Genomic DNA, 57,671 nt, shown 5'->3' on the forward strand with positions numbered 1-57,671 from the left:
AGGTGCGGGCCACATGGTCAGCAACCTCACGAATACGCTCAGGGTCGGCCACCGAAGTGCCACCAAATTTCTGAACTACGAGAGCCACGCAGTTGACGCTAGCAACCCGACCACCATTTCCTCACTTCCGCTGACCGAAGGAAGCCGAACTTACCCGCCAATCGCCATCAAGTTTCGATGCGACCAACATGACCCAAGAATTGCTGGGAAGACGACCGGTATTTCCACACCTCCTCTAAGCGTTGCTAGCGTTTCGGGCTATGTCTCCTAGCCCTAAACGTCAACGTCAACGAGAACGCCAACAACAAGCCCGTGCCCAAGCTGCGGTAGAAGAAAAGAAACAGCAGCAAAAGCGTACCTGGCTGGGCATCGGCGGCATTGTGGCCTTAGTAGTGGTTCTTGCTCTGGCCTTCTCGATTTTTGGTGGAGGAAACGACTCCAAGAGTGACGACGAGGGTGCCGCCACTAGCACCACCACTGCTGGCACCGATAATGACACTGACGACGTAGAGTGCCCACCCGAAGATGGTGCCTCTGAACCCCGATTGAACTTTCCATCCTCACCTCCGAATTGTTTAGAAGACGGGGCCAACTACGAAGCCGTCTTCGACACGACCGCTGGGGAAATTCGCGTTGCACTAAATAGCGACGACACCCCAGGGACAGTGAACAACTTCGTGTTCTTGGCGCGTTACGGCTACTACGACGGTACCGAGATCTTCCGTTCCGATCCTTCCATCGATATTTTGCAGGGCGGTGCTCCTCACACCAACTCAGCCTCTGACCCTGGACCTGGCTACACGATTGCCGATGAAGGCAGTGACTGGACCTATGAACCTGGTGATCTGGTGATGGCCCGCACCGCTGCCCCCGACTCGGCAGGTGCCCAGTTCTTCTTCTCGACCGGCGACAACACCGCCAACTTGAATAGCCAAGGTACCTACGTGGTCTTTGGCAAAACCACGGCGGGTCTCGACGTGTTGGAGGCCATTATGGACACTCACGAAGATGACCCCTCAAGCGGCCTTGGTGGTCACCCCAATCCCGTTCCGGTGATCAACAAGGTGACCATCGTCCAAAACTAAAAAGCTAGCTAGCTTTCTACCTAGTGCTGGTCGGCTCTTTCGCCAATTGCTCTTTCGGGTGCTCTTTCGGGTGCTCTGTCGAGGAACCGCTAAGCGGAGATTGTTTTAAGTCAAGGGCGGCAACGCGTTGAGATCGGCCGTGTGGCCGCCCACGTAAACATGCACGGCACCAGCACCTTCGCTAGACCAGCCAGCATCACTTCGGTGGATAAGAGCGCTACGGCGTTCCACCCCAACCACTGGCATGCCTGGGGGTGCCAAATCGATGGTCCGATGGACCTTGTCGCTTGACCATTCATCAAAGCCGGGAATCATGGTAAAGCCGTCGAGCAAGGCCAAACCTTGGGTGAAAGCACCACCACGAGTATCAACCATGTGCCGGAAGAGAACACTGCCACTCGCCGCGGAGGCCGCCAACACATTCCCGGCATGCCACGTAGCGATTATGGCTTCTAGAGCCAACGAATCGCTTAGGACCGAGCGAACATGCATGGGGGAACCACCGCTTGACCCGCCGCCCAGATAAACGAATCGGGCTTCAGCGATGACTTCGGCTGTACTGGGGTTCATGGCGTCGCGTCGGCTGTAAAGCTCGGGTGCCACCACCTTGGCGCCAAGCCCCGAAAAATAAGCTTCAGCACGCTCCACCAAGGCTTTCGGATTCTCGTAGGCAGCCGCCGTAGTTAGCACTACCACGGTGTCGGTGTTGGCATCTTCAAGCAGAGCAGCATCAAAATCACAGCCGTCGCTCCACTCGTCTCCGCCCACCAGGCATAACGGCCCTTTGCTCATTTTCAATAACCTCAACCTTCGCTTGTCTTAGATCCCGTTACTGCTGTCTTGACTGCGTGTTCGGGCACTAGCTGCTCGTCAGTATTCGCCTTAGTGGCACGGCCTTGCACCCAAGAAGAACTCGCCAAGCCCACGTTGGGAATAAAGAACCGCTCAAGGTCGGTCACCACCAACCCAGCTTGGCGCATAAGCGCGGGCATGTCGTGATTCGGCCACCAACCGCTGCGTCTATACGCCCAACGCGCCAGCCGCATTGCTAGGTGGCGGCGAATTCCCGAGCTAAGGCTAGGTTCCACGAAGTAGACGGCTCCGGTGTCACCCAATAGCGGCATCAGCGAAGCCAAAGCCGCGGCAACATCGGATTGGCTACCCAGCCAACCAATTGACACCACGTTTGTACCGGTGGTTGCCTCGGTCGTCACTTGGCTAATCGGCCCGGTGCTCATCGGCCGCATTCCCAAAGCTGGAAGAGTGTCGTGTGGAACCAGCAGCTCGGTGGTGTAATTTCGCGCCGGACCTATGAGCTCTAGTACTGACGAATCGGATTCAATCGTTATCGCGCTTCGGCGACGCGCCAATTCGTTGGTGATATGTCGCAGCGGGAACGGTTTGGCCACGCCGCTAGAAAGAGCGAGTAGGTCCACAACTACACGCTAGCTTGTGAATGTAATTGGTGGTCGATTAGGCATCCACAACGGTTCCATAACTAGCCTTCGTAGCCATGGGGAACCTAACTGTTGGTATTGTTGGATCAGGCATCATGGGCTCGGGTATCGCGGAGGTTGCCGCCAAGGCTGGCCATACCGTTATCCTGCGCAGCCGCAAGCAAGAATCGGCTGATGCGATGATCGCTGGACTAGAAAAATCTTTGGCTCGGCAGGTGGAGCGTGGCCGTCTTGAAGGCGATGCCCGCGACGAAATTGTTAGCCGCGTTAGCGCCACCGCGAATCTGGCCGATTTGGCTGATTGCGATTTGGTAATCGAGTCAATCGTTGAAGATCTTGACACTAAGCTGGGCCTGTTTCGCGAGCTCGATGAAATTGTAAAAGCCGATGCAATTTTGGCCACCAACACCTCTACCTTGCCGGTAGTGGAAATGGCTGTGGCCACCAATCGGCCCGACAAAGTTGTCGGTGTGCACTTCTTTAACCCGGCACCAGCCATGAAGTTGGTGGAGATCATTGCGCCACTAACGGCTTCGGAAGAAACGGTGAAGTCGGTTACCGAATTTGCCGCTGGTTGTGGCAAAGACCCGGTACAAGTTAAAGACCGTGCCGGTTTTATTGTTAACGCCCTGTTGTTCCCCTATCTGAACAACGCGGTGGCCATGTTGGAAGCTGGCACCGCTAATCGGGAAGATATCGACACCGCCATGAAGGGTGGCTGCAACTTCCCCATGGGTCCACTTGAGCTGTTGGACCTGGTTGGCCTCGACACGTCACTTTCTATCTTGGAAGCACTTTACGCTGAGTTTGGCGACCCGAACTTCGCACCACATCCTCGCTTACGTCGCATGGTTTCCGCCGGAGTTCTGGGCCGTAAGAGCGGCTCAGGCTTCTACGACTACAAGAGATAACAAAGGCCCTAGCTGGGGCCGCAAAGGCCCAGGCAGCAGGCACCAAATAGGTTGTTGACTATCGTTAAAGACTATTGATGGGGGTAGCACCGGTTTCGGTCTACCCCCGCTTTGTTTAGCTCGCTGCGACTTTAAATGAGCCAGCAGCCACACTTTGGTGGCTCGCGAGGTGACAGAGCAGGCAATTAGGGCAGACAATAGAAGCATGAGCCACCAGCGCCATGAGCTAAGCCACCGTGAACCCGACCGTCCGTGGATGATGCGGACCTATTCGGGGCACTCCACCGCCAAAGCCTCGAACGAGCTTTACCGCACCAACCTAGCCAAGGGTCAAACCGGCCTATCAATCGCCTTCGACCTTCCCACGCAAACTGGTTACAACCCTGACGCCCACGAGTCGCTAGGCGAGGTGGGCAAGGTTGGTGTACCAGTGGTGCACCTTGGGCACATGCAGCAGCTTCTTGAGGGCATCCCTGTCGACCAGATGAACACCTCGATGACGATCAACGCCACCGCGGCTTGGTTGTTAGGGCTTTACGTAGCCAATGCTGAACGCCAGGGGGTGGCCTCAGAAGCGCTGCGCGGCACCACCCAGAATGACATCGTGAAGGAATACCTGAGCCGGGGCACCTACATCTTCCCACCCGAGCCTTCAAAGCGGCTGATTGTAGACATGGTGGCGTATTGTTCCGAGAACATTCCGCACTGGAACCCCATGAACGTCTGCAGCTACCACCTTCAAGAAGCTGGGGCGACGCCGGTCCAAGAAATTGCTTACGCCTTGGCCACTGCCATTGACGTGCTTGATGCAGTCCGCGAGTCGGGCCAAGTTCCACCAGAGCGTTTCTCGGCGGTGGTGGCTTCGATCTCGTTTTTCGTGAACGCTGGTATCCGTTTTGTGGAAGAAACCTGCAAAATGCGCGCCTTCACTCAAATGTGGGACCGCATCACGTTGGAACGTTATGGCGTAACCGACCCTAAGGCACGGCGTTTCCGTTATGGAGTTCAGGTGAACAGCCTCGGCCTAACCGAGGCGCAACCAGAAAACAATGTGCAGCGGATTGTGCTTGAAGCCTTGGGCGTGACGTTATCGAAAGATGCCCGTGCCCGTTCTTTGCAGCTACCGGCCTGGAACGAGGCTTTGGGGTTGCCGCGACCCTGGGACCAGCAATGGTCGTTACGTATTCAACAAGTACTGGCTTTCGAAACCGACTTGTTGGAGTACGACGACATTTTCGCTGGTTCCCACGTGATCGAAGCCAAGACCGCTGAGCTTATCGACGCTGCTCAAGCCGAGCTAGACGAGGTTCTAGCTTTGGGCGGTGCTTTCGCGGCCATTGAGGAATTGAAGGGCCGCCTTGTTTCATCGCACGCGGAACGCATGCGGCGCATTGAAAGTGGTGAGCTGCCGATTGTGGGAGTGAACCGATTTACCGAAACGGCACCGTCGCCCTTAGGCGGCGAAGAAAGCATCATGCGGGTTGATCCAGCCGTCGCCAACCAAATGGTTGCCGATTTAGAAGAGTGGCGCTCAACTCGTAACAACGAAGCCGTGGCCGACGCGCTGGCCGAGCTGAAGCGGGTGCTTGGCACCAATGAAAACGTTATGCCCGCCACCATTGCTTTCGCCCACGCTGGGGGCACAACCGGGGAATGGGCGAACGCGCTGCGAGAAGTGTTCGGAGAATATCGAGCACCAACTGGGGTGGCGGCGGCCACAGGGGTAGGCAAAATGGGCGAAACATTAGCGTCGGTTGCAGAACGGGTCCGTGCACTACCTGGTGGACCTCCGCGTTTCTTGGTGGCCAAGCCGGGCCTTGATGGTCATTCCAACGGAGCGGAACAAATCGCGGTGGCGGCCCGAGACGCTGGCATGGAAGTGATCTATCAAGGCATCCGGCTAACACCGGAACAAATTGTGGCCGTGGCTCGCGACGAAGACGTTGACGTAATTGGTCTGTCGATCCTCTCAGGAAGCCATATGGAGCTAATCCCAACCGTGGTGAAGCTGCTGGCTGAAGAGGGTGTCGAGGCACCGGTTGTTGTGGGCGGCATCATCCCCGAAGAAGACCGTCCGGTGTTGCTGCAAAACGGTGTGGCCGCGGTGTACACCCCGAAAGATTTCGAATTGGCTGCCATAATGGCTGATGTTTTAGAGCTGGCCCGTGCTCGTCGTGGCTGATTTTCCTCTGAGCGCAGCCCCTTTACCCTGTATACTGGCCAGCCATGGGTGAGAACCGGTCGACAATAGCTATTGCTGGTATGGCACTGGGCGTTACAGGCGGACTTGTGGCCTTAAAACGAGGCGCTATTGTGCCTGGGGCCTTAGCCATTGTTGGTGCTGCTTTGGCCGGCAAGGCAGCCTTAGATGCCATCGAAGATTCCGTAGAAACGGCCACTTCACCCGCCTACGATCTACCTAGCGACGCTCGGCTGTTGAACCTGCAATCTGGACTGTTCTCGGAAGATTATTTCTTAGCGACCTTAGATGCCAGGGTGTCAACCGCTCGGCGCCACCTACGGCCTCTAAGCATTGTGTTTATTGAGTTCAGCGCTGCTTCTAGAGGCAGCGACAGCGAAGACGCACCCAAAGTTCGGGTAACTCCAGGGCGTTCCATTGCTGGTGCCATTGTGGCTACGTTGCGTGAAGCCGACACCGCCTGTCATCTAGACAACGGCCAGGTGGCGCTGGTGCTCGAAGAAACTCCTGAAGATGGTGCTGTGTGGACCGTGGAGCGGATGCGGCGACAGTTGTCAGTTGATGACCCGACTATTACTGTGCACGCCGGTGTGGCTGCTTACCCAGCCCAGGCTCTCGATGCCGACACCTTGGTTTCAGCCGCTAGGGAAGCCTTGGACGAGGCCCTGACCTCGCCTGAAGGCCGAATTCAGCTGGCACCTAGTTTGGCAGCCGAAACGGCCTAGGTTCGCTCAAATAGTTCATGACCGCTACCAGGTTCAGCTGCATCAGATCTGGGGTGTTACGGATTAGTGCCGTAGGTTTTTGAATCTTTTAGTTCCGCCAAAATCTCTTCGGTGTGCTGGCCAAGGCTCGGAGCTGGCCTAGGGCTGACCCCTGGAGTCTTAGAAAGATGAGCGATTAATCCCTGGGTGGTCACGCCGTCAACGGTGACGAATGACTGACGTTCATTAAAATGCGGGTCAGCAGCAATATCTGCCACCGAGTAAACCGCCGCAGCCGCAGCTTCAGCCTGGCTAAAAGCTTCTAGCGCCTGATCTAAAGTGCGCTGAGCGACCCAATGGGCCACTAGCTCATTAAGTTCATCACGATGTTCAACCCGGCCACTAAAAGTAGCGAACCGTTCGTCATCGCCAGCCCCAATCAGTTTCATTACCCGCTGCGCCACCGACTCGGCGGAGGTGGAGATAGCAATCCAGCGACCATCAGCCGTTTGGAAAGTGCCGCGGGGCACCGTGTAAGGAATACCAGAACCTAGACGTTCGGGAATTTCACCGGTGGCCATATAGACCGAAAAGATCGGCCCCATCAGCTGGAACATGCTCTCAAGCAGGTTCACATCCACCACCTGGCCAACCCCAGAATGAACCGCCACCATCACCGCGAAAGCCCCAACAAGCGCCGTAACCTCGTCGGTCAGCGCAATCGGCGGTAACAGCGGACCGCCATCCACCTCACCGTTGATGGCGGCAAAACCCGACATTGCTTCGGCTAGCGTAGCGAACCCGGCACGGTTCGCGTAAGGGCCGCTTTGACCAAAGCCGCTTACCCGTAAAACCACCAGTTTCGGATTACGTGCAATTAGTTCGTCGGGGTCAAAGCCCAGTGCTTCGAGCTTCCCAGGGCGAAAGTTCTCGATCAAAACATCAGCGGAGTCGATTAGCTCATGCAGTGTTTGCTTCCCGGCCTCGGATTTGAGATCGAGAACGATCGAGCGTTTTCCTCGACCCATTAGTTTCCACCAATAAGTCACGTTGTCGGCCGCATGTCGCCAGCCAAGCGATCGGGTTGTGTCACCGTTGCCGGGGCGTTCGACTTTAATGACATCCGCCCCGAAATCAGCCAAGTATCGGGCGGTTCCAGGGCCCGCCACCACCGTGGCCAAATCGATCACCCGTAGGTCGCCAAGCGGCGGTGCGGGCTGATGGGGTCCACTAGGCCTAGGTGTCAACGTCGGCTCCAAATCGGGAAACAGCGGTCTGAGAGTTGGCCCAAAGCATATTCGGTGTAATCGATAATGCCCTGGTAGAGACCGCGACAGCGGTTCGACCAGGCGAGTGCTTCGGGCGCTCCGATGCGGCGATGAATCTGCAGAATGCCGCCTTCAAAAACCCTATATTCAGCCCAGGTGCCAGGAAAGTCTTTAACTGACGCCACTTCGGTCCAGGGGAAATCTCCGGTCAAGGGATGGTGTTGCAGGTGGTTGCGGTGGGTGTGACCACAAAAGTATCCGCTGATTTCGGGCCTTCGGGCCACTAGTTGTGCCAAGTGGGTTGACGAAACAGGGTCGATACCGAAAAAGTCACTCGGCTCTGCACCTTCTTGTCCGGGCAGACACACGTGATGGTGGCCAAAGAGTAGGACTGGGGTTTCACAATCTTTGGCGTTGTCGTCGATCCAGCCCAAGGTCTCATGGCTCACACTGCCACCAGCGCGGCCATAATCCGAGGTGTCGATTAGTAGAAGCCGAACGCCGGGCAAGTCGATCAGGGTGGGCTCAACCCCAAAGAACGGACCTTGAAAGTTATCGTGGTTGCCATTAGTCCACGCCAATTTATTGCCGAAGGTGCCAGCGTAGACCTCTAGACATCGGGCGTATTCCAGTGGCGAACCAGTCGAGGTTAGATCACCCTTGATCAGCACCGCAGCGGGGTCAATAGCCGCGATTTCTTCTACCGCATGGCGGTTCATCATCTCTGGGTACGGTTCTTCACCCGGCACCACACCAAAGGTGGGGCTATCGAGCCCGTCGATTCGCCCGGCTTCCACCTCCCCAAAATGAACGTCGTTCACGGTGGCGAAACGACAAAGCAACTCGCCCGGTGCGGGAAGGGTGGTGACCAGGTGGCCGTCTAGGTTGTAGGTGCGCTGGGGTTCGAGGTCATCAAATTGTCGAACTTGGTCACCGTGGTGGAAGGTCACCTCGTCGTTGGCAACGGTGGTGACCTCCAGACGCGGGGTTTCAGCGGGCTTGAGGACGCTCACGCCGCTTCGTGACGGGTTTGGCCCACCAACGGCCAGAGAATCGCCACCGAGACGGAACTTGGTTCGGAGGCTCGACTGGAGCGACCGCAGCAGTCAGAACCGTGGCTTGAATGGCAGCCACAATGGCCGCCACTTCTTCGTCAGTGGCTTCACCGTCAACTTCGGCGCGCAGGCTCATAGCGGCATGTTTCCGTGCTTGCGTTTGGGCAGTTCTTCCCGCTTGGAACGCAACATGTCGAGACCGGCGATCAGTTTGACCCTGGTTTCAGCCGGGTCGATCACGTCGTCGACGTAGCCTCGCTCTGCAGCCACATAAGGGTTGGCGTAGCGCTCCACGTATTCATTAACCAGCTCAGCCCGGCGAGATTCTGGGTCGGCGGCAGTTTGGAGTTCACGGCGATACACAATCTCAACCGCGCCTTGGGGACCCATGACAGCCAATTCGGCCGAAGGCCAGGCGAAAGCCAGGTCGGCACCGATTGATTTCGAGTTCATAACCACATAAGCGCCGCCGTATGCCTTGCGGGTAATCACTTGAATGCGTGGCACGGTGGCCTCGCAGAAGGCGTAAAGCAGCTTGGCACCGTGGCGAATAATGCCGTTGTATTCTTGGTCTACGCCAGGGAGGAAACCAGGGACGTCAACGAAGGTCACGAGCGGAATATTGAAAGCGTCGCAGGTACGTACAAAGCGGGCTGCTTTTTCGGAAGATTCGATGTCGAGCACACCGGCGAACATCATGGGCTGGTTTCCGACTATGCCAACTGATTTACCGTCGAGGCGAGCAAAACCGCAGACCATGCTCTGCGCCCAATGTGGGAAGTATTCAAAGAATTCGCCGTCGTCGACTACGGCCTCAATTACCTTCACCATGTTGTAAGGCACGTTGGGGCTGGCGGGCATCATTTCGGTGAGTTCTGGGCAAAGCCGTTCAGGGTCGTCACCCAGGTCGGTTTCTGGTGCTTCTTCCAGGTTGTTGGAGGGCAAAAATCCAAACAGGAAACGTACGTCGTCGAGACAGGACTTCTCGTCGTCGGATACGAAAGTGGCCACCCCCGACTTTGAAGCGTGGCTCTGGGCTCCGCCTAGCTCTTCGAGTGTGACCTCTTCACCGGTCACCGTTTTCACCACATCGGGGCCGGTGATGAACATGTGTGAGCTTTCGCGCACCATGAATATGAAGTCGGTCATCGCGGGGCTGTACACCGCGCCACCCGCACAAGGGCCGAGGATTACCGAGATTTGGGGGATAACGCCGGAGGCTTGAACGTTGCGATAAAAAATTCCACCGTAGCTATCGAGCGAAACTACGCCTTCTTGGATACGCGCCCCGGCTCCGTCGTTTAGGCCAATTACGGGTGCCCCGACCGAAAGCGCCAAGTCCATCATTTTGTGGATCTTCTCAGCAAAGACCTCGCCCAGTGCCCCGCCAAACACGGTGAAATCTTGGGAGAACACAAAAACTTTGCGGCCTTCGATGGTGCCCCAACCAGTGATCACGCCATCGGTGTAGGGTCGCTCTTCAATGCCACTGGTGTGGGCACGGTGGCGGGCCAACATGTCGAGCTCGTGGAACGATCCCGGATCGAGCAGATATTCAATTCGCTCCCGGGCCAGCATCTTACCTTTGGCTTTTTGACGCTCTACAGATCGCGGCGAACCTGCATTTAGCGCCTCTTCTTTGCGCTGTTTTAACTGTTCAACGCGCTCAGCGAGGGTGATCTCGGTCATGCGTCGAGACTACCGCGCGCCACCGCTTCGACCCAATAAGCGCTATTCAACAGACAGATTCTCACTTAGGAAGGCGGCCGTTATTTCCCAGGCGGCCTGCGCTGCGCCTTGATCGTAGTAAACCGGCGAGGCGTGGTTATCGAAAGCGTGACCGGCATTGGGTTGCACAACGATCTGTACGTTCTCCATTCCTGAAGTGCCTGATTCAATGGTTTCAATATCAGCCATCGGCAAGAACGGGTCTTTCCCGCCGAAGTGCATCAGCATGGGGCAGACAATATCGGCAGCGCGATCTATCGCTCCGGCCACACCCGAGCCGTAATACGACACCACAATGTCGGGTTCGTACTCGGCACCAACCAGATAGGCCATGGTTCCGCCAAAGCAGAAGCCCAAAACACCGACCCCACCGGTAGTTTCGGGGAGTTCTCGTAGGTGTTCGAGCGCCATTCCTAAGTCGGCCACGGCTAGAGCGGGGTCTACCTGGCTTGAAACTTCAATGGCTTTAGGGAAGGTTTCGTCGCTAAATTCCTGCACCACAAAACCAGGTTGGACCCGCCAGAACACGTCGGGGGCTAAAGCCACATAGCCCAAATTTGCTAGACGGCCGGCGACTTCTTCCATGTAGCCGTTAACTCCTCCAATTTCTTGGATGAGCAGCACACCGGGGCCAGTACCGCTGGTTGGAACCGCGAGGTGGGCTTTCATCTCGCCCCCCTCGACGATGATGGTTTCTTCGCGTGTCGTGGTCATAGACACCAAACTAGTTGGCCTGTTAGCGTGACGTATGGCGATTTGGGGGTGGATCTTCGCATTGGTCGCATTTGGCATGGCGCTTACCGACTGGTGGGCGGTTTTTGTCGACGAGAAGACCTGGCGTTTTGTGGCTAAACCGGGTGCACTGGCGGCTTTAACGTTATTGGCAATCACAGCTTCACCGGCTAATAACACTATTCGGGCATGGATGGTGTTAGGCCTGCTTTGTTCGTTGGCCGGTGATGTTTTTTTGCTGCTCCCCGCTCGCTGGTTTATTGCCGGGCTGGGTGCCTTTTTGTGTGGCCACATCTTTTATGTGAACGGGTTATTACTGGCTTGGGAATCGTGGCTGAGCGCTTTGGTTGGTCTTGCGCTGGTGGCTGTGGGAGGTGCCACGATCGGCCGGGTAATTGTCGGTGGCGTGTCGCTCTACCACAGTCGGTTAACGAAAGCCGTAATGGTGTATTTGCTGGTGATTTCAGCCATGGTGGTGGCCGCGTTTGGCACCGGTCGACCGACCGCAATTTTCGGTGCGCTGCTGTTTTACGCTTCCGACGCCATCTTGGCTTGGAATCGTTTTGTGAATCCTCTTAACAACGGCAATTTGGCGGTCATGGTGACCTACCATCTGGGCCAGGCGGGATTAGTTTGGTGGGCGATTGCTGGCTAGAGCCACCAGCCGTTCGTACAGTTTTGGGGCTCCCAAATAGTCCATCATGGTGGCGGTCGCTTCGGTTGGGGCTCGCCACGCCAACTCTTCTACCGGGAAGGGGTCGAGACAGTCGTCGACCAGGGTGGCTAGGTGCACGAACAACATGGCCTCGTCACGGGCTGCTTCTAGGTTGGATGACAGCTTGGAAGCGCCTCGAACCTTTATTTCCCATTCGGCGGGGTCGGTTGGGATATCAGCTACATGCTCATATCGGCTGAGCACGGTTGCGCTAGATTTGGCACCCCAGCCGCTGACCCCGGGGAACCCGTCGGCAGCATCGCCTACCAACGCCAACCAATCCGGAATCGATTTGGGGGTGACCCCATATTTTTCCAATATTTCCGGTACGCCTAGCCGTTCGTTCCGGCGACGATCAAGCTGGAAAACTTTGCCGCCCACCAGTTGGGCGAAGTCTTTGTCGGGGCTCGCTACCAGCACCTCGCTTACCCGTTCATCGGCGGCCGCGATTTTAGCAAGTGCCGCTAATGCATCGTCAGCTTCGTGCTCAACCATAGGGAAAACCGCAAAACCTGCTGTTTCGAGCGCTTTTTCTAGCAGTTGAAATTGGCTCAGAATTAAGGGGTCCACCCCGTCGGAACTTTTATAAGTAGGCCAAAGTTCGTTTCGGAACGATTCGATTACGGTGTCGGTTGCGATGCCGACATGGGTGGCACCTTCTTCCAAGAGAAGAATCATGGAAGTAACCACGCTACGCACGGCGGCGATTTCTTGACCGTCATCAGCTTGGCGTGACGGCACGGCAAAGAAGTGCCGAAAAAGTTCGTAGGTGCCATCAACAAGGTGAACTTGCATGCGATAAACCTTAAGGTCGGCGGTGAAGCATTCCGCTAGAGAATGCTGCGGCGTTCTTCGGGGTGCAAAGCGGTGTCGATGCAGACACCAGAGGCCACCACCAAGAGTCGAAGCGGATCTTCTAAGGGACGGTGCATAACAACTACGTAGCTGTCGGTTCCTGTTTTGAACACTTGGCGCAAGCCTTCGAAAGCTTTGGTTATCTTGCCGATCTCGGCGCCCGATTCGTCATGAATGGTGAACTCGTGGGAGCCCCAATCTTGACCCTTAATTCTGCCAATCTTGCGACCGTCAACTTCAAGGGTGAAGTCGATAGAGCCGTAGGTATTCTTCTGTTTCACCACACCAATGAGATTGTCAGCAGCGTCGCTGATCTCGATTTTCGACTTCATCCAGTTGGCGGGACGAACCAGTTTTAACATCACATTGTCGTCGGCATCTAACACTTCAAATTGCTGTTTGAGATGTTTGTCAAAGTTGGTTAGAGCCCGAAAAACTTGTTTCGCTTGGCTTTGACCTACTTCACGAACCGACCCTAAACGCACCCCGTCGTGGCCTTCTACGTTGTAGTTCGACGAGGTTGACAGCATGCCCGAACCTTGTTGTTTAACCACCAAAACCGGTTCGGTGAAGAGGTGCCCTGTGCCGGTCCACTGAGGTCGGCTATCGGTGAAGTTGGCAGCGTTGGCACCGTCCATGATGTAGTCCTTGAGACCACTCGCTACAACGTAATCTTTCACCCCACCGGTGACGCTAGGGTTGGCGCCAAAGGGGTCAACCAAGGTTTCGCCTTTGGTCGAAATATGTTCAGTCCATTTTGCGCCATCGTAATAGCGCAGCTCAGCCCGAAGAAACGGGTCGGGATACCAGTTGGCGGCGTAGGTTTCTTCGTCGGCCATCACAACTCCTTCAACTAATGCTCACCGTGCAACAGGTTTGGAACAACCGTGCTACATGCTTAGCGCGAAGCGGGTAGCTATTTCGACCATGGCACCACACAGGCCCATATTTCCAACAGGTCACTACCCACTCCGCCCTCACCGTCGGGGGCTGGACGCAAATAGGTGTCTCGGTCGAACCGGACTCGACACTGAATGTCTCTAATTAGAGGTCCCGTCAAGATTTCCGGGGCGAAATGTCCGCTGGTCGCGGCGTTCGGCTGGTCGGGGTTGGCCAAGTTCAAATTCACCGCGCCTAAAAGCAGCTGCGCGACTAGAAGCACCGTAAAGGCGGCACGACCCCAATTTTCGATGAGGGCAGCCATCATCACTACAAACACAAACGCTGGAATTAAATGGGACAGCTTCCACGGATAGCGAATAAAAAGAAGCTGAACTGCCACCACGGCCAGAAATGCCATGCGGAAGACTGGCTGGTGCTGCCAACTGGTGCGCAATCGGGGCCAGCGCCGCAGGAGCGTCCAAAGCATGAGCCCCACCACCACCGGACCGTAAAAATACCAGCTCTTAACGGCTGCTCGTCCAAGGTGCGAGAACAGACTGGCGGCTTCCACGTTCGATTTCAAGAAACCAAACCCCAAAGTGGTGAATGGCGGCAAAAAGACAAGGGTCGTTAACACCACCGCTAAAGCCGTGCTTCGCAACAGCCAGACTTGGGGGCCTCGTTCCGTGCCGAGCGTCGCCCTAGGTGAACGCGACTTAGTCGTCTCAGGCTGGTCGCTGGTCGTCGCGGCACTGTCGTCACTTGGATTACCCTCATTGTCGCTTAGATAAAGAGGGTCGACGCCATCTGGATATATATCACCACGGTTGGTTCTCAACCACCAGAGCTCTCCAAGAACTAAGGCCGCTACTAGAAATGCCCCGGACGCTCGAATTCCGATCGAGATGGCATAGAGCAAAGCCATGCTTAGGTGTCGACGTCGCTGCGCTACTAATCCCCAGGCCAAAGCGGCTAACGCCCACACGAAATCAACCATGGATGTGCCAGCCACCCATATGAAAGGGTTGAGCAAAATTGCTAGGCCAAACCAAGCAGCACCCCGCGCCACGGCTGGCCGTTCTTGTGCGACTAGCACGGCCACCGCTAACGCCAAGCTAAGGGCTGCAAGCCCCGAGCCAACATTCACTGCCACTGCACCACCAAGGCTATGCAACACACCACTGACGGCTTCAAAGACCGGCGAACCTGGCACTCGGGAAACCTGGTAATGCCCATCTAATATGGCTTGTCCTGATTGGTAGACGCTACGAACGTCTAAGTCTGTGCCGGGCCCCAGGAACATGAGAGGCACGTACCCAAACGCGAAGAGCGCCGCCCCCAAATAGATGGGGCGGCGATCTAAGCCAGCAATTACTTGCTTTATGGGTTTGAAGTGGGTGTTTATTCTTGAACCAGCTCGATTAGCGTGCCGAAGGCTGTTTTCGGATGCACGAAGGCCACCGTGGTACCCCGAGAACCGGGGCGAGGCGCTTCGTCAATTACGCGGCCTCCTTGGTCTTTAACGGCCTGAAGTGCCGCGGCGCAGTCGTCCACTCGATATCCAATGTGGTGGAGACCTTCACCTTTCTTGGCCAGATATTTGGCGACCGGTGAATCATCGGTGGTTGGGGTGAGAAGCTGGATGTAGCTTTCGGCCACCTTGAGTAAGGCCTCTTCCACCCCGTCTGATTCCACTACTTCACGATGATCAACGGTGGCACCGAAGGTGTCTTGATAGTAGCTGATCGCTGCTTCCAAGTCGTTTACGGCAATTGCCACATGGTCAATTTCGGTTAACAGCAACTCGCTCATAACAATTGGTCTCCGTTTCGGCCTGCCTATACGCCCGCTCGGCGGAAGAGGGTGATCTTGTCTTCACCGACTCGTTCCCGCATCTCGGGATCTTCAATTCCTTGGCCTTCTTCCTCGGCCAGACACAACACACCAATCTTACCTTCGTGCAGGTTGTGGTGCATTTGGTAGGTGGCTTCGCCCACGTTTTCAAGGGTGTGAACCGCTGAGAGAATTGGCTGCACACGACCTTGGCGAATGAGCTCGTTCGCCTGCCAGGCTTCGTGATAGTTGGCGAAGTGGGAACCGATGATGCGCTTGAGGCGCATCCACAGGTGACGGTTGTCGAATTCCAGCATGTAACCACTGGTGGCAGCGCAGGTGACGATGGAACCACCACGACGGGCTACATATACCGAAGCTCCGAAGGTTTGACGGCCGGGGTGCTCGAACACCACGTCCACATCGCGACCAATCATGTCACGAATGTCAGAACCTAAACGACGCCATTCAGCCGGGTCTTGGGTGGTTTCATCTTTCCAGAACTTGTAACCAGCAGCTTTGCGGTCGATTACGTGCTCAACACCCATTTGGCGCAAAAGATCAGCTTTTTCAGGGGAGGAAACGACCGCTACCGGTGTCGCTCCACCGTTTAGGCAATACTGAACCGCATAACCGCCCAGACCACCCGAGGCACCCCAAATGAGTACCGCTTCGCCTTGTTTGATTTGGTACGAGTTTGGCGAAAGCAGCATGCGGTAGCTGGTCGAGTTCACCAAAGCGTTGCAGGCCGCTTCTTCCCAAGAAAGATGATCGGGTTTCGGCATTAGCTGGTTGGCACGCACCAAAGCCATGTCGGCTAGACCGCCAAAGTTGGTCTCATAACCCCAAATCACCTGGTTAGAGGCCATCATGGCATCGTCGTGAGCGGCTGGGTCTTGGTCATCAATGTAGTTGCAGTGCACTACTACTCGGTCGCCCGGCTTCCAAGCGCGTACCGCCGAACCAACCCGCACTACCACACCGGCAGCATCCGAACCGATGACGTGATGATCGATGGCATGGCGCTTCGCCCATTCGCTTTGGCGGCCCAAACGATCAAGGGCGCCAAAAGTGGAGACCGGTTCAAAAATTGAGGACCAGACGGTGTTGAAGTTGATGGCACTGGCCATAACGGCCACGACCACCTCGTCGGGAGCTAGCTCGGGCGTGGGGACATCACCAACGTGAATAGACCGTCGTGGATCTTTCTCATTGGATGGCAAACCTTCGAAAATCTGCTGTTCAGAACGTAACAGGTGAGCAGCACGGTAAGACTCGGGTAGCGGAATCGCGGCAAGTTCCTCACCGGAAGCTCCGTTATTTATAGCCTCGCGAAATTGATCCATAGACCCGAAAGCTAGCCGCGCCTAGAACCTTTTCTCCATGTCAGCATAAAAGATTGATGCTATTAGCGGGCCAAGGTGGCCCAATTGGAAAGGTTCTCTCTATGCTGGGACAACCATTGGATCGCACATCTTTCTGGGGAGGCCCACCATGGCCGGTTCCGTAATCCTACATGGCGCTCGTACGCCTATCGGCAAGCTTTCAGGCGGACTCGCTTCGTTCGCTGCCACCCAACTTGGTGGTTTCGCCATTAAGGCCGCCCTTGAGCGCGCCGGCGTCAAGCCTGAGCAGGTCGATTACGTTTTCATGGGGCAAGTGCTCCAAGCTGGGGCAGGCCAAATTACCGCTCGACAGGCCGCTGTTAATGGCGGTATCGACATGGGCGTGCCTGCTACCACCATTAATAAGGTGTGCCTCTCAGGTTTGAACTCGATCTTTTTGGCCGACCAAATGATCCAGTCAGGCGAAGCCGACATTGTGGTGGCTGGCGGTATGGAGTCGATGACCAATGCTCCCTACTTGCTCCCAGGGGCTCGCTCTGGCTACCGCATCGGCGACCAAACCGTGGTCGATTCGATGATGTACGACGGTTTGTTCTGCGCTTTTGATCAGTGCGCAATGGGCGCTGGCACCGAGAAGTATGCGGCTTCGGCAGGTTTGGGCCGTGAAGAGCAAGACGATCTGTCAGCTAAGTCGCACCAACGTGCAGCTGCGGCTCAGAAGAACGGCCTGTTTGAAGGCGAAATCGTGCCAGTCGAGGTTCCACAGCGTCGAGGCGATGCCATTGTGGTAAGCGACGACGAAGGTGTTCGTGGCGACACCACCGTCGAATCGCTTTCCAAGCTGCGCCCGGCTTTCGACTCCGCAGGTAACATCACTGCTGGTAACGCCTCCCAAATTTCAGACGGCGCTTCCGCCGTTGTTATGACCAGCAAGGCCATGGCTGAGAAGCTAGGCATTACACCCTTGGGCGAGCTAGTGAGCTACGGCCAGGTAGCAGGTCCCGACGCTTCCTTGCTGACCCAGCCAGCAGCAGCCATTAAACAAGCTTTGGGCAAGGCGAATTTGTCGGTTGGCGACATCGACCTTTTCGAGCTGAATGAAGCCTTCGCCGCTGTTGGCGTGGCTTCCATGCGCGACTTGGGCATAACCGATGAAATCACCAACGTGAACGGTGGTGCGGTTGCCCTTGGTCACCCCGTTGGCATGTCGGGTAACCGTTTGGCATTGCATATTCTCCTTGAACTGCACCGCCGTGGCGGTGGCACCGGTGCCGTGGCCCTTTGCGGTGGTGGCGGTCAAGGCGACGGCGCCATCCTACGAACCATTTCGTAAACTATTTGTAATATTTCTGTAACAGTTGTAATGTAAAGGTGTCGGTCAAGGGAGCTAACGCTTACTTGGCAGATATTGGTACCGCCCCTATTGCTTGGCATCCCGCCCGCGCCCAGGCAATTGGGGCGGCACTATTTTTACCGGTGCTTTGTACTAGAATGCAGCCTTGGCATGCTTCGCAATAAGCAAGCTGCTGCACCGAACTCGCTTAGTTCAAGCCGATGTACTGGTAAAACGCGCCGGCGCAGCAACAAGAGGCTGGCTGGCTCACAACCACAGCCTCTGGCCACACATGCCTAGACAACGCCACCAAATAGTGGACGCTTAGATCGCTCGACGACCTTCTAAGGCTCGACCCAAGGTCAATTCGTCGGCGTATTCAAGGTCGCCACCCACCGGCAGCCCACTCGCAATCTTTGTAACATTCACCCCGAGTGGAGCAATCAGGCGACCCAAATACATGGCCGTAGCTTCACCCTCGATGTTGGGGTTAGTGCATAAGATAACTTCGGTTACTTCTTCCGGGTTTAGCCGAGCCAGAAGCTCTTTGATCTTTAGCTGGTCGGGCCCAACCCCTTCGATCGGACTGATCGCCCCATGCAGCACGTGGTAACGGCCACGATATTCACGGGTTCGTTCAATGGCCACGATGTCGCGGGGGTCTTCCACCACACAGATCAGGTGCGGATCACGTTTTGGATCAAGACAGATTTCGCACAGCTCGCCTTCGGCCATGTTGAAACAGCGTTGACAAAACGAGACCTTTTCTTTAGCCGAAACAATCGAGTCGGCTAAACGCAGCGCATCGACTTTGGGTGCTCGCAACAAATAGAAAGCAATACGTTGGGCTGATTTTGGACCGATCCCAGGGAGCCGGCCTAACTCGTCGATCAATTCCTGTACAGCGCCAGAATAAACGGCCAACTGAACCTCAGCCTTGTCCTAACATTCCGCCGAGCCCACCCAAGTCGCCCAGCGCACCAAGGTCGAGGCCACCAATCGCGCCCTGCTGCATTTCACCAATCTGGGCCATCGCATCGCCTAGGGCCGCCAGCACCAGGTCTTCAAGCATGGAGGGGTCTTCCGGGTCGATCACTTCAGGGTCAATGTGAACAGAACGAAATTCTAGGTGCCCATTTACGGAAATTTTCACCGCTCCACCACCGGCGCTGCCTTCTACCACGGCGGCCGCTGCTTGGGCTTGGGCGGCCATCAGCTGCTGTTGCATTTGTTGAGCTTGGGCCAGTAGGTCGCCTAGTGATGGTTCGCTCATTGGGTCTCCTTGGGGGAATTCGTGAACTTGGGTCTGGCCTTGAACGAAATAACCACGCTATCGGGCCTGGCGCGCTCATGTTGGAGTGAGACATTCATGTTTGACCACCGGTATCAACAACGGTAGTTCCGGGAAACATTTCGGTGATGCGTTCGATGGTGCTGGCCGCGACATCGGCTTCTGGAAGTTCAGAAACATCACCCAGATCAGCCAGCTCTTCCTCATAATTGCGCTCTGGCTCAGTGGCAGCTTGTCTAGGGACAACTACTTCGCTACTAGCGCCCTGAACCACCAACTTGAGCGGAACGGGCACCCCAAAATGGGCTTGCAAGGCCGCTTCCACCTCACCGCGAAGTTCTTCGCAACGATCCCGATGGATCATATTCGGCAAGGCGTAGTGAGCTTCGCTATCAACAGCAATGAACTCACCGGCACCGTAACGGGCCCGAGTCCGGTTGCCCAGACCAGGCAAGATCGTTGAACGCCAGGCCGATTCAAGGGCTTCAAGCTTTGGCAGCGCCCCGCTATTTGATGCTGTAGCTGTAGCCCCAGAAGTGGTAGTCGTAGCGGCCTTTGGCGGTTCGGGCTTGGTTTCGGCCTTGGCCTGTTCGACATCTGCTGAAACCTTCGCCGGAGCGGATGGTACCTCGGGTGCAGCCGAAGCCTGGGACGGAACCGAAGACTGGGCCGAGGCGGATGGTACCTCGGGTGGAGGTTGCGCCGAGACACTTGGGCTTGGGCGGGGTGGCACCGAAGGAGGTGGCGCGGTTGGCGCAGCACCAGCCTCACCGGCGGAAGCAACTTGGCGTTCCAGCTTGGCTACCCGTTCCACCAAGGCCGCCAACGAAGTATCGATAGCCGGTTGTGTAAGACGTACCACGGCCACTTCCAGGGGAATGCGAGGGTCGCCCACAAAACGCATTTCAGCAATGGCAGCCCCAATAAGTTCGAGCGCTCTAGTGATGGTTGCTCGGCCCAACCGTTGAGCTTGATCGTTGGCTTTAGCCACGTCGGCTTCGGTCAGGTTCACTAGCGGAGCTCGCACTGATGCCAAGAAAACATTTCGTAGCTGGCTCAGCAAGTCTTCGGCCAACGGACGGGGCTCACGGCCAAGGTTTAGCGCCTCGTTAAGGGCTACCAAGGCGGCGGCGGTGTCTTCTTCGGCTAATGCATCAACAATCTGGTTGGCGGCATCACCCGAGGCTGGCACACCACCAGCTGCCACAATTTGTTCCAGCACCGAGAGCGTGTCGCGGGCCGAACCGCCGCCTTGGCGAAGGGCATACGCAATACCTTCTTCATCAACACCAAGTTCAGCGTCATTGATGATGTAGCGCACATGTTCTTCCAGCTCTTCAGCTGAAATAAGGCCAAATTCTAAGTGCTGGGTACGACTGCGAATGGTGGGCAGCACCTTATGGGGATCAGTCGTAGCCAAGATGAACACCACGTTTGACGGTGGTTCTTCCAACGTTTTCAACAAAGCATTCGAGGCCGCGGTGGTGAGCATATGCACTTCGTCGAGCACATAGACTTTGGTGCGCCCGGGGGAGGCAATTACGGTTCGGCTAATTAGGTCGCGAACGGCTTCCACACCATTGTTTGAAGCGGCGTCTAGCTCGTGGAGGTCGAAGGAATTGCCAGCCTCAATGGCTAAACACGAAGCGCACTCCCCACAAGGTTCGCCGTCGATTACGTTTTCGCAGTTAAGAGCTTTCGCCAAAATTCGTGCGGTTGACGTTTTGCCAGTGCCCCTAGGACCGCTAAATAAATAGGCGTGACCAACCCGGTTTTCACGCACCGCGTTTCGCAGCGCCCGCACCACGTGTTCCTGGCCGCGTAGCTCGCCAAATCGGCCCGAGCGGTAACGCCGATATAGAGACTGATACGACATGAGCCTGACTCTATCGGTAGGCGGCATTTAACCCAGAAACCCGGTTTCACAAGTGACGGCCAGACTTACTGCGGCACATTACAGGCTCCGCTGAGAGCTGCTGCCTTCCGGCCCTGACTCGGTTCACGGACTGTAATTGCACAGGGCCCGACCGCCACATGTCAGACCGGGTTAAATTAAAGGATAGCCGCTTTTATGGGTTAAGTTGTAACCCACACCTGGAGGGGTGCGAGAGCGGCCGAATCGGAACGCTTGGAAAGCGTTTGTAGGGCAACCTACCGTGGGTTCGAATCCCACCCCCTCCGCCAGAACGTTGGTTTATTGGCCTTTTGGGCCCCGGTCAACATGAAGCAACTGCCCACGATTCCCTGGTAGTTCAAAGCGAGGCACCAATGGCAATTTCGAACGAAGAAGCAATGCGTTTGGCCTTAGAGCAGGCCCGGCTAGCTGCGGAAGCCAACGATGTACCGATCGGCGCGGTGGTGCTTTATGACGGTGAGGTGGTGGCCGCCCGGCACAACGAGCGCGAAGCCGCTTCCGACCCCACTGCACATGCTGAAATTCTTGCTTTGCGCGATGCTGCGGCCGCGGTGGGCGATGGTTGGCGCCTAGTTAATGCCACCTTGGTGGTGACCTTAGAGCCGTGCCCCATGTGTGCCGGTGCTGCCTTGGCAGCCCGCGTAAGTGAAGTGGTTTACGGTGCGCCCGACCCGAAATCAGGGGCTTGCGGTTCGCTTTACAACCTAGGGTCCGACCCCCGGCTTAACCATGAAATGCGAATCACGCACGGGGTCTTGGGCGAAGAAAGCGCCGAGCTACTGCAAAACTTCTTTGCTACCCGTCGGGGCTAGCCAAAAGTTTGGCAATCCGACTAGCATCGTGAACGGAAGGTTGCCAGAGCGGACGAATGGGGCGGCCTCGAAAGCCGTTGTGGCCTCCGGGTCACCGTGGGTTCAAATCCCACACCTTCCGCTGAGTTTTTCATCACCTGGCGTAGGAAACCCTTGAACCAAATCGTTTAAGGGTTTTCTTCACGTTGGTTCACTTCGCGCCTTCGCTTTGCAATTGTTTGTCGCTGGTTCCGCCTGTCCTCGTAAACGGGCCTTGCCATGCTCTAGCTAAATATAATCTCATGGGAATCACCGCCTATTAGGGGTGAGCGCCCGAGACTGTCTTAGCAGTGGAGTAGCCTTATAAAAAGCTTCCCCGCCCATCCGCGCTTAGGTAGGCGAAGGAGATTTCTGTTCTAATGCCGAACCAACAAGCTCGTAATGGCACCGAGTCTGCCAACATTGCAGCCCCGCTATGCCAACCAAACCAAAGCACTAGTTATCTAAACAGCCCAACACCTGGCAGTGTCAAACATCTGCTTGACACTAAGCAGAATGTGGTGCTTGTGGGGAATGCTGAAGCGATGTTGCGTAGCCTTCCTTCTGGTTCCGCCCAAATGGCGGTTACATCACCTCCTTATTGGTCATTACGCGACTACCAAACTGATGGCCAAATTGGCCGCGATGAAAACTTAGATGAGTACCTTAAGTCTCTAGTTCGCATTTTTGATGAGGTCGGTCGGATACTAAGCAGCAACGGAACACTTTGGGTCAACATTGGGGACTCATACACCTCCGGCAATCGAACCTGGCGAGCCCCGGACCCGAAAAACTCAGCACGGGCGATGGCTATGCGCCCTCCCAACCCTGAAGGCACTAAGAATAAAGACCTCATTGGTATCCCTTGGCGCTTCGCTCTTGCCATGCAAGACGCAGGTTGGTACGTACGAAGCGACATCATCTGGTACAAACCAAATTGCCAACCAGAGTCAGTACGCGATCGGCCAACTCGTAGCCACGAGCACATCTTTTTATTTTCGAAAAACGAACGGTACTACTACGACGTAACCGCCGTTACCGGCCCCAACGGTCGTCGGCTGCGTGACGTGTGGGATATCAACACGGTCGGTTACCCGGGTGCCCACTTTGCAACGTTTCCCCCTGAGCTTGTACGTCGATGCATCGCACTTGGTTCACAACGCGACGATCTTGTACTCGACCCATTTCTAGGCTCAGGGACGACTGGCAAAATAGCTATCGACATGGGACGCCGATTCGCTGGTACCGAAGTTAACCCTGATTACATTCCGTTAATACGCGAACGTATCGCCAAGAATCCTCAATCCGCTGACCAAGCACTATTTACAATTACCCATGAAACAGCGGTCTGAGCTCCACAATAAATTAGACCGCTTGGGTGACGCCGAAGCCCTAGTGGTTGAACAAGTCATCGACGCTGAACTAACCGATATTGAGTCGAATTACTTGAATAGCTCGTGGCTTGTCACAGACACCTGGGCTGCAAGTTTTAGTGCCAGGCTGCGAGCTCATCACGCTTTGAACCCCGAGCCTATAGCTACATCGGCCTTCGAAGCTGCATTTAACGAAGCATGCCGTAACGCAGGGTTTGAGGTTGTCGCAACATCGTCCGCAACCCATCGGTTCTTCGACACAACGATAATTACGTCAGGCGGTCTTGTCCGACACGTCAGTTTGAAGTCGTCATCAGCAAGAGACATCAGAGAAGACCGTCTTCACATCTCGAAACTTACTGAAGCTGCGTGGATACAAGACACCCGAAGACAAAGGGACCGTCAACAATCTATCATCACTCTTTTCCAAGATTATCGTGCAGCTACTGACGCAATTGTCATGCTCAGAATGTTCCCGCTTCCGGAAGCTTACCGGTATCAACTAGTCGAGATTGATACGTCTCTATTTGACCATGTCGACCAACTATCCGTTACCCAGGCGCAACATGGAACGATTAATTTCCCAATTGGGAGAAATTCGCGAGACCGCGATTATGCCATCCGTATCGACAAAAGCGACGCCAAAATCACCGTCACCGGCGTCGATATTGAACGGTGTGTAATACACGGGGAATGGATAATCCCTAACCCTTCCGGAGTTAGTCGCTGATCCACAGCTCATCGGCACTGTTCGATCGTCAAGAAGTCTGGTCAAAGAAGTGAAAACTTATTCGTAGTCTGGGTCTGTGAACGTCGCTTGCGGTGGGTGGGCTGAAGTAGGCTCGGCCCAACTACGTAACTCCAGGGGGATTTGAGTATGGAAACCAATCCAAGCGCGGCCGGTTTGGACGAAAGTCGCCTTTCACGAATTCACGATCATCTCGAGCAGCAATACATTCAAGCGGGCCGTCTGGCTGGTGCCCAGGTTGCGATTGCCCGTAATGGGCACATTGGCTACTACACCGAAGTGGGTTTCGCCGACCGGGAACGGAACCGTCCGGTTGCAAAAGACACGATTTGGCGCATCTACTCCATGACCAAACCAATTATTGGCACTGCTCTCATGAGCCTTTATGAGAAAGGGCTCTTCCAGCTCACCGACCCGGTGAGTCGTTTCATACCCTCTTTCGCCAATCAGAAGGTACGAGAACCCCAACCCGACGGTTCGATGCGTTATGTGGAACCTCGCCGCCCGATGAACATGAGCGATGCCATGATGCACATGAGCGGGTTTGGCATCACCCTCATGGGCCTTCCAGAGATGCCTGGAGGGGAAGATCCCAAATACTTAGACCGCAAGATCACGCTAGAGGAATACTGTGATCGCTTAGGTGGTCGTCACCTCGACTACCACCCTGGGGAACATTGGGTTTATGGCATTTCTACTGACATTTGTGGTCGGCTAATCGAGGTGTTGTCGGGGCAACGTCTCGACCATTATCTACAAGAAACCATCTTCGACCCCCTAGGCATGGTCGACACCGGGTTTATGGTGAGCGACGACAAAATAGACCGTTTCTCGGCCACCTATCGCCGCAACCGCAACAAAGAGCTAGTGCTCATGGAAGACCCACAAACTAGCTCTTACCGCAAAGAGCCTCTGTTTCTCTCCGGCGGCGGTGGTTTGGTGTCAACAATGGGCGACTACCTCACCTTTACCCGCATGTTGGTCAACGGTGGTGAACTTAACGGAGTGCGAATCCTCGGACGCAAAACGGTTGATTTAATGACCATGAATCACCTGCCTGACGGTGCCGACATGACCAAGTTCGCCATTCCTGGTAGCTACGGCGAAGTAGGTTTTGAGGGTATGGGCTTTGGTTTCACCATGGCCGTTAGCAATGGCCCAGTCGAGACTGCTCAGATCGGCAACAAGGGTGACTTTATGTGGGGTGGTTACGCATCTACCACCTTCTGGTGCGACCCGACTGAAGACCTAACGGTAGTATTTATGACCCAGTTCATTCCTTCGGGAACGTTCAACTTCCGCGGCCAACTAAAGTCGCTCGTCTACCCCACCCTGTTGTAGTCATCTCGGCGCCACTAACGGCGCCGAACTAGAAATTCCTGGACCAACGATCGAATACGCCCGGCCACACCATTATTTGAGGCGAACGAGTTTTAATGTCTGTACCCACCCTGAGTGTTGCTGAACTAAACGCCGCTATCGCTGGGGCGTTAGCCAACGCATTCGACGACCAAGTGTGGGTACAAGGCGAGATTCACTCGTTCAGCACCTCACCGGCCGGGCACAGCTATTTTCGCCTTGTTGAACCTGGAACGTTGGGTTCACCCTCTGAAGCCAGTATCAATGTGGTGCTTTTTCGGGGCAATAAACGCTCGGTTGATGCAGTCTTAGCTAAAGCTGGCGCCCTAGAGATAGCCGAAGATATGGAAGTGCGGATTCGCGGTGAAGTGAGCTTTTATGCTCCCACCGGACGCGTCCAACTGCGGATGACCGCCATCGACCCTTCTCACACTCTCGGACGTTTAGCAGCCGAACGAGAACGCTTATTGCGACAGCTAGCAACCGAAGGTTTGCTAACTCGTAACTCGCTATTGGCGCTGTCACCACTACCTCTGAGAGTGGGCCTTATTACTAGTGCTGATAGTGCGGCCGCCGCTGATTTCCTGAATGAACTTAGCCTCAGTAGCTTTGCTTGGCAGGTCACCTTATTCGATTCCCAGGTGCAGGGCCATGGCTCAATACCTGCTCTCACCAGGGCATTATCTCAAGCAGGCGACGGCGACTTTGACGTGATTGCGGTCGTGCGGGGCGGAGGTTCGCGGAGCGATCTGGCTACTTTTGACGCCGAAGCCATCGCCAGAATGATTGCCGCAACCCCAATACCTGTAATCACCGGGATCGGGCATGAAATCGACGAGTCGATCGCTGATCGAGTGGCCTATCAAGCCTTCAAAACCCCCACCGCGGCCGCAGGCTTCTTAATCGAACGGGTAAATGACTTTCGTAAGCAGCTTGATGATTTAGCCAGCCTCAGTGCCAGCTTGGCACTGGAAGCGCTAGCCAAACAAGAAGACCGCATCGTGCGCTTAGGTGAGCGTGCTAGTGAACGCGCCAACAATGCCCTCGAACGTGCCGAAGCCAAAATCGAATCGTTACAGCGCTATGTTTCAGCACTTGATCCCGCGAAATTGTTGGCAAGGGGCTGGTCGATAACCCGCACCGCTGATGGCGAATTAGTGCGTAGCGTGAACGAACTGGGCGAAGGTTCCCACATCCACACGATGTTGCAAGACGGCACCATAACTAGTGCCATTCAAACCATAGAGAGAAAAACCGATGGGTGATTACCTAGAGGCCATGGCCGAGCTGGAACAGATTGCTTCCGAGCTCGACGGCAACAATTTGGACGTTGACCTGTTGTCCTCTCGGGTGGCACGAGCCTTCGAGCTTGTTAACCTATTGCGTGAGCGTATTGAAGTAGCTCGAATGGAAGTTACCCGAGTAGTGGCTAGCCTCGAAGCGCCAGATGACCCCGATAGAGTGTGAAAAATGCAAACCGACGCTTCGGACAAGGTCAGCTCCTGTGTGTCCGCGCCGGATGTTCTAACCGACATTGCTGAGCGGGTCACTTCGCGGCTCGAGGGTATTTTAGCCAGCGAGATTGAGCGTTGGGGTGGTCTAGATCTTGATTTGGTGCCACCTTTGGCGTCGCTAAATAGACTCGTCATGAGCGGCGGCAAGCGATTACGGGCCGCGTTTTGCCATTGGAGTTTTGTGGGTGCTGGGGGGGACCCGCTCGACTCTCAAGCACTCGATGCAGCGGCCGCTTTTGAACTACTCCAGGTGTTTGCCCTCATCCACGACGACGTGATGGACAACTCGGCCACGCGTCGTGGTATTCCAACCGTGCATGTGGAATTTGCCGAGCGCCACGACCAGGAAGACTGGCGGGGTGAAGCCGAAAACTTTGGTGAAGGCGTGGCCATTTTGGTGGGTGATGTGGCCCATGTATATGCCGACCGTTTGATGACAGGCATGCCCATTCAAGCCGCCGAAATCTGGCATGAGCTGCGCATTGAGGTGAATATCGGCCAGTACCTCGACTTATTAGGCACGGTGCGTGGCGACACTGATTTGGCAGCGGCCCAACGAATTTCTCGCTACAAATCTGGCAAATACACTATCGAGCGGCCGCTGCATTTAGGCGTTGCACTGCTTGGCCGTCTGCCAGAATTACAAGACCAGCTCGACCGCTACGGCGTTCCACTAGGTGAAGCGTTCCAATTACGTGACGACCTTTTGGGCGTATTCGGCCAACCCGAGTTAACTGGCAAGCCCATCGGAGAAGACCTGCGGGAAGGTAAACCCACCCCGCTTTTGGCGATTGCCACCGCCAAGGCCACCCCTGGGGAGCGAGAAGTGCTGGCCACGGTAGGCAAAGCCGATCTGAGCGAGCGCGAAATCGCCCGTATCCAACAAGTATTGGAAGATACTGGTGCCCGCGACGTGGTTAATGCTTCGGTCGACCGTCTGACCACTCAAGCAGCTGCCTCGCTAGCTGACGCGCCGTTAGAAAAAGTGGCTCTCGACGCATTGGCTGATTTGGCCACCTACGTTGGTTGCCGAGACGAATAGCGCTTGGCAACAACAAACCTGACGGCGAAACAGAAACGGTGGCCGATACAGATAGTCGCAGTTCTGGTTGTTAAGGAATAGCTCCAAAGCGAGCCAGAGCGGCCTCGAGGGGTTCTTCACGCACCCCGTATTCCCCAGCCACCGCGGCAAGCCATTCGGGCTGAGTACGCGCACACACCACGATGCATGGGTCAAGGTCGTTTAGATACACCGCTTGACGTACAAACGAGGTGGCGTAGTCAGGCGGCCGCACCTCCAAGGCCAGCTCATGCATGGCAAAGGGGTCGGGTGGGCTAGGCGCGTTGGTGTCAACACGCAGCAACACCCCACTCGGTGGTGTGGAACCACCTCCCGCGATTCCTGGGCCGTCATCAAGAATCGCACCCTTCACTTCTTCAGGACGGCTGCCTGCCAGCATTAGAGCTAAATATGCTCCCTGTCCGCGACCGTAGACCGTTGCTGCCCCTAGGTGCCCAAGCGCCACATCGGCGTCAGCCATCATCACTTCCGAGCTGTAACCGCCACCTTGTGGAACTGTCGATTCGCCGTGCCCGGTGATGTCTAGGGCGTAAATAGGTCCGGGCCAAGAAGCAAGGCTCTCGGGGGTACGCAAGGGTGACGATTCGCCCAACCCGTTTAACACCAACAACGCCCGACCTTCGCCCGACCTGAGTTGGTGGAGCGCCAAATCAATCTTGTTGTGACGAAGAAATGTAGTGGTTCGATTGGCGGTCACGACAAGAACTCCAATACCAGATCAGCCACGGCTTGCGGGCGTTCAATATGCAAAAAATGGCCAGTGTCAGGCATTTCAATTACTCGACCGCCATAGGGCAAGTGCGGCTCTACATCGGCGAGCGAAGTACCCCAACCCATGGGCTCTTCAATGGTTGAAAGCACCCCGAATAACGGCATTGAAATCGAAGACAGCCGCTTTAGGGACCAGTCAGGACGGTATGGACCGAACCCTCCCATCCGCAAAGCCGGGTCAATGGTCCACCGATAACCGTCGTCGCTCTTAGAAGCCCCCACCGCAGCCAAATACAGCAACCATTCTTTGGAAAGCCTGGGGTTCATGTTGCCCCGACGTGCGGCTAGTTCTTCCAAGGTTCCCGGTTTACGAGAAAGTTCATGCGCTCGGCGTTGATGGTCTAGCCAAGAAGCCATTTCATCAGCCAACATGCGGGTGCGTTCATAACCGGAGATGTCGGGAGCTTGACGGTGTGAGGGTAGCCCGTCGAGGTTGACTAGTTTCGAAATACGCCACGGAGCAATATCGGCTAACTGCAGCATCAAACTGCCGCCTTTGGAGTGACCCACCACCGGCAGCGGGTTGGTGGTGACTGAATCCATGACCGCCACCGCATCACGCACATCAGCATCCCAGTTATAAAGAGGTGCGTGCTCGGAAGCACCGTGGCCCCGTTGGTCCCACGCCACCACTCGCCAACCAGCTTTAGCTAAGAGCGGCGCGAATCCATCGTAAGTGCGCGCGAAGTCGAAACCACCGTGCACCAGCATTAGTGGCGGAGCGTTCTCATCTCCCCATTCATAAGCTTGCAAGAACACGCCAGAGCTGTTCACCCGATAGGTGCGCTGCGGTGCTTCGGCACCGGGAAATGTTGCTGGGTCAGTCACGTCACAATGGTAGGTGCCCGAGCTGGAATCTTACATATTCTTAACTTCTTAGGGTGGGCCGCTAGCCTGGGGGCTATGGCTGCTCCTCGGATCGTTGCCCAGACCTCGAACGAAGTTCACGATACAGCCGCCCAATTGTTGCGTTCATCAGGTCAGCGTTACACGACCAGTCGCAAAGCGCTGGTGGAGATTTTGAGTGATGCTCCGCGTCCACTCACTATCCCCGAGATGATGGAAACCGATGACAACATCGCCCAAAGCTCGGCCTACCGCAACTTGGGGGTTATGGAACGGGCAGGAGTTATCAACCGGGTTGTTACTACCGACGAGTTTGTACGTTACGAACTAGCCGAAGCGTTGCTTGAGCATCATCACCATCTGATTTGCTCCAAATGTGGCGAGGTGAGCGACTTCGTAATGAGCGACGAGCATGAAGCCCGTCTTGATGAGATCGCGCGGCAAGTTGCCCGGCTAACTAATTTCAAACTTATGGGTCACAACTTTGACCTTCTGGGCTATTGCTTCGACTGCACCAGTTGCCCGAAGAACGAAACCGCCAGCCAGGGTGCCGTTTAGCTAGTCGAGAGCTCTAAGTCGTCGTGGCGCCCGGTTGTTGCCGAAGCTTAATGAGGCCTGCGACACGGTTGATAGCGGCAACCTGTTGTTGGTGGCGTCTACCTTAAGGCTTCGGCCAGCATCAACACCCCGAAGACACCAAAGAGCGCGGCGGAGGTGTATTTGGTAGCTCGTGGCGAGATGCGGCTGCTTAGAAAACGCCCGGCGAAAACGGCGATGCACCCCGAGGTTATTATGCCGGCGGTGGCACCCAGCCATGCTCCAAACGGGTTACGGTCAGCCGCTATGGCGGCGGTGGCCAGCATCGACTTGTCACCAATTTCGGCCAGCATCATAGCCCCAATAATTCCAAGCACGATGCGTAGTGAACCTTTGGCACCCAGCGCCCCCGCGCCCGCTACTGCTGCGTCGGTGATCGTATCGGCAGAAGTAGTAAGCACCTCGGGTTCTAATGCCTGCGAATTTGGTAATAAACCCAATTCATCTTGCGCCGAGGTGCCGGTTGGAGCGGGCTTGACATCGGTCGAATCACCAGAGGCCGAGCTTGCTAATTGTGACGTGTCATCGGAGTTTATCTCCGAGTCATCGTCTTCATCTTTTTCGAGCAACGTCCAAACGGCGAAAGCCAAGAAGGAAATTCCAGCCACAATTCCAATCTGCTTGGAGGGCAGCGCTGACCCCAACAACCCGCCTAAGAGGGCGGCCAAAGCTTGGGTTAGGGCATACGCCAAACAGATTCCAGTGAGCACTATTTTGAGGCTGTAGCGGGTAGCGATTCCCATCGCCACTAGCTGGGTTTTGTCCCCCAGTTCCGCCACAAAAACTACTGCGAAAGCAACTAAGACCGCATCCATTAGGTGTTGTACGTCTTTCGTTTAGCCCAAGGCGGTGACAATGTGGATTTCGTTGTCACAAGGGTGGCACTCTACCTCAAAAGTGGCATGGTGCAGCTGGTGTTCGCGCAAGAGCGCCTCACGGACCTCACTAAGCAACGCCTGCGCTTCATGAACCGCCATTTCACCATCCACGACTAGGTGAGCCGATAGCGAAGGCTCATCAGCGGCTGGTTCCCACAGGTGCATGTGATGAACTTCTACGATCCCGTCGATTGAAAGAATGGTTTCTGTAACTTTATCTATGTGGAGGTTGGGTGGCACCACGTCAAGCAACACCCGCCCGCTTGAACGCAGGAGCCCAAAACCGGAATACCCAACCCAGATAGCAATGGCAATAGCCACCACCGGGTCGACCCAGGTGGCGTTAGCCCACAACACGGCCGCGGCGGCGATAATCACTCCGCCAGATCCGGCGGCATCACCAATTAGGTGTACCACCGCTGCCTTGGTCGACATACTGTTGCCTGCTCGAGCCAAGGCCACCGCTGAGGCACCGTTAACGGTTAGGCCTATAACAGCCACCACCAGAATTGCTACCCCGTCCATGGGTTCGGGGTGCATGAGACGCCGTATTGACTCCCACACGATCCAAAACGATGAAGCTACCAACAAGAAGGAACTGGCCAGCGCCCCCAACACATCGGCTCGGGCCCATCCGAAAGTGTTCTTGTGGCTGACTCCTTTGGTGGCTAACCGCAGGGCGACGAGCGCGATACCTAAGCCTGCCACGTCGACTACTTGGTGAGCGCTGTCGGCCATTAGGGCGATCGAGCCGAATATTACACCGGCGAAAATCTGCGCGACCGCAAGGATTGTGTTGGCGACCAATGCCGCCGCCACAACCTTGACAGGTGAGTTAGCTAGGCCGTGGGAATGGTTGTGGCCATGCCCCGACCCGTGCCCATGCGAATGTTGGTGGCTAATAGCCATATAGCTAGGTTGGCCAGTTTCGGCCCAAATAGCAACGGGAGAATGACTCTCAGACGCGAATAACCCCATCGGCCACGGCAGCCGCCGCTACAGCCAGGCCAACTTCCACTGGTACGTCGCGGTCAAACACCGAGGGCACAATCTTGTCGGTATCAAGTTCGTCTTCGCTAACGGCGCGGGCAATAGCCTTGGCGGCGGCCAGCTTCATATTCTCGGTTATGGAATGGGCGTTGGCGTCTAGCGCCCCACGGAAAATACCGGGGAAAGCCAAGACGTTGTTGATTTGGTTGGGATAATCGCTGCGCCCAGTGGCAATGATGCGAGCCAATCCATCGGCCGCTTCAGGGCGGATTTCTGGTTCGGGATTAGCCAGCGCGAACACAATTGGGTCTTTGGCCATGCGTCGTAGATCGCTCGGCTCGACAATACCGGGGCCGCTAACGCCTACAAAGACGTCGGCACCCGCCAAAGCGTCGGTCAGCGGTCCGGAAACACGTTCGCGGTTGGTGTTCTTGGCGAACCATTCTTTAGCCGAGTTTAGATTGTCGCGGCCTTCCCAAATGGCACCTTGGCGGTCGGTTCCAATCACTTCGCCCACCCCAGCACTTAGCAGAATTTTGCCAATGGCCACCCCAGCAGCACCCACTCCAGCGATAACCACCTTTTGGTCGGCAAGTTTGCGGCCAGTGAGCTTATTGGCGTTTTCCAGGGCGGCGAGCACTACCACGGCCGTGCCGTGCTGGTCGTCGTGGAACACCGGAATGTCGAGGCTGGCCTTTAGACGGTCTTCCACCTCGAAACACATGGGGGCAGAAATGTCTTCAAGGTTGACGCCACCAAAGGTGGGGGCCAACCGTTCCACGGTTTCGACAATCTCATCGGCGGTGCGAGCATTTATACAGATCGGGAAGGCATCAACACCAGCGAAAGATTTGAACAGTAAGGCTTTACCTTCCATAACTGGCATTGCGGCTTCGGGCCCGATGTCGCCCAAACCCAAAACTGCGGTGCCGTTGCTAACTATCGCTACCGTATTGCGGCGAATGGTGAGGTCATGCGAACGCGAAACGTCTTCGTGGATAGCCATACAAACTCGAGCCACGCCCGGGGTGTAGGCCATGGAGAGGTCTTCGGCATCGCTGACTGGAGCCAGTGGCAACACCTCAATTTTGCCGCCATCGTGCATTTTGAAGGTGCGGTCTTCCCAGGTGAGAAGCTCAAAACCACGTAGATTACGAATGACATCTAAGGCTTGAGCCTGATGGGCTTCGTCGCGGCAATTGATAATGACTTCCTCGTCGAGGTATCGACCTTTAGCTTCGAAACCTTTTAGGCCAATAATGTTGGCCCCTACTGCCCCTACTGCGGTGGCCAGTTCGCCCAAGGCACCGGGGCGATTCTCGAGGCGGACACGAACACGTAGGGAATAAGCTGCAGTAGTTGACATGTCTCGCAACGGTACTGTTCTTCGGCAAAAGGTGACAGCCAGCCGAAGATTTTAGGTTTTAGCCCTCGTATTCAAAACCCAAATCGATGGCGGTTACGAGAGGGTCGAAAGCTATTCCTTCGGCTTGTGCCATTGCAGCGCAGGTTCCGCCACGGTCGACAATGGGCATAATGACCACTGGGGTGGCCCCGAATTCTCGCACCACAGCAGCCGCTTCCATTGGTGAGGTTCCCCTGGTCACGGTGTCTTCCACAATGGCCACCATGTCGCCCGGTTTCAAAGCACCAGCGATTCGCCCGGTGACGCCGTGGTCTTTGGATTCTTTACGAATGCTAAAACTTCGCAGCTGGCGACCTTGGGTGGCGGCCACGGCGGCAATTCCAAAGGCCACCGGGTCGGCACCGGCGGTTAGCCCACCAATAGCAGTAACTTCGCTGGGTAGTTGGGCTAAAGCGACCTCGGCGACCAACAGAATTCCCTCGGGGCGACATGCTGTTTGTTTGGAATCGATAAACCAGGTGGTGGGTTTGCCAGATTTCAACACGAAGTCGCCGGTACGCACCGAGTAGGCCCTCAGATGCTCAATAAGCTTAGATTTGGCCGAGGCAGCGGTGGTGTTGTTGGTATTGGTGCTGGCCTTGGTGTCACTGCTGGCGTTGATGTCAGACATATTGCACCGTTCCGTTACCGCGCTCGACTTGGCCTATTTGCACTGCGCGATGGCCGAGGGTGCGCAGCTTGTCGATGGCTTTGTGAGCTTCTTTTGCGGGCACAATTACCGCCATGCCGATACCCATGTTGAAGACCTGGTGCATCTCTTGGTCGCTAACCCGACCCAGTGTTTGAATCTCGGTGAAGATGCGCGGCACTTCCCAGCTACTGCGAGTGAGGTGAGCGTCTAGCCTCTTGCCTAAGACCCGAGGCAGGTTTCCCGAGATACCACCGCCGGTGATGTGCGAAACGGCTCGCACTTCGACATGGCGCACGAGGGCGTTAATGGCCGGTGAGTATATGACCGAAGGGGCTAAGAGCTCTTCACCAAGGGTGTGATTTGCCCCTTCGTAGGCCGGACCGTCCAGGGGTTTTTGGGCTAGTTCAAGCAACACACGCCGTGCTAATGAGTAGCCATTAGAACGTAAGTTGGGTGAAGGCAGCCCAATGATGGCATCGCCTTGGGCTACTTTGTCGCCCGTGATGAGCTGATCACGCTCAACGACACCTACCGAGAAGCCCACCAGGTCGAACTCACCGGGCTCCATGGCACCTGGGTGTTCCGCCATTTCACCGCCGATGAGGGCGCATCCAGAGGTGCGACAGCCTTCGGCGATGCCTTCAATTAGCGATTCGATATGGTCGGGGTCGAGTCGGCCAACCGCGATGTAGTCGAGGAAGAACAACGGCTCTGCACCTTGGCAGGCCAAATCATCAACACACATGGCCACCAGGTCAACGCCGATGGTGTTGAAGCGCCCAAGTTTTTGGGCGATGAGAGCCTTGGTACCCACGCCGTCGGTAGAGGACACAAGCAGGGGTCGGCGATATTTGTTGGCGGAAAATTCGAAAAGGCCGCCGAAGCCGCCAATGTCACCCACAACCTCGGGGCGAAAGGTGGAGCGAACGTTTTCTTTGATTCGCTCGACTGCCGCGGCACCAGCGGCAATATCTACGCCCGCAGCGGCGTAGGTTTCGCCACCGGTCGAGGTTGATTGATCGGAATCGGTCAATGTTTGTCCTTGGCTGTTAGGGCTGGTTGTCGGCGGTGATGTGGGTTTGGGCACCGCTAGATTTTTCAATTTTGGCGTCAAGCTCGGCTTTAGCCTTGTTTAGGTTCACCGGTATTTCGGTGGGGTAATTGCCTGTTAAACAGGCGTCGCAGAAACCGGGTTGGCCAGTACCGGCTTGGTTGATGGCCTCGCGCATGCGCTCAAGCGATAGGAATGCCAATGAATCTACGTTTAGATAGTCGCGAATTTCATTGACCGTCAGATTGGCCGCCAACAATTCGCCCAAGGTGCCGGTGTCCATACCGTAAAAGCAGGGCCAGCGATAAGGCGGCGATGAAATGCGCAGATGGATTTCTTTGGCACCGGCTTCTCGAAGCATGGTCACTATGGCGCGGGTGGTGGTTCCTCGAACGATGGAGTCGTCGATGACCACAATGCGTTTTCCAGCGATGTTTTCACGCAGCGGGTTGAGTTTCATCCGCACCGCTTGAGCTCGCATTTCTTGGGTAGGTGCGATGAAGCTGCGGCCGATATAACGGTTCTTTACGAGGCCTTGCCCATAGGGGATACCACTGCCCCGGGCGTACCCTTCAGCTGCTGGCACCCCTGATTCAGGTACCCCCATCACCATGTCGGCCTCAACTGGCATCTGATCGGCCAGTTGTTCACCCATATGAATGCGTGCTTCGTGAACAGAGCGTCCATAGAGTCGGGTATCAGGGCGTGAGAAATACACGAATTCAAACACGCAAAGCCTGGGATCGATGCGGTGGCTTTCGAACGGGAAGTAAGAACGTGGTCCGTCGTCATCGATGACCACCATCTCGCCCGGGTCAAGCTCTCGGATGAACACGGCCCCGCAAATATCAAGGGCCGGACTTTCTGAGGCCAGCACCCAACCGTTGTCGAGCTTGCCCAAACAAAGCGGACGGAAACCATTGGGGTCGCGTACCCCAATAACTCGTTGCGAGTCGGCCAAGGTTAGCGAATACGCACCCTCGAGTTTCGGTAAAACCTCAATCAGCGCCGCTTCGATGTTGGCGCTTTGGCCTTGACGACCCATCTCAAGCACCATCAGCTCGGCAATGAGCTCGGTGTCGCCCGCAATGGCGCCGGGCAGGAAGCTGGCCGTTTCAATAAGATTGGCAGCGTTGGTGAGATTACCGTTGTGGCCGATAGCGAACCCGGTACCCCCAGCCCCGGCTGTACCCCGGTAGGTGGGTTGCGAATCACGCCAGGTATTGGTGCCGTTGTTGGAATATCGCACATGCCCAATGGCTAAATGGCCAGGTAGTGCAACCAGGGTACGGTCATTGAAAGCGTTGGTTACCAGGCCAACTTCTTTCACTACAGTTAGCGACTCACCGTCGCTTACCGCCATACCGGCTGATTCTTGACCTCGGTGCTGTAAGGCAAAGAGCCCCAGGTAGGTGAGGTGCGCTACGGGTAAGCCGGGAGCGTAGATTCCGAATACGCCGCAGGCTTCTTTCGGTTTGTCATCCGGTGCAAGCACGTTTTCCATGCTAGAGCGCCTCGGGCGCGAGTGCCTCCACAACACGATTCTTCCAAACATCTCGGGCATGTTCTAGGGGCAAGTTGATGAGGTCTTTCACCACTAATGCTCCGCCTCCGGCTTCGCCTAAACGAGTACAAGCCACCCCAGCTGCTTCAGCCATATTTTCAATGGCGGCCACCCGATCGGGAGCCACACAAATCACTACTCGTGAGGGGGCTTCCGAGAACAGCTCGGCCGCCGATGAGATACGGGCCACGTTAAAACCAACGCCTGAACGTAACGCCATTTCTGCCAGCGCCACCCCTAAACCACCTTCGGAAACATCATGAATTCCCTGTGCTAACCCGCCAGTGGCAATAGCACGAACCACTTTGGCCAAACTCTGGTGGGCTTCCACGTTGAGCCCGGGCAGCACTCCGCCGCGTTCATTGTGGTTGAACGCCCATTGTGAGCCCGAAACGTTGTCGGAGGAGTCGCCCAGAAGCAAAATACGACCGCCGTCAGCCAGCGCAGTGGTGGGTAGGTTTGAAGGCAGCTGTTCTATGATTCCCAACACGCCAATGACTGGGGTGGGGTCGATGTTACGACCGCCTTTTTCATTGTAGAGGCTTACGTTGCCGCCTACTACCGGCAGACCAAACGCTTCGCAGGCTTCGGCCATACCCTCGATTGACTCGACGAACTGCCACATTATTTCGGGGTTTTCGGGGTTACCAAAGTTAAGGCAGTTCACGAGCGCATGGGGTGTGGCACCCATGGTGGCCAGGTTCAGAATCGATTCGGCCACCACCATGGCCGTGCCAGCGTTGGGGTCAACAGCACACCAACGATGGTTGCCATCAGTAGTTATTGCTAAGGCCCGACCGGTGTTTTCCGAGGTGGTTGGATGCACAAGAGCGATCACGGCTGCGTTTTCGCCTGGACCTACCAAGGTATTACCGAATATTTCATGGTCGAATTGTTCGGTGATCCAGGAAAGGTCGGTGAGCATCGACAAGAGGTCGGCTTCCGGGTCGGTAGCCTTGGTGGCCAAAGCTACGGCTGGATCAGCCGAGCGCCGCGCACCCAAATCGGAAGGGATTTGACGGGGACGATCGTAAAGCGGACAGTCTTCGCTTAATGACGCCGCCGGGATACGAGCCAGCTCGTCACCATTGGGGCCATTGAGTACCCGTAGCCAGCCAATGCCCTTTTCATCAGGTGCGGTGACCGTGGCTACCACGCTGGCGGTGATGTCGTAACGCTTGGCAATTGTTTGTACGGCTTCAAGGTTTTTCGGTTCGATGATCGCCAGCATCCGCTCTTGGGTTTCAGCGGTCATGATCTCGAAAGGTTCCATGTTTTCTTGGGCTTGGGGCACGGCAGTTACATCAATGTCCATACCCATGCCACCGTTGGAAGCGGTTTCAGAGGTGGCACCCGTTAAACCAGCGGCACCTAAATCTTGAATACCGACCACCATTTTCTGGTCGAGCATCTCTAGGCACACTTCAATGAGGCGCCGTTCTAGCTCGGGGTTGCCTTGGGGCACTTCGGGCAGCGCCACGTCGGCATCGTCGCTAAGGCCTGCCGAGGCCAACACACTGGCCCCACCAATGCCTTCACGGCCGGTAGCTGCGCCTAAGAGGATGACCAAGTTGCCCGCTCCGGTGGCTTTGGCCAACGCCAAACGTTCGGTGGGTAAAATGCCCATCGCGAACACGTTGACCAGTGGGTTGTCAGCGTAAATCGGATCGAACACCACTTCGCCACCAACGGTTGGGACGTTCACTTTTTTGGAATAGTCGGACGCACCGGCCACCACACCCTTGGCGATCCAGCGGGACCGCTCATCGGAAAGCGGACCGACTCGCACGGGGTCCATGACCGCGATCGGGCGGGCACCCATGGAGAAAATGTCACGCAAGATGCCACCAACACCGGTGGCAGCCCCCCCAAAGGGTTCAAATGCTGACGGGCTATTGTGACTTTCAATCCGAATCGCAATGGCTATGCCGTCGCCCACATCGACCACGCCAGCGTTCTCGCCCGGGCCGACCAAAACGTGGGGCGCTTCGGTTGGCAAACGACGCAGGTGCATACGAGATGACTTGTAGGAGCAGTGCTCAGACCACATCACGGCGTACATCGAGAGCTCTAGCGGTACTGGCTCGCGACCTAAAATCGATTCGATTTTCTCGGCTTCAGAATCAGTGAGGCCAAGTGTGCGATGCAGTGGCTGGGTCATATTAGAAACCGTACAGTTGTAGGGGCTAGCTAGTCGAAGCGACCCCCGCCCAGGCGGCAAAAGACCGTTCACTAAGCCGTTCATAGGCTTCGATATATCTGGTGCGGGTGGATTCGATTATTTCAGGGGGAAGTGTGGGGGCAGGCGCCGTTTTATCCCAGGGTTGCGCCTCAAGCCAGTCGCGCAGGGGCTGCTTGTCGAATGCCGGTGGGGTGGTGCCTTCGGCCCAACTATCAACAGGCCAAAATCGAGACGAGTCGGGGGTAAGCAGCTCATCGGCCACCGCAAGTTGCCCGTCGATAACACCCAATTCGAATTTGGTGTCGGCAATGATGATGCCCCGCTCGGCAGCCCAACGCGACCCGTGTTCATATAGCGCCAGACTGAGCGCTTGAGCGGCCTGGGCCGCTTCTGAACCAATCAACTCAACGGCTTCGTCAAATGAGATGTTTTCGTCATGGTCGCCCACCTCGGCCTTTATTGATGGGGTGAACATGGGCTCGGGCAGCTTGGCCGATTCGCTCAACCCAGCAGGCACCTCCATGCCGTGCACAGTGCCCGAGGTTCGATATTCCTTCCAGGCACTTCCAGATAAGTAGCCACGCACAATGCATTCAATGGGCAACATTTCGGCCCGCTTCACCAGCATGGTGCGCCCCTCAAGGTGTTCAAGTTGGGCCCCTGGTGGAAAGTCGGCGAGCTCGGTACTGATTAGGTGGTTGGGGGCTACCGACGCAAGCTTCTCGAACCAGAACTTAGAGAGCGCCGTGAGCACCCGCCCTTTGTTAGGCACCTCTTGTGTCATCACTACGTCGAAAGCCGAAACCCGGTCGGAAGCAACCAGCAACAGGTGGTCTTCGCCAGCATCGTAAACGTCGCGAACTTTGCCCTGGTGGATTAGAGGTAGTGCTACTTCAGAGGCCATGCGGAAACCTTAAAGTTGGTAGAGGCTAGTTAAGAATTGCGGCTTCAATTTACGAATAGCTGTTTCGTGTTAGGAACAGCGGTATCAAATGCTGAGGCGGGATAGTTGGGCATTTTGGATGCGACAAACGACGCAAGAATCTGGTTGAGCGTTAGAGGATAGGGGCGGGTGTATATGTGGCGGCTTCGGGATATTTGGCGACTAATTGCGCCACGGTGGCCGCGAATTGGTCGACTTGAGCTGAAGCGGCACCCGTGAATGCCAGTGGGTCGGCTACTAGTTCGTTAACTTTTTGAGAGCCAAGTTTCAGACGTTCTTCCCCACCAAGCCGTTCAATGAGGTTGGTGGCCTGGCTGGGTCGCTCGCGTCGATCAAGAGCCGCTGCCACGGCATGTTCTTTAATAATTTCGTGGGCTTCTTCGCGCCCAACGCCTGCTGTCACGGCGGCCATAAGAACCTTGGTGGTGGCAAGGAACGGCAAATTAGCGCTCAGCTCGGCTTCAATAACAGCTGGGTAGGCCCCGAAATCGGTTAACACGGTGAGGAACGTTTCGAACAATCCGTCGATGGCATAGAAGGCGTCGGGAAGAGCCACACGTCGAACCACCGAACAAGATACGTCGCCTTCGTTCCACTGGTTGCCCGAAAGTGCGGCCACCATGGTCAAATGCCCGCCCAAGATAGCGTTAAACCCATTCACACGTTCACAAGAGCGGGTGTTCATTTTGTGCGGCATGGCCGACGAGCCAACCTGGCCAGGCTTGAAGCCTTCGGTCACTAGGTCGTGCCCGGCCATGAGTCGAATAGAAGTAGCCAAGCTAGAAGGGCCCGCTGCTGCTTGCACCAACGCCGAAACAGCGTCGAGATCAAGCGAGCGCGGGTATACCTGGCCCACCGCGCCCAACACGTTTTCAAAGCCAAGGTAGTCGGCTACCGAGGCTTCTAGTGATGCCACGGCGGTGGCGTTACCAAGCACATCGAGTTGATCTTGTTGCGTGCCAACTGGGCCTTTAATACCGCGAATGGCGTAGCGAGCTAGCAAGTCGTCGATGCGGTGGAAGGCGGCCAGCGTTTCCTCACCGGCATTAGCAAAGCGCTTCCCTAAAGTGGTGGCTTGCGCCGGCACGTTGTGACTTCGCCCGGTTATTACCGTGTCGCGGTAGGTTACCGACAACTGTGCCAGCTGGGACAGAACACTAACTAAGCGGTCACGAACTATTGACAGGCCCATACGAACCTGAAGTTGTTCCACGTTTTCGGTAAGGTCGCGCGAGGTCATGCCTCGATGGATCAGCTCGTAGCCAGCCAGCGCACAGAACTCTTCAATACGTGCTTTCACATCGTGCTTGGTTACCTGTTCTCGGGCGTCGATTGAGGCGAGATCAACCTGGTCGACCACCGCTTCATAAGCCTCGATAACACCGCTTGGCACCTTTACCCCAAGTTCGGCCTGAGCGCGCAAGACCGCGATCCACAATTGGCGTTCCAAAATCACTTTGCGCCTGGGAGACCACACGTCTTTCATGGCGGCACTGGCGTACCGGTTGGCCAAAACGTTCGGGGTTAGGTCGCTCACAAATTTCTCCAGCAGATGGATGTTGCGGGTGGCCACATAGGGCGAGTTGGGGTTGGCGCCGGGTGGTAAACCCAGGTGTTTGGCCCAGTAGTAAGCCTAGCGAAGGGCAGTGACACTTTAAGTAGCGCTAAAGATTTTTGATGGCTCGGTCGATGGCATCGGTACAGGATGTTAAAGCCGGAAGTCTCCACTAGAGATGAGGCGTGATTCTCAATGTGGAATGCGAAGGCTCAAAGCGGTCAAAGCAGGACGCGAGGGAAAGGTCGGCACCATGGACGGGCGCTGCGAAAACCATCAGTTTGAAATTTTGGCAGATCATTGCCGGACCTGCGGCGGTGAATACTGCTTGGAGTGCCTGGTTTACAGCTATGGGAACGACAAACCACCGTTTTGTGTTGACTGTGCCCTTGCCGCGGCTGGCATTCGTTCCACCGCCAAACGACCTAGTTTTCGTTCTAGGCGTGAGCTGCGCCGTGAGGCTCGGTTGAAGCGCCGAGCTGCCAAAGTAAATGTGGTGGAAGAGCCTGCGGCAGCGCCGGTGCCCTTGGTGCGTTATGAGTTCACCATCACCGACGACGGCGAAATTGAATATGCCGACGACACCGCCGAAGCTGGGCGTCCCCAAGCTTCTTAGGTTCTTTGGGCCGGTCGGAAGCTACGATCTGTACTGTCTACTCTGTGGCCGTTGCGTTAGGCCGAGAACTCGTATTCTAAAATGATTTCGGCTTCACTGCTCAGACCACCATCGTTTGGTTCAAAGGGGTAATCGCTCCTAAACCGAACTAAATGGGGCACACCAAACGTGTCAGGTTCAAAAGGTCGAAGGCCGGGAAGATCTTTATATAGAACGATCTCCATAGAAACTACCTCGCCGGGCGCAATCTCATATGGCGAGTAAAAATCTAAACAGCTAGCACCAACCCCGCCGCCTGACATCGAATACCCACATCCAGGGAACGCCACAATGATTTGGCTGTTTTTACCGTCAGCCACGGTGGCGGCTTTAGTGTCATCAAGAAAAATTGTGGCGTTTGATTGGTTTTGAAATCGGAGTTCGTGCGTTAACCAAGCCTCGTCTGCGCTGCTTTCCACCAAGGGCCCTGTGGTCACGCTAAGGCCATCGAGCTCGCCGCCGATAGCGACAACCGTGCCGCCAGGCGAATCGGGTGTCTCCGACGAGCTTTCTTCAAGAACAGTGCTGGCACCATTGGCGTTCGATTCGGAGTCGGACGAGTTGTTGCTACAGGCTGCCAACGAGATACAAAGGGCCACAACGCTCAATACTGCCCACGGCGAAATGCCCTTCATCACACTTCGCGAGGACCCACCGTCAGGTGCCTCATCGTTAGATGGCGCCTGACTAGATTTCTTCGACCTCTTCATTTCAACCAACCCCTTTCTAAGGTTTCGAGGCGGCAACAGGCACGCTAATTATTCGAAATACTTGGTTCCCCCTAACGCTGCCAAGCCTCTAAATCCATCCTACCGGCGCGAAATCCGCACAAGTTGCTGGACGTAAAACCTCATTAGGCCGCGCTGCGGTCGCTCAAGCACGTGACAATTTAAAATCATCGCAACCGCACTACCTGCTTCAACCTGCTGTCTCACCGAAATTCGGGCCGGGCATGGGTGCAAATCCCGCCAAGGTCCTCAATAAATCACTGGGGTGGGCCCTACACTGGCGACATATCGTCAAGCTCGTTTGAGATTCCCCCAGCGCTACGTCAATGCGGAGCACATCTATGGCTGAACCTTCATCTGACAACCCTGCGACACAACACCACCAACACCCAGGTTCGCCTTCTGAGCAGGGGTATTACACCGGGGTTAAGCGTAGGTGGTTAGGGGTGATCGCTGTGCTGATTCTGGCGGCGTTTGTGGTGCCTTTCACGGCGCTCACCAACATTGATGCTTGGTACGGAAGTTTCTTATTTTGGACCGTTCTCACAGCCGTTGTAATAGCTATTAACGCGCTGGTTAGCTCGGCCTGGAGGGATTAAGCAATGACTCCGGGTTGGATTTGGTTTGGGGTAGCTATCTACGTGGTGATTGCGGGCACGGCAGCTCTGATGTCTCGCCACGATGGCGAACAGACCATGAGCAGTTATTTCTTGGGGAATCGCCGTATGGGCGGTTTCATGTCAGCCATGAGCTACAGCGCTACCACCTATAGCGCATTCATGCTGATTGGTTTGGCCGGGCTCACCTACACCGGCGGAGTGGGCGCTTTGGGGTTCGAGCTTATTTATCTTTGCGGCGTGACCTTGGTCCTGATTTTCGGGCCGCGGTTCTGGTTGGCGGGGAAGAAGTTTGGCTATGTAACGCCATCGGAAATGTTGGGTGACCGCTATGAGAATCGGGCAGTGGGCGTGGTGGCGGCGCTATGTAGTTTGGTGTTTCTTATTCCCTATGCGGCGGTGCAGCTAGCCGGGGTGGGCTACCTGCTTTCAGGCATGACTGACGGTGAAATTTCATTCACTTCGGGCACAGTGTTGGTAACCGTCTTGGCCATTGGTTTTAGCATGGTAGCGGGGTTGCGCTCGGTGGTGTGGACCGACACATTGCAGGCTGTTTTCATGATTATTACCGCCACTTTGGTAGTAATTTTGGTGGTTCACGAACTGGGTGGGGTGTCGGGTTTCTTTAACAGCCTCACCAACGAACATCCGGGGGCGCTAAGTGTGCCGGGGAAGGGTTTCTTCAGCTTCAGCACGTTTTTAGGGCTGACCTTACCGTGGGTGTTTTTCAGCTTGTCGAACCCGCAGGTTAGCCAGCGCCTGTTTACCCCAAAGACCATGAAAGACATGCGGCGCATGCTGTTGGGCTTCATGATCTTCGGTTTTATTTACACTTTGGTGGCGGTCACCTGGGGTTTCGCGGCCATGGTGAAGTTTCCCGATTTGGCTACGGGCGACTTGGCCACCCCAACTTTGTTGGCGTCTAGCGTAGTGCCCACTGCCCTGGCCATTATTGTGATGATCGGTATTATTGCGGCCGCGGTTTCTACTATCGACTCGATCATGCTCACCTTGTCGTCGATGGCTACCCGAGACGTTTATTCGGTGGTGAAGAAAGACGCCGGAGACACCGAGCAACTGTTGGTGGGCAAGGTGATGCTGCCGGTTATCGCGCTTATGGCTTACCTGTTTGCCCAGCTAGAGCTGAATTTAATTGCGGTGTTGTCGGTTTCAGCTTCTGCAGGGTTGTTGGTGTTGGTGCCTGCCCTAGTGGGGGCGTTCTTTTGGCGTCGAGGAACCGCAGCCGGGGCGATTGCGTCGATCTTGGTAGCTGGAGCGGTGGTGTTTTACTTGGAGTTCGCCAAGGTCAAGTTCCTTGGTCAAGGCAGCGGAGTGTGGGGTTTGACGCTGTCCGTGGTGCTCTTCGTAGGTGTGAGTTTGGCAACCCCCCAGCCCACTGGTCGCGCACAAGAGTTCATGGACCACGTGCGAACCAAACTCGCCGACCACGGCGCTATTTAACCCAGCACACCTAGTTAACGCTGCCCGACCTTCGCTGGGCGAAAAACTGTTGCACGCTCAAACCAACCGCTGCGCTTCCCTGGACATAGTTGATATCGTGAAGATATCAACCTTAGGAGGTTCTCATAGCTGACATAGTTATTCGAGACGTACCACCCGAGGTGCTTGCCAATCTTGAAGAACGTGCCCGCCAGCTTGGCCTGTCTCGAGTTGAGTTTCTTCGTCGTCTGCTGATACGGGAATCATCGGTACAAGTAACTCAATCTGCAATCAATGACTGGCACCATTTCGCTAAAAGGCACGAAGATCTCAACGATCCTGACATCATGCGAGCTGCCTGGTAATAGCTTGTTAGCCAGCGGTCAAGGTTCCCTTGAGCGGCCACTTGGGCTTGGTGTTCTTAAACCCCAGCGGCGATGTCGGAGCGGGAGAACTTGCCGTTCCAAGAAATTAGCTCAGCTGCCATATAGGCCCGATCACGGGCTTCAGCCAAATTGGCACCCATTCCGGTTACCGAAAGCACCCGTCCCCCAGCTGTTACCAATTCACCAGCTTCGTTGCGTGCCACACCGGCGCCAAACACCACCACATCGTCCAGAGCATTGGCCGCATCAATTCCGTTAATAACGTCGCCAATACGAGGTGAACGAGGGTATCCTTCGGCGGCGCAAACCACGGTCACCGCAGCATCGGCATTAAAGGCGGGTTCGGTTTCAAGCTGGCCCGAAGCCGCTTCGGCCAACAAGGAAACCAAGTCACCGCTAAATCGGGGCAGCACTACTTGGGCTTCAGGGTCACCGAAGCGCACGTTGTATTCCACCAGTTTGGGGCCTTCAGGGGTAAGCATTAAGCCTGCGTAAAGCACCCCGCGGTAGTCGATGCCACCGTCACGCAAGGTAGCTAAAGTGGGGGCGATGAACCGGTCCATCACCGTTTCCACCACGGTGTCACCACTCGCATAGAAATCGGTGATTAACGGCACCGGAGAATATGCCCCCATACCGCCGGTGTTTGGGCCGCTGTCGCCGTCGCCAACCCGTTTGAAATCTTGAGCTGGGGCCAAAGCCACACCCTTTTGGCCATCACACACCGCCAAAATCGACAATTCCGGGCCGGTCATACCCTCTTCAATCACCACGGTTTGGCCAGCCGAACCAAACGCCTCACCCGAGAGGTATTCTCGCACCGCTTCTTCAGCCTCAGCACGAGAGGTGGTGACGAGCACCCCTTTCCCTGCTGCCAAACCATCGGTTTTAATAACGAACAGGTCTCCCATGGTGTCGAGATAGGCCAGTGCTTCGGTTTCGCTGGTGAAACTGCCGTACTGGGCGGTTGGCAGGTCAGCCCGGGCCGCAATTTCTTTCATCCAGGCCTTCGAACCTTCCAGGCGTGCCCCGTCAGCACCCGGGCCAAATACCAGCGCTCCACGGGCCCGCAAACGATCGGCCAACCCGTCGACCAGCGGCACTTCAGGGCCGATCACAAACAGGTCGGCGTCTATTTGTTCTGGTGGTTGGTTGGTTGAACCGGGAATGAGTGGATTACCAGGCGTCACCACTACGGTGGCGGTGCGCCCGAGAACATAGGCTAGGGCGTGCTCCCGCGCACCCGAGCCAACTACACAAACCTTCATGTCGAGCCTCGCGATGCTTTATTCGGCGAAGTTTACGTATTGGTCGCGACCAGGGCCCACACCTACCAACGTGATTGGAACCCCAACCTGGGCTTCCAAGAAACGTAGGTATTCAAGCGCAGCGGCTGGTAAATCGTTCTTGTTTGTAACTTCACTGGTGTCTTCATCCCAGCCCGGTAGCTCTTCATAGATTGGCTTGACCTTATGGAGAACCGACTGGTGATAAGGCATGTTTTCTAGCCGCTCGCCTTCGTATTCATAGGCCACACAAATCTTGAGCGGGCCGAGCCCACCTAAAATGTCGAGCTTGGTTATGGCGAGCTCTGACATCGAGTTCAACCGTACGGCGTGGCGCATCATCACAGCGTCGAACCAACCTGGCCGACGCCGACGTTTGGTGTTCACCCCATATTCTTGACCTTTGTCAACAATAGTGTCGCCCAACTCATCGGTTAACTCGGTGGGGAAGGGGCCAGAACCAACTCGGGTGACATAGGCCTTACCTATGCCAACCACCCGGTTAATATGCATGGGCCCAATACCGGCACCGGTGCACGCTCCACCCGCAATCGGGTTTGACGAGGTCACATAGGGATAGGTGCCGTGGTCGAGGTCTAAGAAGGTGGCTTGTGCGCCTTCTAACAGAATGTTCTGCCCAGTCTCTAGCGCTTCATGCACCAAGCCAACGGTATCGGCGATGTGGGGCCGTAAGCGTGGCAGGCATTCGTTTAGATATTCATCAGCTATGGCGTCGGCATCAGCAGGCAGGCGGTTATAGATCTTGGCCAGTTGAGCGTTCTTTTCTTTAAGAACCTGCTCGAGTTTTTCACGGAAAATCTTCGGGTCGAGGAGGTCTTGCACCCGTAAGCCGACCCGGGTTGATTTATCGGCGTAGGCAGGGCCAATTCCACGCTTGGTGGTGCCCAGTTTATTGGTGCCCAATCGCCGTTCAATCAACATGTCGATTTCTTGGTGGTAGGGCAAAATCAGGTGAGCGTTGCCGCTCACTTTCAGGTGGGAAACGTCGACACCTTTAGCGGTGAGGCTGTCCATTTCCGCAATCAGCACTCGGGGGTCAACCACACAACCATTACCAATTACTGGCGTGATGTGCGGATACAGCACCCCACTGGGCACAAGCTGCAACGCAAAGGTTTCTCCGTCGACGACCAAGGTATGGCCAGCGTTGTGGCCTCCTTGGTAACGGATCACCATGGTCATTTCTTTTGCGAGCAGGTCGGTAAACCTGCCCTTGCCTTCATCGCCCCATTGGGACCCGACGACGACGGTAGCCGGCACGCGCGTCTCTCACTTTCAACAGCCGGGTGTGACACTGCATCTTATCGCACGAGCACCCGGCTATGGCTAAAAACCAAACGGGGAGCCAGCCTAGACTCCCCGTTGGCAGCGTTGAAATTAACGCTCAGGTTCTTTTCGGTTGAAATTGCCTAGCGGCTTCGACGCCGGGTGTAGGTGACCATGGCGCCGCCACCAGTTAGCAGAACTCCTGCCAGGCTAAGCGCCGTAGTGGGGTCAACCCCGGTTCGAGGCAGTTTTTGTACCTCGGGGGCGGTGGTGGGGTTTTCTTCAGTGCCTTTGACTTCTTCGGTCGTAGTGGTGGACTCTTCATCAATACCCTCCACTTCTTCCGTGGTTGTTACCGGTACTTCGGTAGTTGGAGGCTGGGTGGTTGGAGGTTCGGTTATCGGCGTAGTGCTAGTGGTGGTTTCGGCTTCGGTAGTGCTTGTGCTTGGTGGCGTCACCCATTGCACGGTTAGTTCATCGTCGGTTTCCACTTGCACGCTGTTGGCAAGAATCAGCCGTTGATACTTGGGGCTTCCGTCGTCTTTGAAGGTGGCAAACACCCGTCCGGCGTGAACCGTAGCGGTGGCCGAAGCGCTGATGGTGGCAGTACCGACACCAGTTCGCCGGATACCAAATTGTTCGTTTAGCCCAACTGAGGTTATTGGTTCCTTCGTAGCCCACGACACAAGCTCACCGCCAACAACGACAACAGTGGCCGAAGTAGCGGTTGAGGTGACTACCAAAGGCCCCGCAACTGCGCCTTCATAGAACGGCGGCGTACCCAGGTTTTGAATCATCAGGCTCGGATCGGGTTCTAGCACCGGGCCGCTACCAGGGTTCTTTTTTACATGATTGTAGTTGTCCCACACGTTGCCCGATGAGGGGGTTGAGAGTGTGAAACCATCCGAATACGACCAAATAGCGGTTTGTACGCCCGCAGCTTTTTCTTGGTCAGTGCCTTTTAATTGGTTTGTCCAAGCGTCGCCGCCTTGTTGGTAGGTATGCAGAATTGAGGTGATGGTGGCCAGGTTGTTAATGCCCGAGCTGGCCCAGGGTGTTTCACCTCCACCTTGGTTCTTGCTGATGCTGGTGTGAATATCAATGCAGTAGGCCCTAGAGCTAGCCTCGTCAATGGTGACGTGCATTAGCCCGGCGGTGGTGCTGATCGGCTTGCCACCTGCCATGCCTGTTACTCCCACTCCGGTGACGGTGCCGGTGAAGATGGCGTTAGAGGCAGCACTGGCGCTTGGGGCGAAACCAAAGGTGGCGGCAATCATCATGATTGCTAAGCCAATAGCAAAGGAAAGCTTGCCCCGGCCTACGCGGGGAAGCCATGTTCGTGTGGTGCTCACTTTGAGACTCCTTGACGATGGGTGTTATTCGAGTCGAGCTTCGTGAGGCTCGAAATATGTTCGTCGGGGCCGGTTTCGCTTCTGGCTATTCTCAGACCTAAGCGACCATTTAATGGTCTGAGCTTTACGCTCCCCGCCAAGGTAGAAGGTGTTACAACCTCAAGTTTACCACGCTATTAATGCATACCCCTAGGGGTGTGGCAAGGATCATATTAAAACAGAAATGGGGAACCAACAAGGGTTCCCCATAACTATATGTATTTATTTTTGCGTTAAAGCCGTGTCACATGAGGATGATGGTTGCTAGCGGTTACCGCCAACTAGCAACCACCATCTTGCTGTGGGGGCTTTATGCCGTTTGGCGGCGACGGCCATACACCACGAGGGCAGCACCGGCTGTCATCAATACTCCGGCCAAGCTGAGCGTGGTGGTGGAGTTGGAACCGGTACGAGGCAAGCGACGACCGACCGTGGTGGGGGTCACCTGTTGGTCTTTAACCTCAGGAGCGGTAGTGGTGGTGTTCTCCTCGTCGATACCACCAACCTCCTCGATGGTTGTAGTGGTCGATTCAGGCACCGTGGTGGTAGTAGTCGGCTCTGGCACCGTAGTAGTTGGAGCTTCCGGGTAGGTGTTGGTAACAACTAGCTCGGTTGTCTCATTCCGAACCACGTTCACTACACCATCTACTTCGCTGTAGGAAACCGCCACGCCAACACCTGGCGATTCTTCCTCAACCCGGTAGGTACCAGGGGTAAGGCCACTAATGGTTTTGGTCTCACCAGCACCTAGCTCCACAGTTTCAACCAACGAGTCATCCTCATCGCCCTCGGTAATTGGACCATAGACATTGACCGTGAAGGGCCCCTTTCCACCGGGGCCTGCAACAACCTTTGTTACCGACAATGAACCGATAGGGGCGTCGTAGGTGTTAGTAACCGTAACGGTTGCCTTGGCTGTCTGGTTGATAGTTACCGAGCTACTTGGTGAGTAGGTAGCTACCGCTCCACCACCCGGGTCAACCTCGCTCACCGTATATTGGCCCGACACCAGGTTGGTTAACGTCGCCGAAGAAGCAGCACTAACAGTTACCGTCTCATCAAAACCGTGCGGACCAGTTACCCGAACCTCGAACTCGGTTTCTACGGTGATCGGCCGATCGTTTGCATCAACCGTACCGTTAATCACCTTGATGATCTCCAGCTCACCCTTCGGAGCGGGATAGGTGTTGGTAATGGTGACCTCACCACCAGCGTTTTGGCTAACGAGAACTATTCCATCGGCACTCGAATATGAAACTGATGAGCCATCTTGAGGGTCGGTCTCTTTGACCGTGTAAGTACCGCTTACGAGATCACTAAGCACAACCGCGGAAGCAGCAGAAACCTCGACGGTCTTCGAATAGTTGTGGGGTCCTGATATTTGGACCTCAAATTTGCGGTTGTCGAGTGAATTACCAAACTCGTCCTTACCAACAACGGCCTTAATTATTCGTAAAGAACCCGCTGGGGTCGGATAACTATTAGTGATCGCTACTTCCGACTGTTGGTTCTGAAGTACCTCAACAGTCCCACCACTAGGAACATAGGTGGTTGTTACTCCACCACCAGCACCGTTCTCGACTACCGTATAAGTCCCAATCTGCAGGCCCGTTAGAACAAGTGGAGAACCTTCTTTGACCGTACCGGTCTTTGAGTAGTTGTTTGGACCGGTAACAGTGACGTTGAAACTCTGATCAGCTACAGGGCTGCCTTCAGTGTCATATTCACCAATTACCGTCTTGGTGATTTTTAAACTTCCCAGTGGAGCGGGGTAGCTGTTCTTTACTGTTACTTCCGAAATTTGTCCGTCGTTAACTTGAATTGTTTGGCTTGGCTCATAGCTAACTGTTACACCGTTCCCACCATTTTGGGTTTCGGTGACTGTGTATTTGCCGGGAGCTAAATCGTTAATCTGGAATGATTCGTTATGCTTAATCTCGCCAGACCCCACGACATTGTTATCACTGTCAGTTACTTCGATGGTGAACGTGCGGGCAGTAACGTCACCACCCTGGTTATCAACAGTTCCGTCAACGATCTTGGTGACTTTCAATGAACCAACCGGTACCGGCGGTTCAGTCCAATTCGCGGTTGCAGTAGCGGTGCTTCTGCCTGTTGCGTTCTCAGCCATGATGAGCCGCTGATATTTCGGTTTGTTATCTTGGCCAAAGAGAGCGAAAACACGTCCACTGTGAATTGTGGCCGACGTTGACGCTGTAACTGACGCCTGGCCAGCGCCGCTCCCATTCCGCTTGAGGTAAAAGCTTGTACTGTCGCTATATGGTCCGCTGAATGTTGCTCCACCCGCGTCGACAATGGAAGCACCGGAGGCACTCAGTGTGACACTTAAACCTGTCGTAGCGATAGTGAACGGTCCTACCAAGTCACCGACATAACCACTGCCACTGGTTGGGTCAATGCTCAGGCTTGGGGCAGGCTCATTGCCGCTAATTATGGCGTTAGCATTCACCGCACCAAGAATCGTGTCGTAGTTGGTTTTGACGTTCTGTGATTCCCATGACGTTAACGAAAAGCCGTCAGAATAATGCCAGATTGCTGCTTGGATGCCCGCTGCTCGCTCGTTCTCGTCACCAACCAGCTTGAAATGTTCTGGTCCCTTCGAACCATTTAGCGCGTCATAAGTATGTAAAATACCTGTAATTATATTTAGGTTATTAATTCTAGATGTGGCCCAGTCAACTTCCGGTAACGAGTTCCCATTACCAATACTATGGTGTATGTCAATGCAGTAAACATATGCTTTTTGACCACCCGTTAGAGTCACCCGCATAAGTCCAGCTACCTGATTACTAAGCGACCCCCCATTGTACGGTCCACTAACCTTCTTATAATAAATAGTGCTATCGAAGGTAGCGGTGGTTGCGGCGTCGGCTATGGGGGAGAATGCTACGAGGCTGGCGATAAGCATCAGCACTACACCAGCGATGGTCGCTATCTTGCCTCGCCCGGCGTCCGAGCGAAGTCTTTCGGGGGTTGCCACGAGTGGCCTCCTTAACGTTACGGATATTGAGCTATCGGTAACTAGCTCAACTTGTTCACGTTGGGGCCGGGTTCGCTCTAGTTCCCCACAAGCTCAAGCGACCAGTTAGCGACCTGTGGATCAAAACTCCCCTGCCATCATTAACCCTGGTAGGGCCACTAATGACAAGAAACAAGTTAACCACGTAGAGTGAGAAAAGCCATAGGCGAGCGCCATATTAGGTCGTTCGGACTATGCCTAAATTCGGGCTTCTTCACACCTGAGAACGACCAATTTCGGCATAAGCCCAGCTTGCAGGCCAAATAGCGCCGGCCACACTGAGCGCGTGAAATGCGCCACGCCAACCACTAAGAGTGGTTTCGAAGTCTTCTAACATGTTGCAAAAAGTATGGTGGGGAGCCAAATTTAGCTCCCCACCAGGTACTTCGCATCTAGCAGTTAATTGTGGCCGTGCTCATTGTTTCTGGCCTGGCAAGCACCGAGACCGAAACAACCAATACAGCTGTCACAATTAGTGGTCAGTGTGGAAACGCCTCCGGCTGAACAATACGAATGCGGCACCGGCCGTTACTAGCGCTCCGGCCAGGCTCAACGCCGTCGTTGAGTTGGTACCTGTTCGGGGCAAACGCCGTTGAGCAACGGTGGTTGGAGTAACGACGGTGTCGAGCACTTCCTCAGTTGTTGAAGTGCTGGGCGTTTCGTCAATTCCACCCACTTCTTCAGTGGTGGAGGTGGTTGACGATGTGGTTGTGGAACTAGTGGTGGGTGGCACGGTTACTGGTGGTGGAATTGTTACCGGTGGTCGACGGGTACACACGTTGCGCACTGGCACCACTTCGGTTGGGCGGTTGTTACCACCGTGATAGTTGCCGGACACCGGCATAAGCTCACTGCGTGAGCAGCTCCAACCGTCGGGGTTGATGAAGGTTTCACCCACATCATCAAAGTCGATCTCCACGGACTCTGGCATTTCCAAGGGTGTGCTGTCGCCAACAAAATTACCGCTGGTGTCGAACGTCCACGACTTGGTGTAGGTGGTTTCACCCTCGCTTACCGTGATGGTCACAGTGGCGGAGCCATCAGCTGGAATGGCACCTTCAGGGATATCCCCGAAATCCCAATATTTTTCGGGTATTACCATTCTGGTCTTCGGGCACGGTTCGTTTCGACCTAGCTGATAGGTGAAAACCCACTTGCCGCCCTCACCTTTCGCCCATCCTTGTGAGGCCATTTCTGTGGGCACGGTGGATGGAAACACGAAGCCATTGTTCGCTTTAGCAACCACAGTAACCACACCATTTTTGGTGGACGAGGTGTAGGTGATTTGGTTCGTGCTCTCGGGCACGGTTACCTGATCCTTAGCTTCGCATTCACCGGTTCGTGAAACGGTTGGTGTGGTGGGCGTTACGGTTTCAGTACAGCCCGTCTTGGGGGTAACAGTTGCTTTGCGCCAGTTGCCGTCGGCTTTGACTCCGTTGCTCCAATAACCCTGGTCTCGCACCTGAACAGTGGCGTTGACACCCGCAGGCACGCTGAAAGTTCCGGTGAATTGGCGGCCATTGTCACTAGTGAATTCTCCATCGGGAAGGTTCTGCCACGAACCATTACCAATCCGGTATTGCACCTGCACCTTGCCCGACTTACCCGAATCACTTGAGTATTTGAGCTGCGCCGACCCGGAACTTAGATCCCATGATTTGGCGGTGTAGGTAACCGTGTAGTTGCCGTTAACTGGGCATGCCGCAGTAGCAGAAACCTCGGCGTGATGGGCACTAGCGAAGGGCGCGAAACCAACGAATGCTGCCAACATCGCCAAGGTCAATAACAAGGCGCTTATGGGTTTTCCTCTGCCTCCATTGGGCTTAGGAATAGGAGTATTAGCCATGGTGGGCTCCTAAGTGTGACTATTCAATTGTCACCGGACACCCATAGGCGCGGCACCCGGCATGGTTTGGGGCCGGGTTCGTCTTCGCTCCCCGCAGGTTCAGGCGACCAGTTAGTGGCCTGCGGATCTATGCATCCCCAGTCACCCTGAAACGGGTGGCGTTTCAAGAATACATTACGATTTCATGTCGCGTCGATAGGTTTTTGTCATATTGGACGAAAAATCAAACGGAGAGCCCCATGAGAGCCCTCCGTTAGTACTGCTTATTTAGTTGTGTAATTCAGAAGTGCCTAGTGCTGCTATTTAGTTGCCAGCGTTGAAACGACGGCGGCCAAACAACACGAAGGCAGCTCCAGCAGTCATCAGCACACCAGCCAGGCTCAACACGGTTGAGGTGTTAGAACCAGTCTTGGGCAAGGTCTGCTTGGCAACCGTGGTAGGCGTTACCACTGTGTCGAGCACTTCAGGCTCGGTGGTGGTTGGTGCCTCGGTAGTGGTGGTTGGCTCTTCATCAATGCCACCAACCTCTTCAGTGGTCGAGGTGGTGCTGGTGGGCTGCTCTGGAATGGTCGGCGTAGGTGGTGGAATCTCACCAAAGGTGTTGGTTACAACTACGCACCGATCCGCGATTCCACCTGCAAAGGGAACGATCACCCCATCACCACTTACTGGATGCAAGCAGTATGTCTCATCGTCCTTGCCAACAACCGCCGATGACTGATTTGGATTTTGCGCATCGACAGTGTAGCTAGGACTGCTCCACCGGTACCCAGCAGGCAACAGCGAGTCAGACGGAGTCGTTTCCGTTACCGTGCAGGGGCTTGCTCCTTCGGGAATATTGTCGAAGAAGGCGCGCTGACCCACATCAAAGGTTTGAGTGGCGATATATGGAACACCGTCTTCAACCTCGCATGAGATTGAAACCGTAAAACGAGGCTCCTCCGAGCTGGGTAGCTCTACGCCTGAAACATTCGGAATGTCTTTGGATACTTCCAAAGACCAAGTTTCTGGCTCTGGTTCGGGTTCGTCTTCACAATCTTCAGCGGTCCAGAGGAACTTCCAGCCCTGGTTCAGCCCGGTTACCGGATGCAAACCTGAGTCTTCCGGAGATCCGTCGTTCGTGAGCTTGCCATCCTCCCAAAGAGCAGCAACCGCATTCTTATCGGCTTGAGTAGTGTAACGGTAGATATCAATCTGAAGAGCACCGCACTCAGCCAACACCTCTAGAACAGCTTCATTGCTATCCAGAACGTCCAGGAGGTAATCCGGCGTAGTTACTTGACTGGTGACAAACGCTTGACCGCCGGCCCAGATCGAATCCCAGTTGGCATTCGGTTCACGGGTTCCATGTCCGTCTGCGTAGTTGTCTGGAAGCCGCCAAGCAACAGTGATGAACTCTACGACGGGATCAGGCGTACAAGACACTTGTTCTTCACTTGTTAATTCACGAGTGCCGTTTTCTGTTTCCGTTGTGGCATTCTTGTGATCCAACACCCACGTTTTATGATTCGGGTGGTTGACCCACTTGTACGGGGTCGTGGTCATGGTGCGCGTCTGGTGTACAACCTGACCCTCACAATCTAGGTCACCATCAACCCATTCCGAATGCGTCACCTTCGGTCCGGGAGGATTAGGCGCAGGAAGCTTGCAGCCGTTAGCTAGAATTTCAGCTCCAGTAGCTGATTCCCCATTCGGGCCAGTAAAGACCTTACCTAAATTCTTCCCTTTATATGTTTTCGTCTGCTGACCAGACTGATATTCGAACGAAGGAATAATGTCGTTTCGGTGGCTATCGTGGCCGTTAACAATTCCATTTGCGTTGGGTGAATTAGTGGTCCATGAATTTGCATTGTTGTTGTGGCAAATGGTGATGTTGTTGCCCGGATTATTCTTTCCGTTTCCTTGGCCGCCACCACCTGTGTAAGCTTCGGCGAAAGGTGAGAAGGTTACAAGGCTTGCAAGCAGCGCCAGGGCCAGCAGGGCGGTGCTTAATATCTTGCCTCGGCCCGCATCTGGCTTCGGCTTGGGACTAATTCCCATTTGGTCGGTCTCCTTGACGTGACTCTCTTTTGTCACCGGATACCAAATCCCACAGCACCCGGCTTAACGTCGGGGCCGGGTTCGCTCTAGCTCGACACAGACCTAAGCGACCAATTAGCAGTCTGTGCGTCGATGCTCCCCGGTAATCAAATCAACACAAACGCGATCCGATTACCACGTACAACATTAACCACTCACAGTGAGAATGTCTATAGACAAAACACCGATGAGCCTAAAGGACTACTCGGCTCTCCGCTTGAAACCTATAAATCTGCCTTTGCCAGGCCGTCTAGAGCTAACCACTTACGCTCAAGTGCCACCAAGAGCAACCATCATTACCGAATATCACCACGCAGAGTGGTTACATCTCTCGATTGACCGTCCAGCAAAACACCAACGCCGGCAGATCGCTCATGCTTCAGCAAACAAAAGTGCGGGGCCCATGTGAGCCCCGCACTAAGTGCTAACTATTCAATTTTGTTGATATTAAGCAGTCAACTTGTTTAGTTGCTGGCGTTGAAACGGCGGCGACCAAACAACACGAAGGCAGCTCCGGCGGTAAGCAATGCACCAGCCAGGCTCAACACGGTTGAGGTGTTAGAACCAGTCTTTGGCAAGGTCTGCTTCGCAACCGTGGTAGGCGTTACCACTGTGTCGAGCACTTCAGGCTCGGTAGTGGTTGGTGCCTCGGTGGTGGTGGTTGGCTCTTCATCAATGCCGCCAACCTCTTCAGTGGTTGAGGTGGTGGGCGGAACCGTTGACGTGGTGGGCTGCTCTGGAATGGTGGGGATTGTCACAATGGTGCAACGGTTGTGAACGTCCACATCTTCAATGACGTTGGCTGCCCGTGGAACAACAGGCATTTCAACCATTTCACAAGACCAGCCGCTTGGGTTAGTGAAAGTTTCGCTTACCTCATAGTCAGTGCCCATAGGCACTTCAAGCGGAGCCTTGGTATCCTCGTCGCCGAGCATTTCTCCTTGCGTGTTAAACCGCCACGTCTTGGAAAGCTCTCCGGCCGTGATGGTAATCCGGGCTTCGCCATCAGACGGTACGCTGTTTCCTTCACCAAAGTCCCAGGTCTTAGATGGTTGCACCAGATATGTGCACCCGCCTTCAACGAGCTCCTCGTAGGTTGCTTCACGATATGTCGTCACTGGCTCGCCAACCGGGACTTCTTCGCCAGGGACATACTTGCCTTCCGCGTCACTCCAGACGAACGGCGTCTCGTACGAGGTCGTTACAATCGTCCACTTTTCAGCATCGCATGAGAGGGTCTCAATCACATCAGTGCGAGTGGTGTCCT

Annotated in this window: 54 protein-coding genes, 2 tRNA genes and 1 other RNA gene (2 of these 57 cut by a window edge); 20 read left to right on the forward strand and 37 right to left on the reverse strand. The window is 55.3% G+C overall.

What is annotated here, in order from left to right; all coding sequences use genetic code 11:
• Positions 1-88, reverse strand: partial view of an aspartate kinase gene (locus WC184_05110; protein ID MFA7477257.1) — the 5' end (the start) only. It extends 1,130 nt beyond the left edge of the window; the window shows 88 of its 1,218 coding nt (coding positions 1-88); it begins with the start codon at positions 86-88; its stop codon lies beyond the left edge, outside the window.
• A gap of 172 nt (positions 89-260) precedes the next feature.
• Between WC184_05110 and WC184_05115 the strand changes: the two genes are divergently transcribed.
• Entirely contained in the window at positions 261-1,085 is an 825-nt protein-coding gene (locus WC184_05115) for a peptidylprolyl isomerase (protein MFA7477258.1), read from the forward strand.
• A 105-nt stretch (positions 1,086-1,190) separates the two neighbouring features.
• Here the strand turns inward: WC184_05115 and WC184_05120 are convergent, their stop codons facing one another.
• Together WC184_05120 and WC184_05125 are read right to left on the reverse strand one after the other, a co-directional pair.
• The gene (locus tag WC184_05120; protein MFA7477259.1) at positions 1,191-1,877 is read right to left on the reverse strand and encodes a hypothetical protein; all 687 of its coding nucleotides are present in this window, start codon (positions 1,875-1,877) and stop codon (positions 1,191-1,193) included.
• 11 nt (positions 1,878-1,888) lie between these two features.
• Complete coding sequence (locus WC184_05125) at positions 1,889-2,521, reverse strand: hypothetical protein (protein ID MFA7477260.1); 633 nt, start codon at positions 2,519-2,521, stop codon at positions 1,889-1,891.
• 77 nt (positions 2,522-2,598) lie between these two features.
• Here WC184_05125 and WC184_05130 point away from each other — a divergent pair, with 77 nt between their 5' ends.
• The 3 genes from WC184_05130 (at position 2,599) to WC184_05140 (ending at position 6,378) form a co-directional block, all read left to right on the forward strand.
• Positions 2,599-3,453 carry a 3-hydroxybutyryl-CoA dehydrogenase gene (locus tag WC184_05130; GenBank protein MFA7477261.1) on the forward strand — a complete coding sequence of 285 codons (855 nt, stop codon included), beginning with the start codon at positions 2,599-2,601 and terminating at the stop codon, positions 3,451-3,453.
• Positions 3,454-3,658: 205 nt separating this feature from the next.
• On the forward strand, positions 3,659-5,635 hold the full coding sequence (locus WC184_05135) for a protein meaA (protein ID MFA7477262.1): 1,977 nt from the start codon (positions 3,659-3,661) through the stop codon (positions 5,633-5,635).
• A 44-nt stretch (positions 5,636-5,679) separates the two neighbouring features.
• Positions 5,680-6,378 (forward strand): diguanylate cyclase, encoded by a 699-nt coding sequence (locus WC184_05140; protein MFA7477263.1) that lies wholly within the window; start codon positions 5,680-5,682, stop codon positions 6,376-6,378.
• 56 nt (positions 6,379-6,434) lie between these two features.
• Here WC184_05140 and WC184_05145 read toward each other — a convergent pair whose 3' ends face one another.
• Genes WC184_05145 through WC184_05165 form a run of 5 tightly spaced genes read right to left on the reverse strand, consistent with a single transcriptional unit; the run spans position 6,435 to position 11,122 of the window.
• Positions 6,435-7,604, reverse strand: coding sequence for a CoA transferase (locus tag WC184_05145; GenBank protein ID MFA7477264.1), 1,170 nt, complete (start codon positions 7,602-7,604; stop codon positions 6,435-6,437).
• Positions 7,601-8,638, reverse strand: a complete 1,038-nt coding sequence (locus WC184_05150; protein ID MFA7477265.1) for a metallophosphoesterase — start codon at positions 8,636-8,638, stop codon at positions 7,601-7,603. Before WC184_05150 ends, WC184_05145 begins: the two co-directional genes overlap by 4 nt.
• Positions 8,616-8,816 (reverse strand): hypothetical protein, encoded by a 201-nt coding sequence (locus WC184_05155; protein MFA7477266.1) that lies wholly within the window; start codon positions 8,814-8,816, stop codon positions 8,616-8,618. The genes WC184_05150 and WC184_05155 overlap by 23 nt, the downstream gene beginning before the upstream one ends.
• Complete coding sequence (locus WC184_05160) at positions 8,813-10,369, reverse strand: acyl-CoA carboxylase subunit beta (GenBank protein MFA7477267.1); 1,557 nt, start codon at positions 10,367-10,369, stop codon at positions 8,813-8,815. The genes WC184_05155 and WC184_05160 overlap by 4 nt, the downstream gene beginning before the upstream one ends.
• A gap of 42 nt (positions 10,370-10,411) precedes the next feature.
• Positions 10,412-11,122, reverse strand: coding sequence for a dienelactone hydrolase family protein (locus WC184_05165; GenBank protein MFA7477268.1), 711 nt, complete (start codon positions 11,120-11,122; stop codon positions 10,412-10,414).
• Between the two features lie 34 nt (positions 11,123-11,156).
• Here WC184_05165 and WC184_05170 point away from each other — a divergent pair, with 34 nt between their 5' ends.
• Positions 11,157-11,795 (forward strand): lysoplasmalogenase, encoded by a 639-nt coding sequence (locus WC184_05170; protein MFA7477269.1) that lies wholly within the window; start codon positions 11,157-11,159, stop codon positions 11,793-11,795.
• On the opposite strand, the gene WC184_05175 is transcribed toward WC184_05170, so the two are convergent.
• The 5 genes from WC184_05175 to ccrA all read right to left on the reverse strand — a co-directional run bounded on the left by WC184_05175 (position 11,769) and on the right by ccrA (position 16,771).
• Positions 11,769-12,650 (reverse strand): 5'-3' exonuclease H3TH domain-containing protein, encoded by an 882-nt coding sequence (locus WC184_05175; protein ID MFA7477270.1) that lies wholly within the window; start codon positions 12,648-12,650, stop codon positions 11,769-11,771. The genes WC184_05170 and WC184_05175 overlap by 27 nt on opposite strands.
• A gap of 35 nt (positions 12,651-12,685) precedes the next feature.
• Positions 12,686-13,549 carry a phospholipid scramblase-related protein gene (locus WC184_05180; GenBank protein MFA7477271.1) on the reverse strand — a complete coding sequence of 288 codons (864 nt, stop codon included), beginning with the start codon at positions 13,547-13,549 and terminating at the stop codon, positions 12,686-12,688.
• Positions 13,550-13,626: 77 nt separating this feature from the next.
• On the reverse strand, positions 13,627-14,895 hold the full coding sequence (locus WC184_05185) for a hypothetical protein (GenBank protein MFA7477272.1): 1,269 nt from the start codon (positions 14,893-14,895) through the stop codon (positions 13,627-13,629).
• A gap of 98 nt (positions 14,896-14,993) precedes the next feature.
• Positions 14,994-15,404 carry a methylmalonyl-CoA epimerase gene (gene mce, locus WC184_05190; protein MFA7477273.1) on the reverse strand — a complete coding sequence of 137 codons (411 nt, stop codon included), beginning with the start codon at positions 15,402-15,404 and terminating at the stop codon, positions 14,994-14,996.
• 26 nt (positions 15,405-15,430) lie between these two features.
• Positions 15,431-16,771: a crotonyl-CoA carboxylase/reductase gene (ccrA, locus tag WC184_05195; GenBank protein MFA7477274.1), complete on the reverse strand. Its 1,341-nt coding sequence runs from the start codon at positions 16,769-16,771 to the stop codon at positions 15,431-15,433.
• Between the two features lie 148 nt (positions 16,772-16,919).
• Between ccrA and WC184_05200 the strand changes: the two genes are divergently transcribed.
• Entirely contained in the window at positions 16,920-18,104 is a 1,185-nt protein-coding gene (locus WC184_05200) for an acetyl-CoA C-acetyltransferase (GenBank protein ID MFA7477275.1), read from the forward strand.
• 324 nt (positions 18,105-18,428) lie between these two features.
• Here the strand turns inward: WC184_05200 and recR are convergent, their stop codons facing one another.
• The 4 genes from recR to ffs all read right to left on the reverse strand — a co-directional run bounded on the left by recR (position 18,429) and on the right by ffs (position 21,424).
• Entirely contained in the window at positions 18,429-19,028 is a 600-nt protein-coding gene (recR, locus tag WC184_05205) for a recombination mediator RecR (GenBank protein MFA7477276.1), read from the reverse strand.
• Between the two features lie 7 nt (positions 19,029-19,035).
• Positions 19,036-19,377, reverse strand: a complete 342-nt coding sequence (locus WC184_05210) for a YbaB/EbfC family nucleoid-associated protein (protein MFA7477277.1) — start codon at positions 19,375-19,377, stop codon at positions 19,036-19,038.
• A 94-nt stretch (positions 19,378-19,471) separates the two neighbouring features.
• Positions 19,472-21,271 carry a DNA polymerase III subunit gamma/tau gene (dnaX, locus tag WC184_05215; GenBank protein MFA7477278.1) on the reverse strand — a complete coding sequence of 600 codons (1,800 nt, stop codon included), beginning with the start codon at positions 21,269-21,271 and terminating at the stop codon, positions 19,472-19,474.
• Between the two features lie 54 nt (positions 21,272-21,325).
• Positions 21,326-21,424: signal recognition particle sRNA small type (gene ffs / locus WC184_05220), an RNA gene on the reverse strand.
• A gap of 67 nt (positions 21,425-21,491) precedes the next feature.
• Here ffs and WC184_05225 point away from each other — a divergent pair.
• The 9 genes from WC184_05225 to WC184_05265 all read left to right on the forward strand — a co-directional run bounded on the left by WC184_05225 (position 21,492) and on the right by WC184_05265 (position 28,176).
• Positions 21,492-21,579, forward strand: a tRNA-Ser gene (locus tag WC184_05225).
• Between the two features lie 84 nt (positions 21,580-21,663).
• Positions 21,664-22,122 carry a tRNA adenosine(34) deaminase TadA gene (tadA, locus tag WC184_05230; protein ID MFA7477279.1) on the forward strand — a complete coding sequence of 153 codons (459 nt, stop codon included), beginning with the start codon at positions 21,664-21,666 and terminating at the stop codon, positions 22,120-22,122.
• A gap of 34 nt (positions 22,123-22,156) precedes the next feature.
• A tRNA-Ser gene (locus WC184_05235) sits at positions 22,157-22,243 on the forward strand.
• 277 nt (positions 22,244-22,520) lie between these two features.
• Positions 22,521-23,492 carry a site-specific DNA-methyltransferase gene (locus WC184_05240; protein MFA7477280.1) on the forward strand — a complete coding sequence of 324 codons (972 nt, stop codon included), beginning with the start codon at positions 22,521-22,523 and terminating at the stop codon, positions 23,490-23,492.
• The gene (locus WC184_05245) at positions 23,476-24,243 is read left to right on the forward strand and encodes a hypothetical protein (protein MFA7477281.1); all 768 of its coding nucleotides are present in this window, start codon (positions 23,476-23,478) and stop codon (positions 24,241-24,243) included. Before WC184_05240 ends, WC184_05245 begins: the two co-directional genes overlap by 17 nt.
• A 147-nt stretch (positions 24,244-24,390) precedes the next feature.
• A complete protein-coding gene (locus WC184_05250) occupies positions 24,391-25,602 on the forward strand; it encodes a serine hydrolase domain-containing protein (protein ID MFA7477282.1) in 1,212 nt (403 codons plus the stop codon).
• Between the two features lie 95 nt (positions 25,603-25,697).
• Positions 25,698-26,885, forward strand: a complete 1,188-nt coding sequence (gene xseA / locus WC184_05255) for an exodeoxyribonuclease VII large subunit (GenBank protein ID MFA7477283.1) — start codon at positions 25,698-25,700, stop codon at positions 26,883-26,885.
• Positions 26,878-27,087: an exodeoxyribonuclease VII small subunit gene (locus WC184_05260; protein ID MFA7477284.1), complete on the forward strand. Its 210-nt coding sequence runs from the start codon at positions 26,878-26,880 to the stop codon at positions 27,085-27,087. The genes xseA and WC184_05260 overlap by 8 nt, the downstream gene beginning before the upstream one ends.
• Positions 27,088-27,090: 3 nt before the next feature.
• Positions 27,091-28,176 (forward strand): polyprenyl synthetase family protein, encoded by a 1,086-nt coding sequence (locus WC184_05265; protein ID MFA7477285.1) that lies wholly within the window; start codon positions 27,091-27,093, stop codon positions 28,174-28,176.
• Between the two features lie 70 nt (positions 28,177-28,246).
• On the opposite strand, the gene WC184_05270 is transcribed toward WC184_05265, so the two are convergent.
• A complete protein-coding gene (locus WC184_05270) occupies positions 28,247-28,912 on the reverse strand; it encodes an alpha/beta fold hydrolase (protein MFA7477286.1) in 666 nt (221 codons plus the stop codon).
• Entirely contained in the window at positions 28,909-29,814 is a 906-nt protein-coding gene (locus WC184_05275; protein ID MFA7477287.1) for an alpha/beta hydrolase, read from the reverse strand. Before WC184_05275 ends, WC184_05270 begins: the two co-directional genes overlap by 4 nt.
• 75 nt (positions 29,815-29,889) lie before the next feature.
• Here WC184_05275 and WC184_05280 point away from each other — a divergent pair, with 75 nt between their 5' ends.
• The gene (locus WC184_05280) at positions 29,890-30,390 is read left to right on the forward strand and encodes a Fur family transcriptional regulator (protein MFA7477288.1); all 501 of its coding nucleotides are present in this window, start codon (positions 29,890-29,892) and stop codon (positions 30,388-30,390) included.
• Between the two features lie 98 nt (positions 30,391-30,488).
• Here WC184_05280 and WC184_05285 read toward each other — a convergent pair whose 3' ends face one another.
• The 9 genes from WC184_05285 to purB all read right to left on the reverse strand — a co-directional run bounded on the left by WC184_05285 (position 30,489) and on the right by purB (position 41,631).
• The gene (locus WC184_05285) at positions 30,489-31,244 is read right to left on the reverse strand and encodes a TMEM165/GDT1 family protein (protein MFA7477289.1); all 756 of its coding nucleotides are present in this window, start codon (positions 31,242-31,244) and stop codon (positions 30,489-30,491) included.
• A 21-nt stretch (positions 31,245-31,265) separates the two neighbouring features.
• Positions 31,266-32,216, reverse strand: a complete 951-nt coding sequence (locus WC184_05290) for a cation diffusion facilitator family transporter (GenBank protein MFA7477290.1) — start codon at positions 32,214-32,216, stop codon at positions 31,266-31,268.
• 49 nt (positions 32,217-32,265) lie between these two features.
• A complete protein-coding gene (locus WC184_05295; protein MFA7477291.1) occupies positions 32,266-33,663 on the reverse strand; it encodes an NAD-dependent malic enzyme in 1,398 nt (465 codons plus the stop codon).
• Positions 33,664-33,721: 58 nt separating this feature from the next.
• Positions 33,722-34,333: an orotate phosphoribosyltransferase gene (gene pyrE / locus WC184_05300; protein ID MFA7477292.1), complete on the reverse strand. Its 612-nt coding sequence runs from the start codon at positions 34,331-34,333 to the stop codon at positions 33,722-33,724.
• Complete coding sequence (purM, locus tag WC184_05305) at positions 34,326-35,387, reverse strand: phosphoribosylformylglycinamidine cyclo-ligase (protein ID MFA7477293.1); 1,062 nt, start codon at positions 35,385-35,387, stop codon at positions 34,326-34,328. Before purM ends, pyrE begins: the two co-directional genes overlap by 8 nt.
• A 16-nt stretch (positions 35,388-35,403) precedes the next feature.
• Positions 35,404-36,909 carry an amidophosphoribosyltransferase gene (gene purF / locus WC184_05310; GenBank protein ID MFA7477294.1) on the reverse strand — a complete coding sequence of 502 codons (1,506 nt, stop codon included), beginning with the start codon at positions 36,907-36,909 and terminating at the stop codon, positions 35,404-35,406.
• 1 nt (position 36,910) lies between these two features.
• A complete protein-coding gene (purL, locus tag WC184_05315) occupies positions 36,911-39,130 on the reverse strand; it encodes a phosphoribosylformylglycinamidine synthase subunit PurL (GenBank protein MFA7477295.1) in 2,220 nt (739 codons plus the stop codon).
• Positions 39,131-39,155: 25 nt separating this feature from the next.
• Positions 39,156-40,055, reverse strand: coding sequence for a phosphoribosylaminoimidazolesuccinocarboxamide synthase (locus tag WC184_05320; protein ID MFA7477296.1), 900 nt, complete (start codon positions 40,053-40,055; stop codon positions 39,156-39,158).
• A 151-nt stretch (positions 40,056-40,206) separates the two neighbouring features.
• A complete protein-coding gene (purB, locus tag WC184_05325; protein ID MFA7477297.1) occupies positions 40,207-41,631 on the reverse strand; it encodes an adenylosuccinate lyase in 1,425 nt (474 codons plus the stop codon).
• A 220-nt stretch (positions 41,632-41,851) separates the two neighbouring features.
• Here purB and WC184_05330 point away from each other — a divergent pair, with 220 nt between their 5' ends.
• Complete coding sequence (locus WC184_05330) at positions 41,852-42,265, forward strand: hypothetical protein (GenBank protein ID MFA7477298.1); 414 nt, start codon at positions 41,852-41,854, stop codon at positions 42,263-42,265.
• Positions 42,266-42,321: 56 nt separating this feature from the next.
• Here the strand turns inward: WC184_05330 and WC184_05335 are convergent, their stop codons facing one another.
• Positions 42,322-43,014 carry a hypothetical protein gene (locus WC184_05335; protein ID MFA7477299.1) on the reverse strand — a complete coding sequence of 231 codons (693 nt, stop codon included), beginning with the start codon at positions 43,012-43,014 and terminating at the stop codon, positions 42,322-42,324.
• A gap of 359 nt (positions 43,015-43,373) precedes the next feature.
• Between WC184_05335 and WC184_05340 the strand changes: the two genes are divergently transcribed.
• From WC184_05340 to WC184_05350, 3 genes are all read left to right on the forward strand, one after another.
• A complete protein-coding gene (locus WC184_05340) occupies positions 43,374-43,631 on the forward strand; it encodes a hypothetical protein (protein ID MFA7477300.1) in 258 nt (85 codons plus the stop codon).
• 3 nt (positions 43,632-43,634) lie between these two features.
• Positions 43,635-45,110, forward strand: a complete 1,476-nt coding sequence (locus WC184_05345) for a sodium:solute symporter family protein (protein MFA7477301.1) — start codon at positions 43,635-43,637, stop codon at positions 45,108-45,110.
• Positions 45,111-45,271: 161 nt separating this feature from the next.
• Positions 45,272-45,454 carry a hypothetical protein gene (locus tag WC184_05350; GenBank protein ID MFA7477302.1) on the forward strand — a complete coding sequence of 61 codons (183 nt, stop codon included), beginning with the start codon at positions 45,272-45,274 and terminating at the stop codon, positions 45,452-45,454.
• 56 nt (positions 45,455-45,510) lie between these two features.
• On the opposite strand, the gene purD is transcribed toward WC184_05350, so the two are convergent.
• The 8 genes from purD to WC184_05390 all read right to left on the reverse strand — a co-directional run.
• Positions 45,511-46,743 (reverse strand): phosphoribosylamine--glycine ligase, encoded by a 1,233-nt coding sequence (purD, locus tag WC184_05355; protein MFA7477303.1) that lies wholly within the window; start codon positions 46,741-46,743, stop codon positions 45,511-45,513.
• A gap of 18 nt (positions 46,744-46,761) precedes the next feature.
• Positions 46,762-48,042: an adenylosuccinate synthase gene (locus WC184_05360; protein MFA7477304.1), complete on the reverse strand. Its 1,281-nt coding sequence runs from the start codon at positions 48,040-48,042 to the stop codon at positions 46,762-46,764.
• Positions 48,043-48,191: 149 nt separating this feature from the next.
• Positions 48,192-49,400, reverse strand: a complete 1,209-nt coding sequence (locus tag WC184_05365; GenBank protein MFA7477305.1) for a Cys-Gln thioester bond-forming surface protein — start codon at positions 49,398-49,400, stop codon at positions 48,192-48,194.
• Positions 49,401-49,749: 349 nt separating this feature from the next.
• A complete protein-coding gene (locus tag WC184_05370; protein MFA7477306.1) occupies positions 49,750-52,440 on the reverse strand; it encodes a DUF5979 domain-containing protein in 2,691 nt (896 codons plus the stop codon).
• Positions 52,441-52,693: 253 nt separating this feature from the next.
• Positions 52,694-52,816 carry a hypothetical protein gene (locus WC184_05375; protein MFA7477307.1) on the reverse strand — a complete coding sequence of 41 codons (123 nt, stop codon included), beginning with the start codon at positions 52,814-52,816 and terminating at the stop codon, positions 52,694-52,696.
• Positions 52,817-52,951: 135 nt separating this feature from the next.
• Positions 52,952-54,325, reverse strand: coding sequence for an LPXTG cell wall anchor domain-containing protein (locus WC184_05380; protein ID MFA7477308.1), 1,374 nt, complete (start codon positions 54,323-54,325; stop codon positions 52,952-52,954).
• A gap of 303 nt (positions 54,326-54,628) precedes the next feature.
• Complete coding sequence (locus WC184_05385; protein MFA7477309.1) at positions 54,629-56,365, reverse strand: LPXTG cell wall anchor domain-containing protein; 1,737 nt, start codon at positions 56,363-56,365, stop codon at positions 54,629-54,631.
• A gap of 503 nt (positions 56,366-56,868) precedes the next feature.
• Positions 56,869-57,671 carry the 3' portion of an LPXTG cell wall anchor domain-containing protein gene (locus WC184_05390; protein ID MFA7477310.1) on the reverse strand. Its footprint extends 1,027 nt past the window's final position, so 803 of the gene's 1,830 nt are visible here — the last part of the coding sequence; its start codon lies beyond the right edge, outside the window — the gene reads right to left on this strand; its stop codon occupies positions 56,869-56,871.

This window comes from Acidimicrobiia bacterium, assembly GCA_041676705.1.
Lineage (GTDB): Bacteria > Actinomycetota > Acidimicrobiia > Acidimicrobiales > SKKL01 > Actinomarinicola.

What these genes read in the sequence shown, in the direction of transcription:
- ccrA (MFA7477274.1), bottom strand. Translation starts at nt 16,771, where the DNA reads ATGGATCAATTTCGCGAGGCTATAAATAACGGAGCTTCCGGTGAGGAA.
- WC184_05380 (MFA7477308.1), bottom strand. Translation starts at nt 54,325, where the DNA reads ATGGCTAATACTCCTATTCCTAAGCCCAATGGAGGCAGAGGAAAACCC.
- WC184_05240 (MFA7477280.1), top strand. Translation starts at nt 22,521, where the DNA reads ATGCCGAACCAACAAGCTCGTAATGGCACCGAGTCTGCCAACATTGCA.
- WC184_05265 (MFA7477285.1), top strand. Translation starts at nt 27,091, where the DNA reads ATGCAAACCGACGCTTCGGACAAGGTCAGCTCCTGTGTGTCCGCGCCG.
- WC184_05385 (MFA7477309.1), bottom strand. Translation starts at nt 56,365, where the DNA reads ATGGGAATTAGTCCCAAGCCGAAGCCAGATGCGGGCCGAGGCAAGATA.
- WC184_05135 (MFA7477262.1), top strand. Translation starts at nt 3,659, where the DNA reads ATGAGCCACCAGCGCCATGAGCTAAGCCACCGTGAACCCGACCGTCCG.
- WC184_05245 (MFA7477281.1), top strand. Translation starts at nt 23,476, where the DNA reads ATGAAACAGCGGTCTGAGCTCCACAATAAATTAGACCGCTTGGGTGAC.
- WC184_05180 (MFA7477271.1), bottom strand. Translation starts at nt 13,549, where the DNA reads ATGGCCGACGAAGAAACCTACGCCGCCAACTGGTATCCCGACCCGTTT.
- WC184_05170 (MFA7477269.1), top strand. Translation starts at nt 11,157, where the DNA reads ATGGCGATTTGGGGGTGGATCTTCGCATTGGTCGCATTTGGCATGGCG.
- WC184_05335 (MFA7477299.1), bottom strand. Translation starts at nt 43,014, where the DNA reads ATGAAGAGGTCGAAGAAATCTAGTCAGGCGCCATCTAACGATGAGGCA.
- WC184_05185 (MFA7477272.1), bottom strand. Translation starts at nt 14,895, where the DNA reads ATGTTCCTGGGGCCCGGCACAGACTTAGACGTTCGTAGCGTCTACCAA.
- WC184_05260 (MFA7477284.1), top strand. Translation starts at nt 26,878, where the DNA reads ATGGGTGATTACCTAGAGGCCATGGCCGAGCTGGAACAGATTGCTTCC.
- WC184_05250 (MFA7477282.1), top strand. Translation starts at nt 24,391, where the DNA reads ATGGAAACCAATCCAAGCGCGGCCGGTTTGGACGAAAGTCGCCTTTCA.
- purD (MFA7477303.1), bottom strand. Translation starts at nt 46,743, where the DNA reads ATGAAGGTTTGTGTAGTTGGCTCGGGTGCGCGGGAGCACGCCCTAGCC.
- WC184_05115 (MFA7477258.1), top strand. Translation starts at nt 261, where the DNA reads ATGTCTCCTAGCCCTAAACGTCAACGTCAACGAGAACGCCAACAACAA.
- WC184_05280 (MFA7477288.1), top strand. Translation starts at nt 29,890, where the DNA reads ATGGCTGCTCCTCGGATCGTTGCCCAGACCTCGAACGAAGTTCACGAT.
- purL (MFA7477295.1), bottom strand. Translation starts at nt 39,130, where the DNA reads ATGACCCAGCCACTGCATCGCACACTTGGCCTCACTGATTCTGAAGCC.
- WC184_05290 (MFA7477290.1), bottom strand. Translation starts at nt 32,216, where the DNA reads ATGGCTATTAGCCACCAACATTCGCATGGGCACGGGTCGGGGCATGGC.
- WC184_05155 (MFA7477266.1), bottom strand. Translation starts at nt 8,816, where the DNA reads ATGAGCCTGCGCGCCGAAGTTGACGGTGAAGCCACTGACGAAGAAGTG.
- WC184_05320 (MFA7477296.1), bottom strand. Translation starts at nt 40,055, where the DNA reads ATGGCCTCTGAAGTAGCACTACCTCTAATCCACCAGGGCAAAGTTCGC.
- dnaX (MFA7477278.1), bottom strand. Translation starts at nt 21,271, where the DNA reads ATGTCGTATCAGTCTCTATATCGGCGTTACCGCTCGGGCCGATTTGGC.
- WC184_05120 (MFA7477259.1), bottom strand. Translation starts at nt 1,877, where the DNA reads ATGAGCAAAGGGCCGTTATGCCTGGTGGGCGGAGACGAGTGGAGCGAC.
- tadA (MFA7477279.1), top strand. Translation starts at nt 21,664, where the DNA reads ATGGCAATTTCGAACGAAGAAGCAATGCGTTTGGCCTTAGAGCAGGCC.
- WC184_05130 (MFA7477261.1), top strand. Translation starts at nt 2,599, where the DNA reads ATGGGGAACCTAACTGTTGGTATTGTTGGATCAGGCATCATGGGCTCG.
- xseA (MFA7477283.1), top strand. Translation starts at nt 25,698, where the DNA reads ATGTCTGTACCCACCCTGAGTGTTGCTGAACTAAACGCCGCTATCGCT.
- WC184_05345 (MFA7477301.1), top strand. Translation starts at nt 43,635, where the DNA reads ATGACTCCGGGTTGGATTTGGTTTGGGGTAGCTATCTACGTGGTGATT.
- mce (MFA7477273.1), bottom strand. Translation starts at nt 15,404, where the DNA reads ATGAGCGAGTTGCTGTTAACCGAAATTGACCATGTGGCAATTGCCGTA.
- pyrE (MFA7477292.1), bottom strand. Translation starts at nt 34,333, where the DNA reads ATGTCTGACATCAACGCCAGCAGTGACACCAAGGCCAGCACCAATACC.
- WC184_05210 (MFA7477277.1), bottom strand. Translation starts at nt 19,377, where the DNA reads ATGAGCGAACCATCACTAGGCGACCTACTGGCCCAAGCTCAACAAATG.
- WC184_05140 (MFA7477263.1), top strand. Translation starts at nt 5,680, where the DNA reads ATGGGTGAGAACCGGTCGACAATAGCTATTGCTGGTATGGCACTGGGC.
- WC184_05340 (MFA7477300.1), top strand. Translation starts at nt 43,374, where the DNA reads ATGGCTGAACCTTCATCTGACAACCCTGCGACACAACACCACCAACAC.
- WC184_05160 (MFA7477267.1), bottom strand. Translation starts at nt 10,369, where the DNA reads ATGACCGAGATCACCCTCGCTGAGCGCGTTGAACAGTTAAAACAGCGC.
- WC184_05330 (MFA7477298.1), top strand. Translation starts at nt 41,852, where the DNA reads ATGCGAAGGCTCAAAGCGGTCAAAGCAGGACGCGAGGGAAAGGTCGGC.
- WC184_05175 (MFA7477270.1), bottom strand. Translation starts at nt 12,650, where the DNA reads ATGCAAGTTCACCTTGTTGATGGCACCTACGAACTTTTTCGGCACTTC.
- WC184_05165 (MFA7477268.1), bottom strand. Translation starts at nt 11,122, where the DNA reads ATGACCACGACACGCGAAGAAACCATCATCGTCGAGGGGGGCGAGATG.
- purF (MFA7477294.1), bottom strand. Translation starts at nt 36,909, where the DNA reads ATGGAAAACGTGCTTGCACCGGATGACAAACCGAAAGAAGCCTGCGGC.
- WC184_05375 (MFA7477307.1), bottom strand. Translation starts at nt 52,816, where the DNA reads ATGTTAGAAGACTTCGAAACCACTCTTAGTGGTTGGCGTGGCGCATTT.
- WC184_05295 (MFA7477291.1), bottom strand. Translation starts at nt 33,663, where the DNA reads ATGTCAACTACTGCAGCTTATTCCCTACGTGTTCGTGTCCGCCTCGAG.
- WC184_05200 (MFA7477275.1), top strand. Translation starts at nt 16,920, where the DNA reads ATGGCCGGTTCCGTAATCCTACATGGCGCTCGTACGCCTATCGGCAAG.
- WC184_05285 (MFA7477289.1), bottom strand. Translation starts at nt 31,244, where the DNA reads ATGGATGCGGTCTTAGTTGCTTTCGCAGTAGTTTTTGTGGCGGAACTG.